Origin of the sequence: Corynebacterium phocae (assembly GCF_008693075.1) — a bacterium.
GTDB lineage: Bacteria > Actinomycetota > Actinomycetes > Mycobacteriales > Mycobacteriaceae > Corynebacterium > Corynebacterium phocae.
Genome location: NZ_VXKJ01000035.1, coordinates 1 through 55897, shown reverse-complemented (window position 1 = coordinate 55897; position 55897 = coordinate 1). Strand labels below are relative to the sequence as shown.

General features: G+C 61.4%; 56 protein-coding genes (1 of these 56 cut by a window edge). 14 read left to right on the top strand and 42 right to left on the bottom strand.

The window, feature by feature from the left end:
• From F4V58_RS04060 to hisD, 10 genes are all read right to left on the bottom strand, one after another.
• Positions 1–520: the 5' portion of a TIGR02234 family membrane protein gene (locus F4V58_RS04060; RefSeq protein ID WP_075733576.1), read on the bottom strand. It extends 113 nt beyond the left edge of the window; only the first 520 of its 633 coding nucleotides appear in the window; it begins with the start codon at positions 518–520; its stop codon lies off the left edge, out of view.
• A 3-nt stretch (positions 521–523) separates the two neighbouring features.
• On the bottom strand, positions 524–895 hold the full coding sequence (gene hisI, locus F4V58_RS04055) for a phosphoribosyl-AMP cyclohydrolase (RefSeq protein WP_075733575.1): 372 nt from the start codon (positions 893–895) through the stop codon (positions 524–526).
• Entirely contained in the window at positions 877–1650 is a 774-nt protein-coding gene (gene hisF, locus F4V58_RS04050; RefSeq protein ID WP_075733574.1) for an imidazole glycerol phosphate synthase subunit HisF, read from the bottom strand. Before hisF ends, hisI begins: the two co-directional genes overlap by 19 nt.
• Positions 1651–2394 carry an inositol monophosphatase family protein gene (locus F4V58_RS04045; protein ID WP_075733573.1) on the bottom strand — a complete coding sequence of 248 codons (744 nt, stop codon included), beginning with the start codon at positions 2392–2394 and terminating at the stop codon, positions 1651–1653. It abuts the gene before it with no gap.
• A 6-nt stretch (positions 2395–2400) separates the two neighbouring features.
• Positions 2401–3165, bottom strand: a complete 765-nt coding sequence (priA, locus tag F4V58_RS04040) for a bifunctional 1-(5-phosphoribosyl)-5-((5-phosphoribosylamino)methylideneamino)imidazole-4-carboxamide isomerase/phosphoribosylanthranilate isomerase PriA (protein ID WP_075733572.1) — start codon at positions 3163–3165, stop codon at positions 2401–2403.
• A 9-nt stretch (positions 3166–3174) separates the two neighbouring features.
• Positions 3175–3810, bottom strand: a complete 636-nt coding sequence (gene hisH / locus F4V58_RS04035) for an imidazole glycerol phosphate synthase subunit HisH (protein WP_075733571.1) — start codon at positions 3808–3810, stop codon at positions 3175–3177.
• Between the two features lie 3 nt (positions 3811–3813).
• Entirely contained in the window at positions 3814–5094 is a 1281-nt protein-coding gene (locus tag F4V58_RS04030) for an MFS transporter (protein WP_342743303.1), read from the bottom strand.
• A gap of 177 nt (positions 5095–5271) precedes the next feature.
• Positions 5272–5877 (bottom strand): imidazoleglycerol-phosphate dehydratase HisB, encoded by a 606-nt coding sequence (hisB, locus tag F4V58_RS04025; protein WP_075733570.1) that lies wholly within the window; start codon positions 5875–5877, stop codon positions 5272–5274.
• Between the two features lies 1 nt (position 5878).
• Positions 5879–6985, bottom strand: coding sequence for a histidinol-phosphate transaminase (locus F4V58_RS04020; RefSeq protein ID WP_075733569.1), 1107 nt, complete (start codon positions 6983–6985; stop codon positions 5879–5881).
• 3 nt (positions 6986–6988) lie between these two features.
• Positions 6989–8317 carry a histidinol dehydrogenase gene (gene hisD / locus F4V58_RS04015; RefSeq protein WP_075733568.1) on the bottom strand — a complete coding sequence of 443 codons (1329 nt, stop codon included), beginning with the start codon at positions 8315–8317 and terminating at the stop codon, positions 6989–6991.
• A 152-nt stretch (positions 8318–8469) separates the two neighbouring features.
• On the opposite strand from hisD, the gene F4V58_RS12470 reads away from it, so the two are divergent.
• Entirely contained in the window at positions 8470–8619 is a 150-nt protein-coding gene (locus F4V58_RS12470) for a hypothetical protein (protein WP_157105758.1), read from the top strand.
• Positions 8620–8673: 54 nt separating this feature from the next.
• On the opposite strand, the gene F4V58_RS04010 is transcribed toward F4V58_RS12470, so the two are convergent.
• On the bottom strand, positions 8674–9201 hold the full coding sequence (locus F4V58_RS04010) for a hypothetical protein (protein WP_075733567.1): 528 nt from the start codon (positions 9199–9201) through the stop codon (positions 8674–8676).
• Positions 9202–9232: 31 nt separating this feature from the next.
• Positions 9233–9925 (bottom strand): hypothetical protein, encoded by a 693-nt coding sequence (locus tag F4V58_RS04005; protein WP_150385708.1) that lies wholly within the window; start codon positions 9923–9925, stop codon positions 9233–9235.
• A 255-nt stretch (positions 9926–10180) separates the two neighbouring features.
• Between F4V58_RS04005 and F4V58_RS04000 the strand changes: the two genes are divergently transcribed.
• The 5 genes from F4V58_RS04000 (at position 10181) to F4V58_RS03980 (ending at position 16063) form a co-directional block, all read left to right on the top strand.
• Complete coding sequence (locus tag F4V58_RS04000; RefSeq protein WP_075733563.1) at positions 10181–10738, top strand: TetR family transcriptional regulator; 558 nt, start codon at positions 10181–10183, stop codon at positions 10736–10738.
• Positions 10739–10821: 83 nt separating this feature from the next.
• Positions 10822–12978 carry a glycogen debranching protein GlgX gene (glgX, locus tag F4V58_RS03995; protein WP_075733561.1) on the top strand — a complete coding sequence of 719 codons (2157 nt, stop codon included), beginning with the start codon at positions 10822–10824 and terminating at the stop codon, positions 12976–12978.
• A gap of 24 nt (positions 12979–13002) precedes the next feature.
• Positions 13003–14355, top strand: coding sequence for an exonuclease domain-containing protein (locus F4V58_RS03990; protein WP_075733559.1), 1353 nt, complete (start codon positions 13003–13005; stop codon positions 14353–14355).
• 90 nt (positions 14356–14445) lie between these two features.
• Positions 14446–15042 (top strand): hypothetical protein, encoded by a 597-nt coding sequence (locus F4V58_RS03985; RefSeq protein WP_150385707.1) that lies wholly within the window; start codon positions 14446–14448, stop codon positions 15040–15042.
• Positions 15043–15082: 40 nt separating this feature from the next.
• The gene (locus F4V58_RS03980) at positions 15083–16063 is read left to right on the top strand and encodes a GTP pyrophosphokinase (protein ID WP_075736485.1); all 981 of its coding nucleotides are present in this window, start codon (positions 15083–15085) and stop codon (positions 16061–16063) included.
• Here F4V58_RS03980 and F4V58_RS03975 read toward each other — a convergent pair.
• The 4 genes from F4V58_RS03975 to ilvA are packed head-to-tail and all read right to left on the bottom strand — an operon-like array spanning position 16060 to position 18615.
• Positions 16060–16449 carry an RNA-binding S4 domain-containing protein gene (locus tag F4V58_RS03975; RefSeq protein ID WP_075733555.1) on the bottom strand — a complete coding sequence of 130 codons (390 nt, stop codon included), beginning with the start codon at positions 16447–16449 and terminating at the stop codon, positions 16060–16062. The genes F4V58_RS03980 and F4V58_RS03975 overlap by 4 nt on opposite strands.
• Positions 16449–16682, bottom strand: a complete 234-nt coding sequence (locus F4V58_RS03970) for a hypothetical protein (protein WP_075733553.1) — start codon at positions 16680–16682, stop codon at positions 16449–16451. Before F4V58_RS03970 ends, F4V58_RS03975 begins: the two co-directional genes overlap by 1 nt.
• 5 nt (positions 16683–16687) lie before the next feature.
• The gene (locus F4V58_RS03965; RefSeq protein ID WP_075733551.1) at positions 16688–17320 is read right to left on the bottom strand and encodes a YigZ family protein; all 633 of its coding nucleotides are present in this window, start codon (positions 17318–17320) and stop codon (positions 16688–16690) included.
• On the bottom strand, positions 17320–18615 hold the full coding sequence (gene ilvA / locus F4V58_RS03960) for a threonine ammonia-lyase IlvA (RefSeq protein WP_075736483.1): 1296 nt from the start codon (positions 18613–18615) through the stop codon (positions 17320–17322). The genes F4V58_RS03965 and ilvA overlap by 1 nt, the downstream gene beginning before the upstream one ends.
• Before the next feature lie 235 nt (positions 18616–18850).
• On the opposite strand from ilvA, the gene F4V58_RS03955 reads away from it, so the two are divergent.
• Complete coding sequence (locus F4V58_RS03955; protein ID WP_084559675.1) at positions 18851–19486, top strand: hypothetical protein; 636 nt, start codon at positions 18851–18853, stop codon at positions 19484–19486.
• Between the two features lie 127 nt (positions 19487–19613).
• Here the strand turns inward: F4V58_RS03955 and dnaE are convergent, their stop codons facing one another.
• A complete protein-coding gene (gene dnaE / locus F4V58_RS03950) occupies positions 19614–23183 on the bottom strand; it encodes a DNA polymerase III subunit alpha (protein ID WP_075733549.1) in 3570 nt (1189 codons plus the stop codon).
• Positions 23184–23233: 50 nt separating this feature from the next.
• On the opposite strand from dnaE, the gene rarD reads away from it, so the two are divergent.
• A complete protein-coding gene (rarD, locus tag F4V58_RS03945) occupies positions 23234–24106 on the top strand; it encodes an EamA family transporter RarD (protein ID WP_075733547.1) in 873 nt (290 codons plus the stop codon).
• Here the strand turns inward: rarD and F4V58_RS03940 are convergent.
• From F4V58_RS03940 to lspA, 4 genes are read right to left on the bottom strand one after another with little or no spacing between them, the layout of a single operon-like run.
• Positions 24076–24324 (bottom strand): hypothetical protein, encoded by a 249-nt coding sequence (locus tag F4V58_RS03940; protein ID WP_075733545.1) that lies wholly within the window; start codon positions 24322–24324, stop codon positions 24076–24078. The genes rarD and F4V58_RS03940 overlap by 31 nt on opposite strands.
• A gap of 44 nt (positions 24325–24368) precedes the next feature.
• The gene (locus F4V58_RS03935; RefSeq protein ID WP_075733543.1) at positions 24369–24866 is read right to left on the bottom strand and encodes a hypothetical protein; all 498 of its coding nucleotides are present in this window, start codon (positions 24864–24866) and stop codon (positions 24369–24371) included.
• Positions 24863–25741: an RluA family pseudouridine synthase gene (locus F4V58_RS03930; protein ID WP_075736481.1), complete on the bottom strand. Its 879-nt coding sequence runs from the start codon at positions 25739–25741 to the stop codon at positions 24863–24865. Before F4V58_RS03930 ends, F4V58_RS03935 begins: the two co-directional genes overlap by 4 nt.
• A 28-nt stretch (positions 25742–25769) precedes the next feature.
• On the bottom strand, positions 25770–26273 hold the full coding sequence (gene lspA, locus F4V58_RS03925) for a signal peptidase II (protein WP_075733541.1): 504 nt from the start codon (positions 26271–26273) through the stop codon (positions 25770–25772).
• 32 nt (positions 26274–26305) lie between these two features.
• On the opposite strand from lspA, the gene F4V58_RS03920 reads away from it, so the two are divergent.
• On the top strand, positions 26306–27193 hold the full coding sequence (locus F4V58_RS03920; RefSeq protein WP_075733540.1) for a DUF6263 family protein: 888 nt from the start codon (positions 26306–26308) through the stop codon (positions 27191–27193).
• On the opposite strand, the gene F4V58_RS03915 is transcribed toward F4V58_RS03920, so the two are convergent.
• Positions 27190–27822, bottom strand: a complete 633-nt coding sequence (locus F4V58_RS03915; protein WP_075733538.1) for a WKL family lipoprotein — start codon at positions 27820–27822, stop codon at positions 27190–27192. The genes F4V58_RS03920 and F4V58_RS03915 overlap by 4 nt on opposite strands.
• A 109-nt stretch (positions 27823–27931) precedes the next feature.
• Between F4V58_RS03915 and F4V58_RS03910 the strand changes: the two genes are divergently transcribed.
• A complete protein-coding gene (locus F4V58_RS03910) occupies positions 27932–28816 on the top strand; it encodes an asparaginase (protein WP_075733536.1) in 885 nt (294 codons plus the stop codon).
• 24 nt (positions 28817–28840) lie between these two features.
• On the opposite strand, the gene F4V58_RS03905 is transcribed toward F4V58_RS03910, so the two are convergent.
• From F4V58_RS03905 to F4V58_RS03890, 4 genes are all read right to left on the bottom strand, one after another.
• On the bottom strand, positions 28841–29698 hold the full coding sequence (locus tag F4V58_RS03905) for an ABC transporter ATP-binding protein (protein ID WP_084559673.1): 858 nt from the start codon (positions 29696–29698) through the stop codon (positions 28841–28843).
• 5 nt (positions 29699–29703) lie between these two features.
• Complete coding sequence (locus F4V58_RS03900) at positions 29704–31716, bottom strand: dipeptide/oligopeptide/nickel ABC transporter permease/ATP-binding protein (protein WP_075733534.1); 2013 nt, start codon at positions 31714–31716, stop codon at positions 29704–29706.
• Positions 31716–32681 (bottom strand): ABC transporter permease, encoded by a 966-nt coding sequence (locus F4V58_RS03895; RefSeq protein WP_075733532.1) that lies wholly within the window; start codon positions 32679–32681, stop codon positions 31716–31718. Before F4V58_RS03895 ends, F4V58_RS03900 begins: the two co-directional genes overlap by 1 nt.
• A gap of 200 nt (positions 32682–32881) precedes the next feature.
• On the bottom strand, positions 32882–34510 hold the full coding sequence (locus F4V58_RS03890; protein WP_075733530.1) for an ABC transporter substrate-binding protein: 1629 nt from the start codon (positions 34508–34510) through the stop codon (positions 32882–32884).
• 290 nt (positions 34511–34800) lie between these two features.
• Here F4V58_RS03890 and F4V58_RS03885 point away from each other — a divergent pair, with 290 nt between their 5' ends.
• On the top strand, positions 34801–35529 hold the full coding sequence (locus F4V58_RS03885) for a FadR/GntR family transcriptional regulator (protein WP_075733528.1): 729 nt from the start codon (positions 34801–34803) through the stop codon (positions 35527–35529).
• A gap of 194 nt (positions 35530–35723) precedes the next feature.
• Here F4V58_RS03885 and F4V58_RS03880 read toward each other — a convergent pair whose 3' ends face one another.
• The 3 genes from F4V58_RS03880 to F4V58_RS03870 are packed head-to-tail and all read right to left on the bottom strand — an operon-like array spanning position 35724 to position 38342.
• The gene (locus F4V58_RS03880; RefSeq protein WP_075733526.1) at positions 35724–36443 is read right to left on the bottom strand and encodes an N-acetylmannosamine-6-phosphate 2-epimerase; all 720 of its coding nucleotides are present in this window, start codon (positions 36441–36443) and stop codon (positions 35724–35726) included.
• 12 nt (positions 36444–36455) lie between these two features.
• Positions 36456–37400 carry an ROK family protein gene (locus tag F4V58_RS03875; RefSeq protein ID WP_075733524.1) on the bottom strand — a complete coding sequence of 315 codons (945 nt, stop codon included), beginning with the start codon at positions 37398–37400 and terminating at the stop codon, positions 36456–36458.
• Positions 37401–38342 carry a dihydrodipicolinate synthase family protein gene (locus tag F4V58_RS03870; protein ID WP_075733522.1) on the bottom strand — a complete coding sequence of 314 codons (942 nt, stop codon included), beginning with the start codon at positions 38340–38342 and terminating at the stop codon, positions 37401–37403.
• Positions 38343–38452: 110 nt separating this feature from the next.
• Between F4V58_RS03870 and F4V58_RS03865 the strand changes: the two genes are divergently transcribed.
• Both F4V58_RS03865 and F4V58_RS03860 read left to right on the top strand, forming a co-directional pair.
• Complete coding sequence (locus tag F4V58_RS03865; protein ID WP_075733520.1) at positions 38453–39571, top strand: N-acetylglucosamine-6-phosphate deacetylase; 1119 nt, start codon at positions 38453–38455, stop codon at positions 39569–39571.
• A 31-nt stretch (positions 39572–39602) separates the two neighbouring features.
• Positions 39603–40376, top strand: coding sequence for a glucosamine-6-phosphate deaminase (locus F4V58_RS03860; protein ID WP_075733518.1), 774 nt, complete (start codon positions 39603–39605; stop codon positions 40374–40376).
• Here the strand turns inward: F4V58_RS03860 and F4V58_RS03855 are convergent.
• Entirely contained in the window at positions 40373–41713 is a 1341-nt protein-coding gene (locus tag F4V58_RS03855) for a DNA polymerase IV (protein ID WP_075733516.1), read from the bottom strand. The two genes, F4V58_RS03860 and F4V58_RS03855, sit on opposite strands and share 4 nt — an antisense overlap.
• Before the next feature lie 10 nt (positions 41714–41723).
• A complete protein-coding gene (locus F4V58_RS03850) occupies positions 41724–42551 on the bottom strand; it encodes an EamA family transporter (protein WP_075733514.1) in 828 nt (275 codons plus the stop codon).
• A 125-nt stretch (positions 42552–42676) separates the two neighbouring features.
• Between F4V58_RS03850 and F4V58_RS03845 the strand changes: the two genes are divergently transcribed.
• On the top strand, positions 42677–43759 hold the full coding sequence (locus F4V58_RS03845) for an HNH endonuclease signature motif containing protein (RefSeq protein WP_075733512.1): 1083 nt from the start codon (positions 42677–42679) through the stop codon (positions 43757–43759).
• Here F4V58_RS03845 and ileS read toward each other — a convergent pair.
• The 11 genes from ileS to murG all read right to left on the bottom strand — a co-directional run bounded on the left by ileS (position 43756) and on the right by murG (position 55715).
• Positions 43756–46923 carry an isoleucine--tRNA ligase gene (ileS, locus tag F4V58_RS03840; RefSeq protein WP_075733510.1) on the bottom strand — a complete coding sequence of 1056 codons (3168 nt, stop codon included), beginning with the start codon at positions 46921–46923 and terminating at the stop codon, positions 43756–43758. The two genes, F4V58_RS03845 and ileS, sit on opposite strands and share 4 nt — an antisense overlap.
• 205 nt (positions 46924–47128) lie before the next feature.
• Positions 47129–47296, bottom strand: coding sequence for a zinc-binding dehydrogenase (locus F4V58_RS03835; RefSeq protein WP_150385706.1), 168 nt, complete (start codon positions 47294–47296; stop codon positions 47129–47131).
• 76 nt (positions 47297–47372) lie between these two features.
• Entirely contained in the window at positions 47373–48431 is a 1059-nt protein-coding gene (locus F4V58_RS03830; RefSeq protein WP_075733508.1) for a DivIVA domain-containing protein, read from the bottom strand.
• A gap of 203 nt (positions 48432–48634) precedes the next feature.
• The gene (locus F4V58_RS03825) at positions 48635–48928 is read right to left on the bottom strand and encodes a YggT family protein (RefSeq protein WP_075733506.1); all 294 of its coding nucleotides are present in this window, start codon (positions 48926–48928) and stop codon (positions 48635–48637) included.
• A 121-nt stretch (positions 48929–49049) separates the two neighbouring features.
• On the bottom strand, positions 49050–49526 hold the full coding sequence (locus F4V58_RS03820) for a cell division protein SepF (protein WP_075733504.1): 477 nt from the start codon (positions 49524–49526) through the stop codon (positions 49050–49052).
• A 68-nt stretch (positions 49527–49594) separates the two neighbouring features.
• Positions 49595–50281, bottom strand: coding sequence for a YggS family pyridoxal phosphate-dependent enzyme (locus F4V58_RS03815; RefSeq protein WP_075733502.1), 687 nt, complete (start codon positions 50279–50281; stop codon positions 49595–49597).
• On the bottom strand, positions 50274–51005 hold the full coding sequence (gene pgeF / locus F4V58_RS03810) for a peptidoglycan editing factor PgeF (protein WP_245803029.1): 732 nt from the start codon (positions 51003–51005) through the stop codon (positions 50274–50276). Before pgeF ends, F4V58_RS03815 begins: the two co-directional genes overlap by 8 nt.
• Positions 51006–51026: 21 nt before the next feature.
• Positions 51027–52220 (bottom strand): cell division protein FtsZ, encoded by a 1194-nt coding sequence (gene ftsZ, locus F4V58_RS03805; RefSeq protein WP_075733500.1) that lies wholly within the window; start codon positions 52218–52220, stop codon positions 51027–51029.
• Positions 52221–52560: 340 nt separating this feature from the next.
• The gene (locus tag F4V58_RS03800) at positions 52561–53217 is read right to left on the bottom strand and encodes a cell division protein FtsQ/DivIB (RefSeq protein ID WP_075733498.1); all 657 of its coding nucleotides are present in this window, start codon (positions 53215–53217) and stop codon (positions 52561–52563) included.
• Positions 53214–54629: a UDP-N-acetylmuramate--L-alanine ligase gene (murC, locus tag F4V58_RS03795; RefSeq protein WP_075733496.1), complete on the bottom strand. Its 1416-nt coding sequence runs from the start codon at positions 54627–54629 to the stop codon at positions 53214–53216. The genes F4V58_RS03800 and murC overlap by 4 nt, the downstream gene beginning before the upstream one ends.
• The gene (gene murG / locus F4V58_RS03790; protein ID WP_075733494.1) at positions 54630–55715 is read right to left on the bottom strand and encodes an undecaprenyldiphospho-muramoylpentapeptide beta-N-acetylglucosaminyltransferase; all 1086 of its coding nucleotides are present in this window, start codon (positions 55713–55715) and stop codon (positions 54630–54632) included. It lies immediately after the preceding gene.
• Between the last annotated feature and the right edge of the window lie 182 nt (positions 55716–55897).

The window sequence follows — 55897 nt, the reverse complement described above, 5'->3', positions numbered from 1 at the left end:
TCTCATATTTATTCGCAGCGGCAGCGCGGGAGGTAGCGCCCATGAATGACAAGACTCCCCCCACTACCGCCAGAGCGCCGCCGGCCACGGCTAGGACCGGGCCTAGCGAGTTGACGGCAACGTCGGTGACTTCGGCCCAGGCTGGAATGCTCACGCTGTCTTGCGCGCTGCCTTCGGCAGAAGATCCGGCGTTGCGCAGCAAGTCACGCACCCGCTGGGCGTTGGCCCCGTAGAGCAGCAGCGTCAGCGGACGCCACGCCACGCCCGCGCCGGCCAGCGCCACGATGACACCGACCGCCCGGCGCGCCCAGCCACGCAAGGCCATTCCGGCTATAGATCCGCACAGAACCAGCAGCATGACTGAGCTCAGCTCCAGTGACCACAAGGAACCGACCAAGTCCACATCACGCAACCCGGCTTTGTCATCTGAAATCCCGGCGCTAACCCACACCATCCTGCCGGATACCAACAACGCGATGACGGCAGCCCACAAAAGCAACGGTGGTAGTAGTTTTTTCATGCTTTATTTTCTTTCCAGAAGCGGGTCCGCGTCAAAGCAGGTGCGATCACCTGTATGGCAAGCGCCACCGGTCTGCTCGACGGTAAGCAGCACGGTATCTCCGTCACAATCCAGGCGCACCTCCCGCACGCGCTGAACGTTGCCGGAGGTCAGACCTTTGACCCAGTATTCTTGGCGGGAACGCGAATAGTAAGTCCCCTGCGCGGTAGCCAGCGTGTAGGCCAGGGCATGGGAGTCCATCCAGGCCAGCATGAGCACCTCACCGGTATCGGCCTGCGCGATGGCCGGCACCAGACCCTGGTCGTTGAATTTCACCCGGGCGGCCACGGCCGGATCCAGCTGCGCTTGTTCAGGGCTCACCGGCGCACCTCGCATCCCGATGCCGCCAAAGCGTCCTTGACCTCAGCAATAGTAACGTCCCCGAAGTGGAAGATAGACGCCGCCAGCACGGCGTCAGCGCCCGCTTCCACCGCCGGCGGAAAGTCCGCAGCTTTGCCGGCCCCGCCGGAGGCAATCACCGGTACGTTGACCGCAGCGCGCACGAGCCGGATGAGTTCCACGTCAAAGCCTTCACGCGTGCCGTCACCGTCCATGGAGTTGAGAAGGATCTCCCCCACCCCCATTTCCTGGCCTAATTGCGCCCACTCAATGGCGTCTAGGCCTGCCGACTGAGATCCGCCGTGTGTGGTGACCTCAAAGCCGGAGGGGTAACGCTGCGGGTCGGGCGCGCGCCGGGCGTCCACTGATAACACGATGCACTGTGAGCCGAAGATCTCCGCCAATTCCCGCAATAACTCCGGGCGGGCTATAGCAGAGGAGTTCACCGAGACCTTATCCGCGCCGGCGCGCAGCAACTCGCGGACATCTGCGGCGCTACGGACGCCGCCGCCTACTGTCAGGGGGATGAAGACGGCATCGGCAGTACGGCGCACGACCTCTAACATGGTGCCGCGGCCCTGTTTGGACGCGGAGACGTCCAGGAAAGTGAGCTCATCTGCGCCCATGGCGTCATAGCGCGCGGCCAGCTCCACCGGGTCCCCCGCGTCACGCAGGTTCTCAAAATTGACGCCTTTGACCACCCGGCCGCTATCTACGTCCAGGCACGGGATTACGCGTACTGCTAAAGCCATCTACTTACTTCCTTTGATTGCGTCCATTATCGTGGCGTGGACCTGCTCAGTCCCAACCACCAGGCCGGGCGATCCCGCCCGCCAGGGGTTGCCATTGGTGTCGGTGGCCACCAACCCTGCCGCAGTGGCCAGCAGGGCCCCAGCGGCGTTATCCCAAGGGTGGGCGGAGAAATTTACGGCGCCAGCAAACACCCGTTGCGCCGCCAGCGCGGAGTCTAGGCCCACCGACCCAGTCATGCGCAGGCGCAGCTGCGTAGCTGCCAGGCGCGCGAAGACGTCCTTGTCCATCTGGGAAGATATTCCCACATGGACGTTGGGGTGGGTCTTGGCCCCGCCCCGCGTGCGCAGCGCCACGCCGTGGGCCGCAGCGAGCCGGCGGCCTAGCAGGGGGAAGCTGGCCACCGCGGCTACGGGTTGGCCGCCCTTGAGCAGCGCCAGCAGGATCCCGCACATGGGAATGCCCGCGGAGTAGTTGGTGGTGCCGTCAATGGGATCTACCACCCACACCGGGTCCGCTACATCACTTCCGCCGTACTCTTCTCCGTGCACGTCCAGGCCGGTCATCTGCGTGAGCAGGCTACGCAGCCGCCGCTCGATGTCCAAATCAACGTGGGTGGCAAAGTCCCCCGCGCCCTTGTCGTGCGCCGGCCGCGCCCCTTGCCCGGCCAGGAAGAGGGGCTCTACCTCATCTATAGCGGCTTCGGCGAAGGCCAGCAGCCCGCCGGTTTCTAGTTCCTCGGCCATCCGGGCTTAAATTCCTGCTTCCGGCGGCAGCGGGTTTACCTGCGCCACGGCGCGCAGGGCTTTCGGGAGGGTAAACGCCTTTTCATAGAGGGCCTTGCCCACGATTGCGGAGTCGATCCCCTCGTTGAGGTAGCGCGCCAGTTCCTCCAGGTCCGCCACCGTAGAGACGCCGCCGGACGCGGTAACCTTGGCCTCCGTGGCAGCGGCTACATCGCGCAAGATATCGACGTTTGGTCCGGTGAGGGTTCCGTCACGGCTCACATCGGTGACCACAAAGCGTTGGCAGCCGGCCTGGTCCAGGCGCTCCAGGACTTCCCAGACATCCCCGCCGTCTGATTCCCAGCCGCGCCCCCGCGTGCGCCACTGGCCGTCTATTTCCTGCACCGCCAAGTCAACCGCGATCTTGTCCCCGTATTTATCTAAGACCGTGGCTATCCACTCCGGCTGCTCCAGGGCGGCCGTTCCAATGTTGACCCGGTGGGCACCGGTGGCAAGCGCGCGCTCCAAAGAAGCGTCATCGCGGATACCGCCGGTGAGCTCCACCTTGATATCCAGCCGGGCAACTATCTGCGCTAGTAGCTCGTGGTTGTCCCCGCGCCCGAAAGCGGCGTCTAGGTCAACGCAGTGCAGCCAGGTTGCCCCCTGCTCCTGCCAAGCGAGCGCGGCCGCGAAGGGGTCCCCGTAGGACTTTTCCGTCCCGGCCTTGCCCTGGTCTAGGCGCACGGCTTGGCCGCCTACTACGTCTACTGCGGGAAGAAGTTCAAAGCTCATCAGCATTCCTTAAAGGGTTTTCATCCAGTTTTCTAACAGGTGGGCGCCGGCGTCGCCGGATTTTTCGGGGTGAAACTGCGTGGCCCACAGCGCGCCGTTTTCCACGGCGGCTACAAACCTACCCCCGCCGTATTCGGCCCATGTGACCGTGGGCTCGGTGGTGATGTCTGTTTCTAGTTCCCAGCGGCGGGCCCCGTAGGAGTGCACGAAGTAAAACCGCTCCTGGGAAATTCCGTCGAACATGTCCGTGGGGCCGTCTACCGCCACGGTGTTCCAGCCCATGTGTGGCAACACCGGGGCCTGGAGCCGTTCGATTGCGCCGGGCCACTCCCCGCAGCCCGGGACAAAGTGGCCGTGCTCCCGGCCTTCCTCAAAAAGGACCTGCATTCCTACGCAGATACCCATCACCGGCCGGCCGCCGGCTAGGCGCTGGCCAATCACACGGGGCCCGTGTACTGCCTTGAGGCCGTCCATGCAGGCCCTGAACGCGCCCACGCCCGGCACCAGTAGGCCTTGCGCCTCCACGGCCACTTTGGGGTCAGCGGTGACGGTGACGCGCGCGCCTACTCTTTCGAGCGCGCGCTGGGCGCTGCGAATGTTTCCGGCGCCGTAGTCAAGCAGCGCAACACTGGGTTTTTCAGTCATGGCTTATAGCTTACGCAACCGCTTTAGGCGCGTCTTGATGTTGTCGTATTCCGCGACGCGGTGTGCGCCCAGGTAGGAGTCCAGGCCGGTCATCAGCACGCCGGAGAGGATGACCAGGGAGCCCACTGCAAAGGCCGGGGCGTAGTTTTCCCCGATGATAAGCACGGCCAGGACCACGGAGCCCAGCCCCGTGCCGGCGTCGTAGAAGATGTTCCACACGGCGGAGGCTTCTGAGACGCGGTGGCGCGGCAGGCGGGCGAACATGGACAGCAGGGCCTCGTTTTGGATAACGCCGAAGGCCGCGCCAAAGATCCCGGCACCGATAGCCAGCGCCCACACGGACCAGCCCATATACAGTCCCACGGCCAGGAACATCACCCCGAAAAATCCCGCAAATTGGGCGGGGATGGTCAAGCCGTCCGGCTTGCCGCTGCGGTCAGCCACCACGCCGGCCACGTAGCGTGAGACCATGGCAAAGCCGCCCACGATTGATAGCATGATGCCGCCCAGGACCGCCCCGGAACCGGGGTCGATGGAGCGCACGGCGGCGGGTAGGAAGGAAGACACCAGGCCGTAGGTCATAGACAGCGTGGTCACCGACAGCGCGGGGACTAACACCAGCTTCCACATGGACACCTGCTTGGGTGCGTCGGCTGCCTTTTCCAGCGCGTCGTCAACCATGGCGTTGGGTTTAAGCCGAGGTAGGGGTAGACACATGACCATGCCAAAGACGCCAAACACGCAGGCGACAATGAATGCCACGTCAAAGCTCCAAATATCAGAGATTGCCAGGCCCAGCGGCAAGAAGACCATCTGCGCTAGGCCAATGCACACGCCCAAGGCACCGGTGGCCTTGCCTAAAAACCGCAGGGGTACCAGTTCAGCGACGAAGGCCGCCTGGGCCACGGTCAGCGCGCCGAAGCCTACGCCGCGAAGCCCGGAAAACAGCAGCGCTTGCCACGCCTCCATGCCCAGCATGTGCCCCAGGGCTGGTGCGCCCAACATAAACGCCGATGCCGCCATCACCGGACTGTAGCCCCACTTGCGCAGCATCCAGGGGGTAAAGACCTGGGTGCCAACGGTGGCGGCCATAAATACTCCGGTGGTCGCGCCGGCCAGGCCGGAGGAGCCGCCGGATTCGAGTACCGCGAGGGGTAGGAGCGGAAGGAGTAGGGACCAGGCACCGAAGGCCGCCATCACGGCGGCCATGGTGGCACCAAATCCCGGTATCTTCCACAAGCTCGTATTCGGCTGAGCTACGCCGGTCCCGGTGAGATCTGCCACGATAAAATTAACTCCCCATTTCTGAAATCATCCACGCGATGGCGGCGGCAAAGGTTACTGTTGCCAAGATAGCAGCCATTACGGTTAGACCTTTTTGTTCGTTTTGATATCCCGCCCAGGCGCCCCCCACTAAGAGGCCGGCCAGGAGGAATAGGACCCACACTCCCAGGAACACCGCTACAGGGCTCCCTTGGTGGAAGGGATTCCGCAGGTGCGCGGATCCATCTCATAGGCTTGACGCAGAGCACGGGCCACGGCCTTGTATTCGGCCTCCGTGATGTGGTGCGGGTCCCGGCCGTAGCGGACGTTGACGTGCAAGGTGATGGCGGCGTGCGCGGCCAGGGTTTCAAAGAAGTGCCGGTTAATCACGGTGGCGTAGTGCCCTCCGATGACCTGCCACTGCATATTTTCTGGTTCGCCGTTCATCACAAAGTAGGCGCGCCCGGAGATATCAACCACGGCCTCAACCAGGGTTTCATCCATGGGCAGGAGCTGGGATCCGAACCGGCGGATGCCGGACTTGTCCCCCACCGCTTGGGCCAGTGCCTGGCCTAAGACAATAGCGGTGTCTTCTACGGTGTGGTGGGCGTCAAGCTCTATGTCTCCTTCTGCACGGACTGTGAGGTCAAAGCTGCCGTGGACGCACAATGCGGTAAGCATGTGGTTAAAAAACGGCAGCCCAGTGGAGATGTCTGCTTTCCCGGTGCCGTCCAGGTTGACCTCCACCGTTATTTTAGATTCGGAGGTTTCCCGGGAAGCGCTGGCTACCCTTGTGGTTGTCATTTTAGCTTTCGTCCTTCAAGTTGTGGATTTCTTCTGCGGCTGCCAGGAAGGCGTCGTTTTCGGCGGGCACACCAATGGTGGTTCGCAGGAAGCCCGGCTGGCCAACGTCGCGGATTAAGACCCCGCGCTCTAGGAACTTCTCCCATACTAAGTGTTGGTTGGCAAAGCGGCCAAAGAACACAAAGTTGGACTCACTGGGAACTACGTCAAATCCCCACTGCTGCAACTGGGCGGAGACGCGGTCGCGCTCCTTGGCCAACTTGGCCACGGTAGCCAGCGTGTCAGCGCTGTGGTTTAGCGCCACGATAGCGGCCGCTTGTGACAGCGTGGACAGGTGGTATGGCAAGCGCACCAGCATGACTGCTTCCACGAAGGCAGGGCTGGCCACGAAGTAGCCTAGCCGCCCGCCCGCGAAGTCAAAGGCCTTGGACATGGTGCGCGAAATCACCAGCTTGCCCGGGTACTTTTGCAGCAGCGTGGCCGCAGACGGGCTCGGGGAAAATTCCATATAGGCCTCATCCACTATCACTATGCCCGGAGCCAGCGCGGTGATTTTATCAATCAGAGCAAGGTCCGTGACGTCCCCGGTGGGGTTGTTGGGCGTGGTGATAAACACCACGTCCGGCTGGTGGGTGTGGACTGCTTCTAGCGCCCGCACCTCATCAATCCGGAAATCTTCCCCCCGCGGGCAATCAATGAATTTAGTCTGCGTGCCCGCGGCCAGGATGGGGTGCATGGAGTAGCTAGGGCCAAAGCCCAGCGCCGTGCGGCCTGGCCCACCAAAGGCCTGCAGCAGCTGTTGTAGTACCTCATTGGATCCGTTGGCCGCCCAGACGTTGTCGACTCCCACGCTCACGCCGGTCTGTCCACTGAAGTAGCGTGCCAGCGCCGTGCGCAGCTCCACGGCGTCGCGTTCCGGATAGCGGTTGAGGCTAGCGCCCAAATCCTCCACTGCCGCCACCAGGTCGGCCACCAAGGCAGGGCTGGGTGAATAGGGATTTTCGTTCGTGTTGAGCTGGTTGGCCACCTGCAGCTGCGGCGCGCCGTAGGGCGATTGCCCGCGCAGCTCCGGGCGCAGCGGCAGGTCTTGTAGTTCCACCGTTTTCATTGGCTAGAGTTCTCCTTCGAATCGCGCGCGGATGGCCTCCCCGTGGGCGGGCAGGAATTCAGCGTCGGCAAAATTAATAATGTGCGGGGCGATCTCCGCCAAGCCCTCCCGCGAGTATTCAATGAGATTAACCGGGCGCAAGAAGGTGTGGGTTGACAGCCCCGCAGAAAACCTGGCGGTACCGGAGGTGGGCAGGACGTGGTTGGAGCCTGCAGAGTAGTCCCCCAGCGGCACTGGCGAATATTCGCCCACAAAAATGGCGCCGGCGTGGGATATGCGGCGTGCCACGGCGGGGGCATCGGCAGTGTGGATTTCTAGGTGCTCAGCGGCGTAGGCGTTGGCCACCGCCACTGCCTGGTCAATTCCATCAACCAGGACTATCCCGGACTGCTCACCCCGCAGGGCTTCTTCCGCCCGCTGGGCGTTGGCCGTGACCTGGTAGCGGCGCTGAACTTCCGCGTCTACCCGCTGGGCCAGCTCCGGGGAGTCGGTAATCAACACACTGGCCGCCATCGGGTCATGTTCCGCCTGGCTAATCAAGTCATAGGCCACGAATACCGGGTTGGCGGTGGAGTCAGCGATGATGGCAATCTCGGTAGGGCCGGCCTCCGCGTCCGTGCCCACTACCCCGCGCACCGCGCGCTTGGCCGCAGTGACAAAAATATTGCCGGGGCCGGTGATGATGTCCACCGGATCGAGGGGGCCAGCCCCGCAGCCGGGATTGTCATCACCGTAGGCCAGTAGCGCGACGGCCTGTGCGCCGCCCACCGCCCACACCTCATCTACGCCCAAGATGTGGCACGTGGCCAAGATGGTGGGGTGCGGCAAACCGCCGTGGTCTTTTTGCGGCGGGGAGCACACCACGGTGGACTGTGCCCCGGCGGCCTGCGCGGGGACCGCGTTCATGATCACTGAGGAGGGGTAGACGGCCTTGCCGCCCGGGACGTACAAACCCACGCGTTCGATGGGCGCAAAGATCTCCGTCACCTGCGCCCCCGGCCCCAGCCGCGTGGTGTGTTCTTGTGGCTTTTGGTCTTCATGGACCTGGCGTACGCGCCGGATAGATTCCTCGATTGCCTGGCGCACCTGCGGGTCAAGGGCTGCGGCGGCGTCCGCGCAAACCTTGCGGGGCACGCGGATACCCTCCGGCCTCACGCCATCGAACTTCTCCCCGTAATCCAGCGCCGCCTGCGCGCCCCTGTCACGCACAGCCGCGACAATCGGCTCCACCGTCGCGGACACGCTGGCCACGTCGACGCCACCGCGCGGCAATGCCCGGCGGATAGCCGCCAGACTCAGCTGCTTTTCGCGCAAATCCGTATACCTCAACATGACAATCCTCAACTTTCCCGGGACGGGACCTTTTCTGCACTCCGACCGATTTTCATACTTGGCCTATCTTATACAAGGCGGGGTCAAATAGCGGCCAAAAGCCGGGACGCAGGGTAAGGGGAAGAACAAAGCCGAGAGCTTTGAAACGCCACATGAGCGAGGAAACCCACCGCCGGAAACGGGACCCGGAATCAGAGGACGTAAAGACAACCCCAGTGGGTCCGTCCCACCTGCAAAGGCTCGCACCGGGCACCGCTATCAACGCCGCCACCGCCTGGCCCCTAGTGCGCCGGGGTATCTGAGCGTCAGCTCCGCAGTACGCTAGGCCAGCCCCGGCATCACCCCGGGGGCGCGGCCTAGCTAGGCTGCGCGGGGGCCGTGGCCGGCCAAGCGGATTCCGCGCTGACAAACGCCGCGGACCAATAGGAGGTCATCGCTGCTAGAGGTGCGGCCGCGAAACCCACTCCGGGACTAAAAGCCGGTACCCAGGAAATTGCGCCCCTGGCACCCGGCTCTAACTCCGGCGCGGTCGCGGAGCCGAATACGTAAAAAGCCGCAGCGCCGGCTAAAGCAACCGCGCCGGACCACAGCAGCATAGCCACCCCACGGGAATCGCGCCCCCGCGCGAAGGCCAGCAGGCCCAGCGCCAGGGCTGGGACTGCGGTAAGTATCACGAACCAACCAAAGGATGCGAACTGGACGTTGGCCACTGTGTCAATGGCAATCTGGGCACCGCCATTCACTGTTGGCGTCGCGTGCCCGGTTAATCTTGGCCGGTTAAGCCCCCACAAGGCACCCGCCGCTGAGTAAAAGACCAGCGCGCACGCCAACAACCCCGCGCCGAATCCAACGGCGCGGGGCAAAAGTTGTGGGAATGCCAACATTAGGTCTGGCTGCTACGCAAGCTTTGGTTTACTAGCTCTGGCAGAAAGTCCAGGTGCCGTTTTCCTTGCGGAAGCGCATGGTGGAGGAATCTTCTCCCTCCGGGGTTTTAACGGTGACCAGCGCGGAGGCTTCGTCGCCCTTGAGCAGAACGTTGTCCAGACCCAGCAGGTTGTTTTCTCCCCAGCCGGGAACCATCTGGGTCATAGGGATGTCTGGAATCTGGTTCAGGTCAAGATTGGCCAGCTCTGGCGGCTGATTAGCAAGAATGGACTGGCAGGTGTGCTGCGGGATGTAGCCGGTGAAAGAGCGCAAGGAATTCTGTGCGTAGATGCCGCGGACTAGGCCATGAAGTTGGTCAACCACTTCTTGTGGCGCGGGCTGTCCGCCATCAACTGGTGGCTGGGGTGCGACCGGAGGCAGGCCGTTTTCCACGGGGTTAGCCAGGGTCTCTGCCGGAACGTCAGGTTGGGCTTCCTGCTCCGCAGGGGCGGGCGCTGGAGGCGCAGGCTCTTCCTTCTTGGAGGATTCTTCCTCCTTCTTGGTGGTGGTCTCAGTGGTCTCCGGGGCCTTCTCGGAGCTCTTAGTAGACGACTTCACGGCGGTGGTCGTTGAGGTAAGCGGTGCGTCCTCAGCGTCATCTGAGTTTCCGCAAGCAGCAAGGGCCAACGGCAGCGTCAGAGCCAGAGCGATAACGGACTTCCGGGCAGGGGTGCGAAAAGACAAGATAACTCCAAACATATTGGTGAATATTTTTCTAAACCATAATAACCGAACAGGTTTCATACCTTTAACATCAGCCCTAATTCTCAGGGAGGTGATGGCGGCTCAAACAGTTACGTTAGCCAACTCTAACGCCAACTCCTTTCCAAAGATTCTTAAAATCTTGAAAATAACCTGTGAACTTCGTGCCGGTTCCACGTGACTGTTGTCCAGGGGTGTCCGCCATCGGGTGGTGTAGCTCTGACTAGACTCGGTGGTGTGCACCTTAACCGCGAACTAATAATCTCTACCGCCCTGGACATTCTGGATGAATACGGCTTGGGGGACACAACCATGCGCCGGATAGCCGGCAACTTGGGTGTGGCACCGGGCGCGCTGTACTGGCACATCAGCAACAAGCAGGCGCTCATCGCGGCCTTGGCGGACAAAATTATCTATCCGGTCAGTGGGGATACCCCGCACGAGCTGGCGCTGAGCCTGCGCGAGTGCTTGCTCGCCCACCGTGACGGCGCGGAGGTGGTTACCGCCGGACTGTCCCAGCCGGGCAATCACACGTGGGAGCAGCTCGTGACCACATTCGCGGGTCCGCTGACCGAGTTGGGAATCCCCGCGCCCTCCGCCGCAGTTGGGGCCCGCGCCATAGCGCACCTGGTGTTGGGGGCTACCACCATGGAGCAAGCGTGGCACCAGCTACAGCACGCCCAGGCTGCCGATGCCGCCCCTGCCGCCACCACCGCCAGCGCCGGCGCAGCAGAACTCAAGCACGGGGTTGCGGTTATTATCGCTGGTCTGGTGGCCACTGGCCGCGGTGACTAGGGTCTAGCGCCAAGGTTTGAATTATCCCCGCCCCGCGCCGCGTGAAACCACAATCCCCCTGACTTGGGTTAGGCTGTTCCACCATGAGCAAAAACATAACCACGCTTCCCGGCCACCGCTCCCCGCTAGGCGCAACCTACGACGGGGCCGGCACCAATTTCGCCCTCTTTTCCCAAGTGGCCGAGGCGGTAGAGCTTTGCCTAATTGACGAAGACAACAACGAAACCCGTATTCCTGTCACCGAGGTCCACGCCTACGTGTGGCACATCTACCTTCCGGGCGTTGGCCCCGGACAGCGCTACGGTTACCGTGTCCACGGCCCCTACGATCCGGAAAACGGCCTGCGCTGTGATCCTTCCAAGCTGTTGGTGGACCCCTACGCCCGCGTTTTTGACGGTGAATTTGACGGCCACGCTTCTTTGTATTCCTATGACATTCATTCCCAACCTCCGGGCACCGGCCGCAATACCGAAGACTCCTTGGGGCACACGCGCTTGTCCACCGTCATCAACCCGTATTTTGACTGGAAAAACGACCGCCATCCCAACATCCCGGACAATGAGATGGTCATCTACGAAACCCACGTCAAGGGTATGACCCAGACCCACCCTGAGGTGCCAGAGGAGATCCGGGGCACCTACGCGGGTATGGCCCACCCCGCTATCATCGAGTACTTCAAAGACCTGGGCGTAACCTCCGTGGAGCTCATGCCCGTGCACCAATTCCTTCAGGATGACCGGCTCCGCGAGCTGGGGCTGCGCAACTACTGGGGGTATAACACCTTTGGTTTCTTTGCTCCCCACACCGAATACGCGGCCGCCCAGAATCCCGGGGAGATGGTCGCGGAGTTCAAGGCCATGGTCCGCGCCTACCATGACGCCGGCCTGGAAGTTATCTTGGACGTTGTCTATAACCACACTGCTGAGGGCAACCATTTGGGCCCCACTATTGCTTTTAGGGGCATCGACAACGCTGCTTATTACCGCCTAGTCGACGGGGACGCCCGGCACTACATGGACTACACCGGCACCGGAAACTCTCTCAATGTGCGCCATCCGTACTCCCTGCAGATGATCATGGATTCCCTGCGCTACTGGGTGGAAGAAATGCACGTTGACGGCTTCCGTTTTGACCTGGCCGCTACCCTCGCGCGCGAGCTTAACGACGTAGACAAACTGGCAACCTTCTTTGACCTGGTCCAGCAGGACCCGGTGGTCTCCCAGGTCAAGCTCATCGCCGAGCCCTGGGATATTGGCCACGACGGCTACCAGGTGGGCAACTTCCCACCGATTTGGAGCGAGTGGAACGGCAAGTACCGCGACACCGTACGCGACTTCTGGCGCGGCGAGCCCTCCACCCTGGGCGAGTTTGCTTCCCGGCTGACCGGTTCCTCTGACCTGTACGGCAACAACGACCGCCGCCCCACCGCGTCTATCAACTTCATCACGGCACACGATGGCTTTACGCTCAAGGACCTAGTGAGCTACAACGAAAAGCACAACGCCGCCAACGGGGAGGACAACCGCGACGGGGAATCACACAACCGCTCCTGGAACCACGGCGAGGAAGGCGACACCGACAACGAAGATGTGCTGAAGCTGCGCCGCCGCCAGATGCGCAACTTCATGACCACCCTGCTGTTGTCGCAGGGCACGCCGATGATAGCCCACGGGGATGAGTTCGGCCGCACCCAGCACGGTAACAACAACGTCTACGCGCAGGACAACGAGCTTTCCTGGATGGACTGGTCCTTGCTCGACCGGGAGAAAAACGCCAATTTCCACAAGTTTGTCCAAAGGCTCATCAACATCAGGCGCAACCACCCGGTCTTCCGCCGGCGCCGTTTCCTAGACGGCGGCCCGCTGGGCGCAGACGTCCGGGACCGCGATATCGCCTGGATGGTTCCCTCCGGAAAGCTTATGACCCAAGACGACTGGGGCCACCACTTTGGCCGCTCCCTTATGGTCTACCTCAACGGAGACGCCATCACGGAGACCGATGAGCACGGCCAACACATTGAGGATGATTCCTTCATTCTCATCTTCAATGCCCACCATGAGTCGATTGAATTCACGCTGCCTCCCAAGCACTTCGGCGCGCAGTGGAAGCTGGTCGTTGATACCTCCGATGCCGGCGGCTACCCCGATCACGAGGCCCTGATTGACGCCGAAGGCACCCTAGAGGTTCTGGGGCGCACTACAATGGTGCTCAAACAAACCGCACCGCCGGAATTCGAGTAAACCCCCGTCACTGAAGGAATAACCGTGTTCGTTGCCGCCCATGGGGCCACCCTGACCGCCACCAAAACCACCCTGATAGTCGAGCATTCTCAGCTATCGCGGTCACTGGGGTGCCCCGAGCGCCTGGACATTGCGCTGGAGTCCATTACCGGGTTGGAGCACACGGAGCCAGGTGCTGCCACGTTTGGTACCCTAGCCATCTCGCGCAGCGACGCTGCGGACGTGGTAATCCGGTTTGCCCCCGGGTCCTCCCCGCAGGCGGCGCGCGATCTCATCGCAGCCGCCCAGCGCGGAGAGCTTTCCGCCGCAGCCATCCCCGGGCTGGATTTCACCGCCGTGGACGTGGAAACCGCCAACGACAACTGGGGGTCCATCTGCCAGGTGGGCGCCGTGCGCTTTCGCTCCGGCCAGGAAACTGCGGCCCGCACCTGGCTGTGCACTCCCCCGCCGGGACTCGATAAATTCCTGGACGTCAACATCTCCATCCACGGCATCAGACCCGCGGACGTCGCGGACGCTGCGCCCTTTGTTAAGGTGCTGGCGGAGATCGTGGAGTTTATTGGCCGCGACACCGTGGTGGCCCACAACGCCCAGTTCGATGGTTCCGCCCTGCGCCTGGCGTGCCGCGCCAGCCAGCAACCGGTGCCGGATCTTAAAATGGCCTGCTCGCTGGCGCTAGCCCGCGACGCCTCCCGCGCCGGGGCAATCAAGGTCGAAAACCACAAACTGCCCACCGTGGTTAGGGCCGTGGGCGCCGCGGATTTTACTCACCACGACGCCACCGAGGACGCCCGGGCCGCAGGCGCCATCATCACCGCGCTCGCCGCCACCCATGGGCACCAAGGCTCCATCGCGGACCTCTTCACCGCCCGGGGATTCGTGCTGGGCAGCGTGTCCGAAAGCCAAGTGTTCCCGGTACTCAGGCAGCACACGGCCCCGCTTAGTGCTGCCGATACCGGCGCGGGCACCGATTTCCGCGATCCCCCGGCAGCCAAAAAGCCGGCCCCACCGCGCAACCAACCCGCCCCCTGGGACGCGGTGGCCACCCCGTCCAAGATCCCGGAAGCCAACTTAGACGCCGACCCCCAAGGGCCTCTTTTTGGCCAAAACGTGACGCTAACCGGTGACTTTGCCCCCTTTGACAAGGGTGCTATCTGGGAGGCCATCGCCCAGCAGGGCGCTAAGGTGGGCAAGTCAGTTACTAAGAAAACCACCGTCCTGGTCCTGGGCACGTGGGCTACTAAAACGTCGAAGGAAAAACGCGCCGAAGAACTGATAGCCAAAGGCCAAGACATCGCGCTGTGGAGCAAAGAGCAGCTCTTTGAGACCTTGGACCTGTTCATTCCGGCCGAGGAAGACATCCAACCGCCTTTTTAACCCGCAGCAGGGAACCATTGCGCCCCGGAGTCAGTCTATGTAGTTGACAAGTATTCACCACACACATATTCCGGGGGGGACTTTGTGACCATGACGCTGGCACTAGAAGAAAACCACACTGCGGCACCGGCAGATAACCTACGCAAAACGCTGCGGCCCGTCCTGCGGCCAACCGGCCGCGACGCCCGGCCCCGGCTGAGCGACGACGGCTTTTATGACTCCGTGGCCTCGCTGGCCTTGTGTTCGGGGTTAGATGTCGCACTAACAACTGCGGACGGCACCTTCCTCAGCTACCGGGCGTTGTCCGAAGCTAACCTGGGTGTTCGCGAGGCCTGGGACGCCGCCGGGCTCAACGTAGCTACTGCCGCCTTCACCGAACGCGGCATCAAATTCGGAACCAGGGAGAATTTGGGCGGTTTGGAATTTCGGGGCTGCGGGGCACCGATTAGCGCGTGGCTTACCCACCCGCAACTATTTGAAATTTTTCACAATCACGTGTGCTCTCTGCTGCGCGCGACCAACGTAATATACTTCGCCCCGGGGACCAAGACCCTCACCGCAGTGGTGGCCTCGCCCCGGCAGGCGTACCAGCTCTTTACCCAAGCAGAAGAGGCACTTGACCCCCTGGCTCCCCGACTGGCACGGAAACCACTAGTATGGTCTAACGGCTTTCCTAAGCCCATCTAGCCCCAGTCCCCCAAGCCCAAGAAGGCAGGTGCGCCGCCCCGTGCCAGAACACTCCATCTCCCACCTGAGCAACCGCTACCACAACTGGGTTACCAAGCACCCGCTGGCAGCTGCGGAATTTTCTGATGCCATCGAAGACCTGCTCGATGACGCCGGCGTGGTCTACGACCGCGTGGCCACCCGAGTCAAGGGTTGGCCGTCGCTGAAGGCCAAGGCCAAGAAGAAAAAAGACGGCCGGCTGATGTACCCCCACCCATGGGAGGACATCAACGACTTGGTGGGCGCGCGGATTACCGTCTATCACTCCACGGTCATCCCCACCGTCATCGAGGTGCTCAGCCAATCCTTTGACATCGTGCGCTCGGTGGACAAGGCGGCAGAAACCCGCATCTCCGGGGGATTTGGTTATGGTTCCCACCACCTGGTGTGCCAAGTAACCCGTGAGGTAGAAGAACTAGCGGAATACGAGGGCCTCCGCTTTGAAATCCAACTGCGCACCGTGCTGCAGCACGCCTGGGCGGAGTTCGAACACGACATCCGTTACAAACAAGGCCCCAAGCCCCCCACCCCGCAAGTTGACCGCCTGTTCACCTTGGCCGCCGGCCTGATTGAGCTGGCGGACCAGCAGTTTGATGACATAGCCAAGCTCATGAGTACCAACACCGCCGCGCCGGCCAACGTGTCCATCAACGCCGATACCCTCCCAGGCGTCTTGGCCATGTTGCTGGGAGATACCTACCCGCGCTCACGCTCGGACCGCTACCGCTTCTTAGAAGAACTCCTGGACGCCCACGGGCTCGATAGCCTATCCGCCATCCAGGAACTCCTGGACGACAAAGAGATCAAGCGCCTCCACGCCACCATGCGCTACCGCACTCAGCCGGGGCAAATCCGCCTACTCGATGACCTGTTGTTGGCCAAGTTTGGGCGCGAACACATTACCAAGACCGCGAAATTAGGCGACCGCGCTGACCGCCGCCGGCAGCTGGGCCGCCGGCTTAAGCTGATAACCGCCGGCTAACGCACCCCGCCGCGGAACTTCTCCATTTCCCGCCGCTCCTTCTTAGTAGGCCGGCCTTGGCCACGTTCCCGCTTGGCCACCACCGGCATAAACGGGCGTGGCGGCGGTGGCGGGGCGTGGTCTTTGTAACACGTTCTGGCCACAGGGGCTCCCACGCGCTTAGCCACCGTGGCCAGCACCTCTAGATCATGTTCGTGGTGGTTGCGCCACACCCGCACCCGGTCCCCCGGCACTACCTGCTGCGCGGGCTTGACGGCCTTGCCGCCAATTTTCACGTGCCCGGCTTTCACCGCGTCTGCGGCCTCGCTGCGGGTCTTAAACATCCGCACCGCCCACACCCACGCGTCAATCCTCACGGGCTTTCCACCCGGCTGCACCGCCGCCACTAGTAATTATCTTTGTGGTTCACGATCTTTTGGATCTGCATCCAGCTATACCCACCGCCAGCAACGGCGATGATAAACCCGACTATCAGCGGCGTCCACGCCCCGGCCAGGAGCGCCAACGCAATGCCGCCGCCGGTTCCCGCCGCTACCGAGATAACGCCGCGCCGCGCGTGCGCGCGCACCGCAGCTTTGCGTTTGGCAATGGGATTATTGGGGCGTCGTTGCATAGTCATGGGTGTTATTCTACCCACGAAATGCCGGCCTTGCGGGACTGCGCACCGCCCTGGCTCAAGGCGGCCAGCTCCGCGTCCAGGCCCGCCCGGCCGCCCGGGGCAACCGCAACCGTGTAGGTGACCTGCGCGCCGTAGTCGGTGTCCACGACGTCGAAGCCGCGGCCGCGGAGTTCGGCTTCGATCTTGCCGGCATCGGCATGCGAGAGCTCCACGGTGTAGAGCTCCTTTTTCGCGCGCGTGACCGTACGGACCTTCTCCACCGTCTCACTCACCGCTCCACTGTACGCATGGACCAGGCCTCCCGCGCCCAGCTTGATGCCGCCAAAGTAGCGGACAACCACCACGCAGATGTCCAACATTCCTGAGCCCTTGACTACATCAAGCATGGGTTTTCCCGCCGTCCCGGAAGGTTCGCCGTCATCAGAGGACCGTTCTACCGGGTTGGAGTCCTCCACATGATAGATGTATGCCGAACAGTGGTGCCGCGCGTCCGGGAAGCGCGTGCGGGCGGCATCGATAAACTCACGCGCTTCCTGCTCATTCGTGGCGCGCGCTACCAAGGTGATGAACCGGGACCGCTTGATCTCAATCTCATGCTCGACCACCTGGTTGGCCGCCGGGCGTTGATAGGACTCCATTACTTGGAGGCTACCAAGTAGTCATACTCCGGGGTGCCCGGCTGCAGGTGCTGGCAGTTCATCCGGGACTGCGCCATTCGGTCCAAAAGCCCCGGCAGGTCCCCCGCGCTGCCAAGCTCTAGCCCTACCAGCGCCGCGCCGGTCTCCCGGTTGTTGCGCTTTAGGTACTCAAACAGCGTGATGTCGTCGTTGGGACCCAGGATTTCCGTGAGGAACGTGCGCAGCTGCCCCGGCTCCTGCGGAAAGTTCACCAGGAAGTAGTGCTTGAGACCCCGGTGGACCAGGGAGCGCTCCATGATTTCGTTGTACCGGAGAACGTCATTATTACCGCCGGAAATCACGCACACCACCACTGCACCTGGTGCGAGGTCTAGTTCTCGCAACTGCGCCACGGACAGCGCTCCGGCGGGTTCAGCGATGATCCCTTCGTTTTGGTACAAGCCCAGAAGCTCCGTACACACCGAACCTTCGGACACCGTGGCCCACTGGAGGCGGTCGGTGTTAGCGGCCAGGATCTGGAACGGGATGTCGCCCACGCGTTTGACGGCAGCACCGTCTACGAAGGGGTCTACCGTCTCCAACGTCACCGGGCCCCCGGCGGCAAAAGCCGCGGTCAACGATGCCGCGCCTGCAGGCTCTACGCCTACAATCCCTGTGTGCGGGGACATATCCGCCAGGTAGGAGGTAATTCCGGCGGCCAGGCCCCCGCCGCCCACCGGGACCACGATGGTGTCCAAGGACTTACCAATCGCGGAAAGCTGGGAGACTACCTCCGCCGCCACCGTTCCCTGCCCGGTAACGGTGTCGCGCGCGTCAAAAGGCTCGATGACGATGGCCCCCGTGTCGTGGGCGTCCTTGTGCGCGGCCGCCGCGGCCTCATCGAAATTGGCCCCAGTAACGATGAGCTCCACCTTGTCCCCGCCGTGGACCTTGATGCGGTCACGCTTTTGCTTCGGCGTGGGTTCCGGGACGTAGATGCGACCGTCGATGCCCATGGTGCGGCAAGCGTAGGCGACACCCTGGGCGTGGTTGCCCGCCGATGCCGTCACAATCCCGCTGCCCCGCTGCTCCGGGGTCAAGTTGGTGATGCCAAAAAGTGCCCCACGGATCTTATAAGAGCGCACGTCTTGCAGGTCCTCGCGCTTGAGGAATACCTGGAAGCCGGTGTCTTGGGACAGCCGCGGGCAAAATTGTAGCGGCGTTGGGGCAATCTCAGAGGAAATTCGGGCTTGGGCCTGCTGGATGTCGGAGGCATGAATGGGCTCGAAGTTCTTGAGATTTTTGTTGTCGATCATAGCTACCCATTTAACCATTGAAACCCGCATTGCTACTAAATACCTATGTGTCGACCGAATTCCTATTTCACTCCACCAAACCCACACCAAGTGCCCGCGATTGAAGCACTCGGACGTAAAATTTGCCAAGCAAGTTAACAAACCCCTGAACAACTGATACATTCGAGGGGTCACCTGTAGCGTGAGCCCTGGGCTTTCACGTTGTCAGACCTTAACTACTTAGGAGTTCTCACTCATGCGCACACGTCGCCTCTCCCTAGCACTCGTTGCTGTAACCACCACCGCCCTAGCAGCCGTTTCCCCCGTGGTCGCTAGCGCCCAAAGCTCCAAGGAAACCCCAACCACCGCCGCCGCGCAGTCCGGTTCCTCTGACTCTGGCAGCTCGAGCAACAACCCGACTACCACATCCCCTTCCGCTACTACCGAGGCCCCCGCGCCGACCACCACCGAAAAACCAAAGGAAAAGACCCCGGAGGAAATCGCAGCAGAGAAGTGCCAAGAGGAAGTTGACAAAGCTTACGCCGACCACAAGAAGGCGGTAGATGATGGCACTGCGGGGTCTTCTTTCATTGGCCCCAAGGAGCTGGTATTCGGAGCTATCAGTGGCTACGGCTCATCCGGAATGCCCAAGTTGCCCGATTGCGCAAAAGCTAAACCTGGTGAGACCAAGCCCAAGACTCCTGTGAAGTTCCCTGAGTGGGCCAAATCCGCTGAATCCAGCCCAGAGATGGAAGAAGCCTTCGAGTGGCTAAGCTTCATGGCAATTCTCGTGGGCGGCCTCATCCAGGCGTTGGCGGTTGTTGCCAAGTTCAACCCCGGGATCCTGTCCCCAATCCGCGACGCACTCGCCGGCGCCGGCATCAAGCTTTAAGAAGCTTCTCCAGCAATCTTGCGCGGCCCACCCTCCGGTAACCAACTGGTGGTGGGCCGCGTAGTGCGTTTTTGTAGTGCGTTTTTAAGGCGCGGTCCGGCACCCAACCCGAGCGCCGGTCCGCGCCCTAGCCCAGGATCCCCGCCCCCATGGTGGCTTTGAGATCCCCCATGAGGTTGCCGCTACGCTCCACCCGGAGGTGCTCGCCCAAAACCATGACGGTGGACTGGTCTCCGTGCACCAGCGTGAGGTGGACATCGGAATCACCGGCGTTGTTTTGTAACACCTGCTTGAGCTTGGCCAGATTTTCCAGGGTGCACTGCTCGGTACGCATATTGAGCCGTAGCGGCACTCCGGCACCGCCCCCCGGCCCCAGGTCCGCAGTGCGGAGATCCGAGCAAAACAGCGACAAACGTCCATCCCGGATCTTCACGTTAACCTTGGCCAAGATGATATTGTCTTCCACGATCTGGGGAGCGACCAGGGCATAGACCTTGTTGAAAACCATGATGGACACCTGGGCGCCATCGGAATCCTCGATGGTCAAGATTGCCCACGGTGATCCGTCCTTTTTGGACTGCCGCCTATCCACGGCAGAAATAATCCCACCGATGATGATTTCCTGGCCATTGTGGACTTCCTCTGCCAGGATTTTGGTCAGCGGAGTATTGGTTTGCTCATCCAAAGCGGACTCATACCCATCCAGCGGGTGCGCGGAAACATAGAGCCCCAGCATCTCGCGCTCCAAGGTCAGCTGATGTTTTTTATCCCAATGCTCATCCGGGACCTCAATGGCAAACGGGGACGGAGAGTCATCAGCGCCGCCGCCCAGGCCCGCGAATAGATCAAACTGCCCTTTGTCCATGGCCTTCTTCGCGCTCTGCACGGAGTCTACGGCGTCTTCGTGGATGAGCAACAGCCCCTTGCGCGGGTGGCCCAGGTCGTCGAAGGCACCGGCCTTAATCAGCGAGTTGGTCACACGCTTCGAGCAGGCTACCAGCTCAATTTTGTCCAGGTAATCGGAGAAATTCTTGAATAGGCCCTTCTTCTTGCGCGTGGAGACAATCGAATCAACCACTTCTTTACCCACGTTGCGGATAGCGCCTAGGCCAAAGCGGATGTCTTCCCCAACGGCCTGGAAATCCAGCTCTGATTCGTTGACCGAGGGCGGCAGTACCTTAATTCCTAGGTGCCGGCAGTCGGCCAGGTAGATCGCGGATTTGTCCTTCTTATCCCCCACGGAGGTCAAAAGCGCTGCCATGTACTCCGGCGCGAAGAAGGCCTTGAGGTAGGCCGTCCAAAAGGACACCAGCCCGTAACCGGCGGCGTGGGACTTGTTAAACGCGTAGGAAGCAAAGGGCTCAATGGTCCCCCAGAGGGAGTCCATGGCGCTCTTGGAATAACCATTGTCCTGCATCCCTGACCAGAACTTGTCATACTCCTTGGCCAAGACTTCGGGCTTTTTCTTACCCATGGCCTTACGGAAACCATCTGCTTCACCGGCGGTGTAGTTGGCCACCTTACGGGAGATCTCCATGATCTGCTCTTGATAAACGATCAGGCCGTAAGTCTCACCCAAGATTTCTTTGAGGGGCTCTTCCAACTCCGGGTGAATGGGAACAATTGGCTTGCGCCCGTTCTTGCGGTCCGCGTAATCCATGTGCGCGTTCACGCCCATGGGGCCTGGGCGGTAGAGCGCCAAGGACGCCACGATATCGTTGAACCCCGTGGGTCCCATGCGCTTGAGCAGCTCCTGCATGCCGCCGGAGTCCAGCTGGAAGATTCCCAGGGTATCCCCGCGACCCAGCAACTCATAGACGGGCTCCATGCCCTCCCCGTCCGGGTGCAAGTCCTCGAGGTTGATCTCTTTGCCGCGGTTGCGCTTGATGTTTTCCATGGCGTCGCCAATGACGGTGAGGTTTCTTAGCCCCAGGAAGTCCATCTTCAGCAGCCCGATGGCCTCACAGGAGGGGTAGTCCCAGCCGGTGATGTAGGCGCCATCGGCGGGACGCTTCCACATGGGGATGTGGTTCATCAGCGGCACGGACGCCATAATCACCGCGCACGCGTGCACGCCGGCCTGGCGGATGACGCCCTCCAGGCCCCGAGCGGTTTCATAAATTCGCTTGACGTCTGGATCCGTCTCAATGAGCTGCCGGACCTCATTGGCTTCCTGGTAGCGCGGGTGTTCCGGGTCCATAATGCCGGACAGAGGTATGTCTTTGGCCATCACGGCCTTAGGCAGCGCGCCGTTTATCCGGTCCGCCATCTGGAAACCCGGCTGGCCGTAGTTGACCTTGGCGGAGTCCTTGATAGCCTGCTTGGTCTTCACCGTGCCAAAGGTAATGACCTGGGCCACCTTGTCTTCACCCCAGCGGTTGGCGGCGTAGGAGATCATCTCCCCGCGCCGGCGGTCGTCGAAGTCGATATCGATATCGGGTGCGGAGGGGCGTTCGGGGTTCAGGAAACGCTCGAAGAGCAGGCCGTGCTCCATCGGGTCAATGTTGGTAATGGTCAGCGCGTAAGCCACCAAGGAGCCCGCAGCCGAACCACGGCCGGGTCCCACCCAGATACCAATGCTGCGCGCGTGCTTGATCAACTCCGCCACAATGAGAAAGTAGGACGGGTAGCCCTTCATATCAATGACTTCAATCTCATATTCAGCGCGCTTGACGTAGTCCTCCGGAACCTCCGCGCCCGGGAACCTATCTTGTAGCCCCTCCATCACCTGGTGGTGTAACCACGAGGTGGGGGTATGCCCCTCCGGGACGTCCGCGATGGGCATGCGGTCGTGCGGGTGTGCCTCCCAGATCTCCCCGTAGTCTTGCACGCGCTCGGCAATCCATAAGGTGTTGTCACATCCGTCGGGCACCGTGTCATCCCACAGCTCGCGCATCTGCTGCGCGGTTTTGACGTAATAGCCGGTACCGTCAAACTTAAACCGGTCGGTGTCCATGAGCGTTTTGCCAGTTTGCACACACAACATGGCCTCATGCGCGCGGGCCTGGGACTCCAGGACGTAGTGGCAGTCATTGGTCACCAGGGGCGGCAGATCCAGCTTCCGGCCAATTTCTAGCAGCTCGTCGCGCACCCGCTTTTCAATATCTAGGCCGTGGTCCATTAGCTCAAGGAAGTAATTATCCCGCCCGTAGATGTCTTGCCACATGGCTGCGGCCTCGAGTGCCTGGTCAAACTGCCCTAGGCGCAGGCGGGTTTGCACGTCCCCGGAGGGGCAGCCAGTGGTGGCGATGATCCCGTCCGCGTGCTCAGCCACCAAGTCCGCGTCCATGCGCGCATACTTGCCCACTTGGCCTTCGTAGGAGGCCAGGGAAGAAAGCTTAAAGAGGTTGTGTAGGCCAGTGGCGTTTTCCGCCAGCATGGTCTGGTGCAGGTAGGTGCCGGAACCTGCAATATCATCTCGCTTCTGGTCCGGGGTTCCCCACTTTAAGCGCTTTTTGTTGAAACGGGACTCGGGCGCCATATAGGTTTCAATGCCGATAATGGGTTTTACGCCCGCGGCAACCATGGCGTGGTAGAAGGCGTTGGAGCCGTACATGTTACCGTGGTCGGTCATGGCCACTGCGGGCATACCTTGCCGGGAGACTTCCTCCGCGAGCAGATCCACCTTCGCCATGCCGTCTAGCATGGAGTATTCAGTGTGGTTGTGCAGGTGTACAAAGGAGGAATTTTTGGCCATGGGGTAATTCTAGCGCCCGCGTCAACTCCCACGGGGTATAGTCCAGTCTGATGATTTTCGCTCTTGCTGCTTATATTATGTGGGGATTTTTCCCCGCCTTCTTCCCGCTGCTGTTACCCGCCAGCCCGGTGGAGATTCTGGCACACCGTGTTGTGTGGACAGCCGTGTGGGTCACGGTCTATCTGGTGGTCACCGGCCGCTGGCGCGAGCTGGCTAACCTGACGCGCCGCGAGTGGGCGTGGTTGGGCGCGGCTGGCCTGTTTATCTCGGTCAACTGGGGCACCTACGTGCTTGCGGTCAACACCGAACATGTTTCCGATGCCGCCCTGGGGTACTTCATCAACCCCCTAGTCTCCGTGGCCCTGGGGCTGGTATTTCTCAAAGAGCGGCTGCGGCCGGGCCAGTCGGTGGCGGTGGGTATAGCCTTTTCGGCCGTGATCTATCTCACCTTCTTCACGGGCCAGGCTCCCATCATTTCCTTGGCGCTGGCGGCCAGCTTTGGTGGCTATGGGCTGTTGAAAAAGCAGATTAACGTGACCTCGACGGTGTCGGTAGCCGCTGAGACAATAGTCATGCTGCCGGTGGCGCTGGCATACATCACCTGGTTGGAGGCAACCGGGGGCGGCACGTTTGTGGGTTTTGGCGCTACGCATACCGCGTTGATGATCTCCTCCGGGGTGGTTACTGCCTTGCCCCTCATCTGCTTTGCGCAGGGTGCCAAGAAGCTACCGCTGGCTACCATCGGCATGTTGCAGTACCTCACCCCGTGTATGCAGATGCTGTGGGCACTGGCAGTGGTGGGCGAGCATTTCTCGGTGCACCGCTGGATAGGCTTTGCCATCATTGGCGTGGCCGTGGGCCTGTACATCGCGGATTTGGCCCGCCTGCAAACTCAGCGGCGCCGCAGCTCCGCGCGGGCCTGACGGGCGCGCTTGCGCCTGGCGGTTTCCTCATGGTCGTTGAGCCCCCACGCTGGCGCACCCAGCACTACCACGAGCCCGCCCGCGATAGCCACCCCAGCCATGGCATAGTCCATGCCGCTTTGACCTATGCACAGCAAAAACACGCCTGCTAGCACCGCCGCCGCGCCGCAAACTACCGCGAACTTAAAGTTGCCCGGCCACTCGCGAAATTTCTTCATGCGCCCATCCTAACCGACCCCGCTAGCTATCCCCGGCGCGGGTTTCAAAAGTTTGGCGGACGCACCGCAAAAGCTCCCCACGCGGAATCAGCGGGGGCCGGCTCAACTGCCAGGACCTCGCCACGTTGCGCGATAGCCCGCATGGCCTCCGGGGTGTCAAAGATGACCACAGCGCTAAGGCCCCCGGCGTTGGTTCCCAGAGCGGTGGAAAGCACGTCCGCGCGCCCGGTTCCGGCCACCGGCTCAGGCAAAGGCACTAGCCCGGTGTCGGGCGCGAACATGGCCCCCACCCGTTGCACTCCATCAACCGCGCGGGCGGCCTGGTCGGGCCGCAAGGGGTATTTAAACGCCACCATGGCGTAGCCGGGTGCCGCAGTCATTGCCAGCGCGTCTTCGGCACGCTCCACGTACTGGGTCTTGGTTTCTCGGGTTTCCGGACCCACGGCATCACCCTGGATGGAGGTGAGGCCTTTGTCCCCAAACACACCCAAGGCCAGTACCAGTGCGGCCAGGCCAGCGGCCGCCAACGCCAGCGGCCTCATCCGCGCAAAACCTCTACGGCGTGATGCAAATCCTCCGGGTAGGGCGCACTGATTTCGAAAGGCTTTCCGGTCCCCGGGTGGTCAAACCCAAGAGTCACCGCGTGCAGCCACTGGCGCGTCAGCCCCAAGCGCTTGGCCAAGTTGGGGTCAGAACCATACATGGGGTCCCCCACGCACGGGTGTCCTACCGCGGACATGTGGACGCGGATCTGGTGTGTGCGCCCGGTTTCCAGGTGTACCTTGATCAAACTTGCTTCGCGGAATGCCTCCACCAACTCGTAGTGGGTCACCGCGTGCTTTCCCCCATCCACCACCGCGAACTTCCAGCCGGAGGAAGGGTGCCGGCCGATGGGCGCGTCAATGATGCCCTCGATGGGATCCGGCAGCCCTTGCACCACGGCGTGGTAAGTCTTGGTTACCGACCGCCTCTTGAACGCCGCCTTGAGCTGGGAGTAGGCGCGCTCCGAGGCCGCCACCACCATCACGCCGGAGGTGCCTACGTCTAAACGGTGGACTATGCCTTTGCGTTCGGTAGGCCCGGCATCGGCAAGCTGATAGCCCGCAGCCCGCAGCCCGCCGATAACCGTGGGCCCCTCCCACCCCACCGTGGGGTGAGCTACCACGCCCACCGGTTTATAAATACAGATTATGTCCTCATCCGCATACAGCACGTCCATGCCCTCAACCAGTTCTTCTCTGGGGATCAGAGGTTCCTCGGGCGCAGGCATAATGACGTCCACCCACCCGCCGGCCTCCAGCCGGTCAGCTTTTCCCAGCACACGGCCGGATGTTTCCACCTCACCGGCCTCGCACAACGCTGCGGCCTTGGCACGGGAGAGCCCCAGCAGCTTGGCCAGCGCGGCGTCCGCGCGCATCCCATCCAGGCCCTCCGGGACGGGCAACCTACGACTTTCGCGCACGCGCGGCCTCCTTCCTATCGCTTAAGAACATGGCCAGGATAAACACCACCACTCCCACGGTGATAAAGGCGTCAGCCACGTTGAAGATGGCAAAGTCCCCGACGGAGATGAAGTCCACCACGTGGCCAAACCAAAATCCCGGCTCCCGGAACAACCGGTCAATCAAATTGCCCAGCGCTCCCCCGGCAATCATGGCCAAGCCCACGGCCTGACCGCGGTCGGTAATCCGGGGCGCGGCAATGGCCACGCCCACCACGAATACCAGCTGGATGGTGGTAAACAACCAGGTGGAGCCGTCCCCGCCCATGGAGAAGGCAGCGCCGGGGTTGAAAAGAAGGTAGAACCTGAACCAATCACCAATCACGCTAAGGGGCTCCCCCGGTGTCAAAATGGACAGCATTAACGCCTTGGTGGCTTGGTCTAGAACGGCTATCGCCGCGATGATTGCCGCCATCATGCCTACATATCTTTTACTCACTTGAACCATTGTAGAGATAGCACTCGGGTATTTTGGAATGTATGAAACGTGTTGTAGCTATTGTCTTGTCGCTCGCGCTTGCCGGATGTGACTATTCCCCTCCTGGTCCTCCGGTCGAAGAAGCCGTGGGAGCACCGCTAGATGCCCCGCGGGTAAGCGTAACTGCTCCCGGCGACGGGCAACAACAGGTTATGGCTTTTACGGATATTGATTCCGCCCAAGAGGTATCTGTGGCGGTGTCTGAGGGGTTTAACCAAGACGTGATCCAGGCTGCGGCGGCGGACGGTTTCCACCCCAGTGTTGCGACGGCAGCAGTCACGCTACCGCTAAACATTGAGGTCACCCCGGCGTCCGATGCCGCTAGTGGCCAGGCCCCAGCCACCCGCAACGTCTTTGCCAAGGTTCAAGCGACTCCGGACATTCCCACGGCAGAAGGGTTCCAGTTCGGTTGGCGCGCGGTGGATTCCGGGCAGGCCTCCTCCCTGCGCCTGGCGGCACCGAAGCAGGCTAGCGACGAGGATCGCGCGGCCGCAGAGCAGGCAATCCTGAAGCTTGTGGCGCACCAGGTGGTCTTTCCCACTGATCCCATCGCGCCGGGGGCAACGTGGACTGTGGAAAGCCGCGTCACCGGGGACAACACGTTGCTGCAAACCACCACTTACCGGCTAGTTTCGTACAAGGATAACCAGGCCACCCTAGACGTGGACATTTCTCAGCGCCCCAGCCTAGGTGCGCTCCAACTTGCCGATGGCCAGTCGGTCGACGTTTTAAACACCCAGTCCGAGTCCACGGGAACCCTCACCGTGGATTTGACTAAGCCCCTCCCCGTGGCCGGGGAGGTCGATGTCACCACCACGGTCATCTACGGACAAAAAGACGCCGCAGTTCGGGTAATCCAAACTACGGCGACAAAGGTGCGTTTTAGCTAGCCTGCTGGCGGTGCTTCGGGGGCTGGGGCGTCAGCCGGCGGGGCATCGGGCGCGGGTTGCTCCGGCACCTGCTCGCCGGCAAGGGCCGGATCCTGGGCAGTAGCCTGCGCCGAGCACATCGGGGGAACCTGCTCCGGGGCAACGGTGTTGGACACCAACGTGCATGCCCAGGATTGGGAAAGCTTCCAAGAACCGCCCTCGTAGATAAATTCCACGTTTTCAGCAATCTGATCCGGCTGCTCGGGAATCATCATCCGCGCTGTTGCCAAAACGGAATCTGGCGTGTAGCCGGGTAGCACGGGATCTACTACCTCGAAAGTAGCGCCGGACTCCGCCTGAGACGAGGCCATCAGGTCAAAAAGCTCGGGCGCCTGCTCACCGCCCTGCACGGAGGCTACCTTTTCCTCAATGGGAAGGTGCGGGTCAATTGCACGGGCAAGAACGGCGTTGAGATCCGCTGCGGACGGAAGCTCTGGTGCCGTTGCCGTGTCTTGTGCCGGTGCCGCAGCGGTGGTGGTCTGCGAGCCCTGCGTCGTAGCGCTATCTTCGGCGGATTCAGCCGAGCATGCCGAAAGCGCAATACCGGCAGTAGCTAAGAGGGCAAACGTGCGAAGCTGATGAGCTTTCACTATGGGGGTTCTCCTTTAATCATCTTTTAAATGCAAACCCCAACTTTAGCAAGCAAGGCTGGAAAATCCCCGTGTTGGCACTGTGAGCTTGTGCAGTAGTCTGGGTTTTATGACCAATATTCTCATTTCCACCGGCGGGACTATCGCCTGCACCAGCATTAACGGGGCGTTAGAGCCCACCAAATCAGCAGCGGACCTAGCCGCACTCGTTGACGCACCGGTAGAAGCGGTGGATTTCCGCCAACTAGATTCCAGCGCCATGACCTTGCACGACGTAGATGAGCTCGTGGAATGCGTGGAAGATTACGCCAGTCGCCCGGAAGTTACGCGCGTGGTGGTCACCCACGGCACCGACTCCATGGAAGAAACCGCCGTGGCACTGGCGTTGTTCCATGCCGGGCGCACGCCGGTCATCCTTACCGGCGCGCAGCGGCCCTTCGACGCCCCCGCGCCAGATGGCCCCGGTAACCTGCGCGGAGCCTTATCCGTTGCCCCTGGAACGGGAGGGGTGTTCATCCACTTCGGCGGTGCCACGGTGCCCGCGTGGGGGGCTACCAAGCAGCATACGCAATCACTCAATGCCTTCACCGCGCCTGAGACCACAGCGCCTAACTGCCTACCTTTGCCCCGGGCTAGGTTGGCGGAGGAAAAGGTCACTATCATCTACGCCTACCCTGGAGCCCCAGGCGACATGGTGGACGCCGCCGTTGCCGCGGGCTACGCCGGGATAGTGGTGGCGGCCATGGGGTCGGGCAACGTAGGCCCGCAGATGGCCGCGGCACTGGACCGGGCACTGGACGCCGGCGTGAAAGTGGTCATCTCCACGCGTGTTGCGGCGGGGCCGGTGGAGCTTATCTACGGCGGGGCCGGCGGGGGAAACACGCTCGCGGACAAAGGCGCGATTAACGCCGGCCGCTTGCGCCCCGGCCAAGCCCGGATAGTGCTGGCGGCTGCCTTAGCAACGCAAACGGACCCGGCCAAGCTTTTTGCTTGAACCGGGCCCGAATGTTTAGGAAATCTACTCCCCTAGCAGCGAAGGAACTGCGCTGAGCAGCTTCTTCGTGTAGGGATGCTGCGGATTATCGAAGATTTGCTCGGTGGTATTTTCTTCCACGATCTCTCCACCTAGCATGACGCAAATGCGGTCAGATACGTAACGCACGGTGTTGATGTCGTGGGAGATAAACGCCAACCCCAGCCCCAGCTCGCGCTTCAGATCGAGCAGCAGGTTGAGCACCTGGGCGCGAACGGACACGTCCAGCGCCGAAGTCGGTTCATCGGCGATGATGATGTCCGGGTCCAGGGCCAGAGCGCGGGCAATAGCCACACGCTGGCGCTGTCCGCCGGAAATCTGGCGCGGCAACACATTCAGCGCGGACTGCGGCATGCCAACCAAAGCAAGCAGGTCGGACACGCGCGCCTGGCGCTCAGCCGGGCTGCCGATACCGTGCACATTAAGCGGATCCAACAGCTGCTGCTGCACGCTCATGCGCGGGTTCAGCGAGGTGGCCGGGTCCTGGAATACCACGGAGATAGACCGGCCCATTTCCTTGCGGGTGTGGCCGCGGCCCTTGATGGGATTGCCCTTGAACAAGACCTCCCCGCTGGTGGGCTTTTGCAAACCAATCATCACCTTGGCCAGGGTGGACTTGCCACAGCCTGACTCGCCCACAATCCCCACAATGTCATTGCGGTAAACCTGGAAGTTGATGTTTTTATTGGCGTGGACCTTGTTAGGACTAAAGAGGCCACCAGTACGGGTCTTGAACGTCACGCTGGTGTCTTTGAGCTCCAAGATGGGCTGGCCCAGCTCTTTTTTGTAGGCGATATCACGCGGAGCGTCGGTGGTTGCCCCTAGGGGAACTGCTTTACCCATGATATTTAGGCCTCCTTCTCTTTGGCCTGAACTGCGAGCAGCTCATCGGTGGTGGCGTAGTAGTGCGTGGAATTCTTGTCATCGCCTACCAGGCGCAAAGTTGGTTTCTCATGGATACCAACCTCTGGGTGCGAGGAACGCGGTGCGAAGCGGTCGCCGTCTACGAACTCGGTTGGTGAAGGCACGGTGCCCGGCACCTGGTAGAGGCGGTCGGCGTTGGCTTCCACGGAAAGCACGGCGCCCAGCAAACCGCGGGTGTACTCGTGCGTTGGGTGCTCGAGTACCTCGGCGGTCTTGCCCTGCTCCACCACCTGACCGGCGTACATGACCGTAATCTTGTGGACCAGCCGGGCAACCAGTGCCAGGTCGTGGGATACGAAGATCATGGCAAACCCAAGCTTTTCGCGTAGCTCATTGAGCAACTCCACAACCTGCTTTTGAACGGTGACGTCCAGTGCGGTGGTGGGCTCATCAGCGATGAGCAGGCGGGGGTTACGGGTCAAGGCCATAGCAATCAGCACGCGCTGGCGCTGACCACCCGAAAGCTCGTGTGGGTAAGACTTGAGCGTACGGTCCGGATCCAGGCCCACCAGTTCCAACAACTCACGTGGTTCGCGCTTGCCGCCACGCTTGGTCAGCTGCTCCAGCTGAGACTTAATCAGCATGGACGGGTTGAGGGAAGACAAAGCATCCTGGTAAATCATGGCGATTTCGTGTCCACGCAGGTCGTTGTGCTCCTTGTTGGAGATTTCCAACAGGTTCTTGCCGTCGTAGAGGATCTCACCTTCAATAACAGCGGACTCTGGGAGCAGGCCCATGATGGACATCGCGGAAATGGACTTACCACAACCGGACTCGCCCACCAGGCCCATGGTTTCACCTGGGGCTACTTTGAAATTCACGCCATCAACAATCTTGACGTCGCCGTGGGCGCCCGGGAAGCTAATCCGCAGGTCCTTGACCTCAAGGAGCGGGGTTGGGTCGCCTTCGAAGACAGCACGGTTTCCGTACTGGCTCTCAGATTCACGCAGGGCTTCCAGAGAAACCCGCAGTGCCTTCTCCGACTCTTCGCGGGAAGTCTGGCCCAGGGTCTTGACGTTGCTGGCCTTGGCTGCTTCCGCTGCCGCACGGGCGTCATCGGAAATAGGCTTACGGGCCGGTGGTGACGCCATGGCGTCGGTCATGCCTTCAGACATGATGTTCAGGCACAGCACGGTGATAAGCAGCATCAGGCCCGGGAAGAAGGTGGGCCACCACGCGCCGGTTAACAGCACGGACTGGCCGTTGGACAAGATGTTGCCCCAGGACGGAGCCGGGGGCGCAACGCCGGCGTTGATAAACGATAGTGAGGCCTCAAGCACGATGGCATCGGCAACCAGCACGGTGGCGAACACCAGCACGGGAGCGATACAGTTGCGGGCTACCTGCTTGAACAAAATGTGCGCGGTGGAAGCACCCATCACGCGGGAGGCGGAGACGTAGTCTTCACCGAATTGACCCAGCACGTTAGCGCGCACGATACGCGAAAGCTGCGGGGTGTAGACAAAGCCGATGGCAAAAATCAGGATGGCAACGTTGTTGCCCCATACCGCCACGAATACGGCAGCCAGCGCGATTGCCGGGAAGGACATCACGATGTCCAGGATGCGCATAAGAATTTCGGAAACTGCTTTGCCAGCGGTGGCAGCTATGGAGCCTAGAACCGCAGCAAAGGCAAGCGCCAGGCCGGTAGCGAACAGGCCGATGAGCAGCGAGGAGCGCGCACCGAAGATGATTCGGGAAAGCACGTCACGGCCCACGGAGTCGGTACCGAAGGGGTGCTCGGCTGATGGCGGCAGGACCGGCGGTCCCGTTTGCAGCGGATCATGTGGTGCAATCAGCGGTGCAAAAATGGCCCCAAGCACCACTAGCGCCAGGACGAACATGGAAATCTTGGATTTCAGGGGGAGCTTTTTAAATCCAGCGAAACGAGCGCCGGCCTTGCTCTCCAGCTTCTGAGTAGTTTTCTCTCTAAGCATTAGATGCTCCTAATCCGTGGGTTGACCAACACGTAGAGGATGTCAACGACGATGTTGATGAGGATAAACGCCACTGCCACGACCAAGGTGACACCCTGAACTAGGAAGACGTCGTTTCGGACTACGCCGTCAAGGATGAGCTGGCCCATTGCCTTGATGTTGAAGATAATTTCAATCACGGCTGCGCCACCCATGAGGTAGCCCACGCGCAGACCCAGCACGGTAATTGGGGTAATCAGCGCGTTACGCAATACGTTGCGGGAGATCACGGTACCGCGTGGGATACCGGCACCAATGGCGGTACGAACGTAGTCTTTGTCCAGCTCCTCCACCATGGAGGTGCGGACCACGCGGGTGAGCGAACCGGCTACTGGAACAGCCAGCGCCAGTGCAGGTAGGAAGATGTTGTTGCTCCACGTCTGGGGGTCATCGAAGAAAGACACCCAGCGGCCCACGATGGCCGGGAACATTCCCCAACCGCCCGGGATGGTACCCAACCACTGGATAAGCAAGATTGCCAGCCAGAAGGAGGGCGTCGCGAGAGCTGCAATGGAGAACACGCGGATTAACTGGTCTGCCCACTTATCGCGGTAGATAGCGGCGATGACGCCAAAAATAAGCGCCACGATAACGGCCAGGATCAGACCGGCGAAGGTCAGCTGGAGGGTAATCGGGAAGGCGCGGGCGATCATTTCGGTGACTGGGACGCCGCCGGATGAGGTTCCCAGGTCGCCTTGGACCATGTTGGTAAGGAAACGGCCGTAGCGAACCAGCAGTGGGTCGTTGAGTCCGTTGGACTCACGGTAGGCTTCGAGCGCTTCTGGCGATGCCGCCTCACCTAGTGCGAGGCGCGCGGGATCCGCTGGGGAGAACGACATGATGAAAAACACCAGGAACGTAACTCCGAGGACCATGATTGGCAGCGCGACAAGGCGCCTACCAATTAGTCGAATCAAGTTGGACATGTTTTAAAAAGCCTTTGCTTGGAAAAGGGTTGGGTGGCCATCACGGGTGCCTTACGCTCCCCACCGTAGTTGCCTAGGTAGGAGGCATAGGTACCCTGATGGCAGTGAGAAACGCCCGCTTTGCAAGACAGAAAACGAACTTGCAAGTGCAGTTCCTGTTACATCCTTGAAAGCGGGCGTGTCACGGAATTGGTGGAAGATTATTCCTGGGTGGTCCCAACTTCGAGGAAGTACAAGCCGGTCAGGGAGATTGGCTCGAAGTCAACCAGGGTCTCGCTGTCCCACGCGGTAGGTGCCTTGCGGTGCAGCAGCGGGTAGAGAGGAACTTCCTCGGACAAGACGTCATAGGTCTCGTTCCAGATTTCCTGCTGTTCGCTCTTGTCGGTGGACTGGATGCCCTTCGAAAGCAGGTCTTGAACCTTGTCGTAGGACTCACCGGACCAGTTCATACGGGTCTTGGTCCAGGTGTCGTTTCCGTACCACCAGCGCATAAGCAGGTCTGGGTCATTACCGAATACGGATGGGTCGCCTGGGGCGATAACAACGTCGTAGGAATCCGGGTTGCCGTCAATGGTGTTGTAGACGTCAGAGGACTTCTTCTGGGTGAACTCGACCTCAAGACCAAGCTTCTTCAGATCCTGCTCGATGAGCGGGGTGATTGCCTTGACCCAGTCGTGGTCAGTAACCAGGAGACGCAGCTTGGTTACACCAGCCTTTTCGAACAGTTCCTTGGCCTTTGCCTCATCGTAGGAGTAGACAGTGGAAGCCTTGTTGTAGTTCGGGTGGTTCTCATGCAGGAAGGAGGTAGCTGGGCTGGCCTGGCCCTGCATAGCGTTCTGGATGAGGGTGTCCATGTCAATGGCGTAGAGGAATGCCTGGCGGGCTTCCTTCTGAGAGAACTGGTTGGACTCGTCATTATTGAACATGGCAAATAGCAAACCGAAGCCCTGCTGGGACTTGAGGTCCTCAGCCTGCTCCAGCTGAGCGATGTTCAGGTAAGGCACGGAGTCGATTGCCTGGACCTGGTCGGACTGCAGGGAGTTGATGCGGGTGGATGCGTCAGGGATGATGTCCCACGCCATATCCGCAGCCCGTGCTGGGCGTGGGCCGTTGTAGTGCTCGTTACGCTCGAACTTGACGGTGTTGGTGGCACCACCGTTGTCGGTCATCTTGAAAGGACCGGAGCCAACTGGGTTGAAGTCGAATGCCTCTGGGTCCTTTTCGACCAGTGCCTTTGGCACGATCTTGACAACGGAAAGACGCTCTGCGAATACGCCGGTTGGGTACTTCAGCTTGAACTTCACAGCGTTGTCACCGTCAGCCTCTACGGATTCAATGAACTCAATGAAGGAGGCGTACAGGGAGTTGTTCGCTGGGTCCATAACGCGCTCGAAGGAGTAAACGACGTCCTCAGCGGTGATGTCAGTGCCGTCAGAGAACTTTGCGCCGTCGCGTAGCTCAACGGTGATCTCGGTGTCCTCGGAAGGCTCAGGAAGCTCAGCGGCGAGGGCTGCGTAGGTGGAACCATCGGTGGGGTCTAGCTCGGTCAGACCCTCTAGGGTGTGCCAGTTAGCCGCGATGGTCAGCGCTGCGGTGGTGGTCATTGGGTCGTAACCGTTGGTGCCCAACTCATAAGAGATGGCGGCGCGAATGGTGCCGTCTTCGTTGACTTCACCAGCGGTAGCTGCGTTGTCATCGGAAGATGCGGAGGAACCGGAAGCGGAATCCTCTGCCTTGTCAGCAGGAGCACAGGCAGCAAGAGTGGCTGCGATACCGGCGGCTGCAGACAGCGCACCAATCTTACGGAAGAGAGAAACTTTCTTAGACATCGTTCATGTCCTTTCAAGTAGAGCCGATGGTGGCGTACGAACGGCACTTAACACCCCTCGAGTGAGTGGCCTCATAGTGTCGTGCACGTTATGAACGTAACCACAGGATATGTCAGACATCAGACATTCGTCTAGTAAACTGGAGAAAAATTGCCGATTTACCGGTAGTTAACCCTCTATTTGCCCCACAACAGCCACCAGCTTACCCCCAACCGGGGGAACCTCCGCGGTTGCTATCAGGGTCCAACCCGAGGAAACTATTGGGAAATCTTCGCGCGAAAGGACCACCAGTGAAACGCACAGGCGCCGCCGCACAGGCTGTAGACGGGATAACCGACTACATCAAAAGGCATCGACTCAAGCCAGGGGATCCCCTCCCCACGGAAACAAAGCTCTGCGAAGAACTAGGCTTTTCCCGTTCCAGTGTGCGAGAGGCCGTTCGCATCCTCTCCAGCCTCGACGTGGTTGAGGTTCGCCACGGGCACGGCACCTACGTGGGCGCGATGTCCCTGTCCCCCCTGGTGGCCGGAATGGTGCTGCGCATCACTTTGGACTCCAAAAATTCACTCGCCCGCCTGCGCGACGTGGTGGAAACCCGCGTTGCCCTGGATCTGTCCATGGCGGAGGAATTAGTGGAGAATTTTCGCGACGTTGATGTTGAACAATTGCGTGAGTTGGTCTGCGAAATGCGCGCGCAGTTCGCCGCCGGAAAGTCCTTTGCCACCGAAGATCGCGCCTTTCACAGCACTTTACAGTCGCGTATATCCAACGTCCTCATCCGCGAGCTCTCCGACGCCTTTTGGCAGGTACACATGGATGTACTGCCACTGATGGAAGTGTCTATGCCCGAGGATATCGAGCAGACTATCGAAGCCCACGAAGCCCTTATCGACGCCTTGAGCAACAAGGACGTTGAGCAGTACCGGCGCGTGGTCACCCGCCACTACGCACCGTTGCTGCGGGCAATTGCTAGCCACGTACCTTCCCCCGACACGCCCGAATCCCCAACCGCGCCGTAGCCAAGCTACCGCGCCGTAGCCCCCAACCGCGCCGTAGCCAAGCTACCGCGCCTTAGCCCCCAACCGCGCCGTAGCTAAGCAACCGCGCCGTAGCCCCCAACCGCGCCGTAGCTAAGCAACCGGCCCCGCTAACCACCCTCCCAGTGGAAGGCCGGAAACGGGGCCGGTGCCTTTTCAGGCGTTCTTCTGAGATGCTACCGCAGCGCGGCCGCAAAGCGTGCGGTGATCCACCCTGGATCAGTAATTGCGGTGCCCGCAATAACGGCGTCGGCGCCGCGCGCCACGCCTTCAGCTACCAGCTCCGGCGTGTGGAAACGCCCCTCCCCGATAACAAAGGCCTCGGGGCCCACCAAAGACCGCCCCATAGCCAGGCACTCAAAATCCGGGCCTTCAGTCTTTTCCCGGTGCTCGGTGTACCCAGCCAGGGTGGTAGAGATGATATCGGCACCATCCCGGTGAGCCGCCGCCATTTCCTCAGGAGTGGCGCAGTCGGCCATCATCAGCACGCCTTGCTCGTGGGCCACCGCAACCAACTCCGCAAAGGTGGAGCCGTCTGGGCGGTCGCGGAAGGTGGCATCGGCGCAGACTACCGCTGCCCCGGCCTTGGCAACCGCCCGCACTGATTCGCGCGTGGGGGTGATATACACGCCGGTATCGCCTTCCTTGGTAAGGCCAAAGACGGGCACATCCACGGCCTTGGCGATGGACGCGATATCCGGCGTCCCGCCGTAACCGCCGCAACGAATGGCGGGCGTGCCGCCGTCAACGCACGCACGGGCCACGTGGGTCAGCGTGTGGGTATCGCGCATGGCGTGCCCGTCCGGTGCCTGCACGGAAACAATAAGGTTTCCGCGCACCAGGTCAATTATCTCCTGGCGGCGCCCAGCTATGTCGGTTGCTGTGAATTGAAACATTTTTCTCTCCTATTAAGCTTTGTCCCGAGCATAAGCCGCAGCCCCCACCAGGGGAGCCATTCCGCCTAGCGCCGAAGGAACAATTGGAATGTCTTTGTGGGTATCTACTGCCCCGGCGGAGAAGGCTTCCCTCACCGCGGCAAATACGGGGTCCCCAATCCCGGCTACTCCCCCGCCAATTACTACCGCATCGAGGTCAAAGCCAAACGCCAGCCCAGCCAGCGCCCGGCCCAGGCCCCGGAGGTTTCCGTCCACCACGTTGCGGGCTAGTTCCTCACCCGCGTGGTAGCGTTCCATGATGGCGTAGAGGTCAAGGTCGCCTTCCTTGGCCGGCCGGTCCCAGGCGATGATGCCCGTGAAGTCCGGGTCAGCGGCAAGGACGTTGTAGTACCGGGCCAAGCCGGTGCCGGAGCATACGCTTTCCGCCCGGTCAGCGTGGCCGCGCAAGTCCGCCACCAGCAGCTCGGAGAATTCCCCAGCTGAACCGGTGGACCCGCCCATGAGCTGGCCGTCTTCAACGATCGCGCCGCCCACACCGGTTCCGAGCGAGATATAGAAAACCCGCCCGGCCAGCTTCCTGCCGATGCCAAAGTGGTGCTCGCCGTAGGCCCAAATCCGCACGTCATTGCCGCTGGCTATGGGCGCGTCGGTATGCTTGCCCACCAGATCCGCCAGGACTGTGCCCTGCCATCCGGGCGCGGTTGGTCCGGAGCGCAAGATGGCTCCCTCGCGCACAATGCCCGGCGCGCCGATGCCCACCCGGTGCGGTTCAATACCCGCCTCCCGGGCAGCTGCCAACGCCAGGCCCACGCTGCGATCGAATTCGGCCGCCAGGGTGGAGCCTTCGGGTTGCGCAGCAATGGTGCCAGTACACACCACTTCTTCGGGGTACTTGTCAGACACGGCGCCGTAGGCAATTTTGGTGCCGCCGATATCGAAGGCAAGCGTATAAGCCATTTAGACTCCGTGCGCGTAGGTGTCAACGATGGAGGCTACCTTCGCGTGCTCCTCATCGTTGAGAGGAACGTGGGTAGGAGACATGAGCGGAGTGGTAAAGACTCCCAGGTGGTGCAGGGCAGACTTGAAGCCACCCAGTCCGGCAGCGGAGCCGCCCATCCGGCCGGAATCTCCCACAAAGGCCACTGCCATGAGCTTGTTGATGCGCTCTTGGAGGGCAACCGCTTCCTTCCACTTGCCGTCGGTGCACAGGTCGTTGAGCTCGACGTAGGCGTACGGGTCTACGTTGCCCAGACCTGGAACGACGCCGTCGCAGCCGGCTAGGTAGGCCATGTCCACGGTCATCTCAGAACCGGTGAGGACCACGAATTCGGCCAGGTCGGCGTCACGGCGGGCGGCCACCAGTGCGCGGGTGTAGCCGTCATTGCCGCCGGAGTCTTTGACGCCCTTGAGCACGCCGTCCGCGGCCAGGCGCATGAGCATGGGGATGTCCAGCACTACGTGGACGGAGACGGGCAGGTTGTAGGCAAAAAGCTCCAATTCCGGGGCGGCGTCGTGGATGGCGCGGAAGTGGTCCTCAATTTCGGTGAGGTGGGTGCGCACATAGAAGGGGGCGGTGGCCACGAGGGCATCGGCGCCAAGTGCTTTGGCGTCCTCGACGTGTTGGAGGACGCGCGGGGTGGTCATGTCAATGACTCCGGCCACGACCGGCAGGCGGCCAGCGTTCTGGTCGATGATGGTCTCCAGTGCTTTGCGGCGGACCTCACGGGTCAAGAAGGCGACCTCTGCGGATGAGCCCAGGGCAAACAGCCCGTCAACTCCAGCCTCAATGAGCCGCTCTACCTGCTTGCGCAGGGAGTCGGTGTCCAGGGTGCCGTCCGAGTTGAACGGGGTCAAGACAGGGGGAATGACGCCGTGGAATGGCGTGGTGGCTTTAGACATAAAAAGAACTCTCCTCTGTGCGCGGTGTTAAAAAAATTACTAACGACATCATACGTCTTATCTCCATGATTCGGGTAGGCTTTGGGGGGACTTTTTGAAAAGGAGTTACCATGCCCCCCACCACACTCGAAGGCCGGCTCATCACGCCCGACCACTGCTTTGATAACGCCCAGCTCACCCTCGACGCCGCCGGCGTCATCACTGCGGTGGAGGAAATTCCGGGGCAGGGTGAGAATTATCTCATTCCTGGCTTTGTGGATCTTCACAACCACGGCGGCAACGCTGGTGCTTTTCCCACCGGAACCACCGCAGACTGCCAGCGCGCCGCGAAATTCCACCGCTCCCACGGCACCACCACCCTGCTGGCCAGCCTAGTCTCCGCTACCGGTGATGAAATGGCGTACCAGGTCCAACGCCTTGCCCCCCTGGTGGATGAAGGCCTCATTGCCGGAATCCACCTGGAAGGTCCCTTTATCAACCCCGGTCTGTGCGGCGCGCAGAACCCGGAGAAGATAATGCCCGGCAACCCGGAGGTGTTTGCCCGCGTAATTGACGCCTCTGGCGGCAACGTCCGGTCCATTACCTTTGCCCCGGAAACGGACAACGCGTTTGAGCTACTTCAACTGTGCGCCCAGCACAACGTTATAGCCTCGCTCGGGCACGCCGCAGCGTCCTTCGATGAGACCACCGCCGTCATCGAACGCGCCGTTGAGCTGGGCGTGACCGTCACGGCAACGCACTTGTTCAACGCTATGCCGCCCGTTCACCACCGCGATCCCGCCACCGCCGGCGCGCTGATCGCGGCGGCGCGTAAGGGGCTCGCGCACCTGGAAATCATCGGCGACGGCGTGCACTTGGCTGACGGCACCGTAGACATGCTGATGAACACCGGAAACGCCTACGGCTTTGCCGTCACTGACGCTATGGAGGCCGCCGGCCTTGACGATGGCGCCTATATCTTGGGCTCCCTGCCCGTCACCGTGGCCGGCGGAGTGGCCCGGCTGACAACCACCACCGGCACGCCCGGCGCGATTGCCGGCGGCACCACCACCTTGCGGGAGCAATTCCTGCGCTTTGCCGCCCGGCACACGGCTGCGGAGGCGGTGGCCTACACCTCCACCAACGCCGCCCGGGTGTTAGGAGGCCCGCCAGCACTGGTGGGCAACCCGGCCAACCTGGTGTGTCTTGCTCCCAACGGCACGGTTGTATCCGTTCACGACTACCGCTAACTACCCACCCTCACATATAGGAGATAAATCCATGGAAATCGTTATCCGCAAAGACGCCCAGGCCGTTGCAAAGCAGGCTGCGGACATCATCGAGAAATATGCCCGCGAAGGCGCCGTCCTGGGACTGGCCACCGGCTCTAGTCCCATTGCTACCTACCAGGAACTCATCCGCCGCCACCGCGAGGAAGGGCTGAGTTTCAAAGATTGCAGCGTATTCATGCTGGATGAGTACGTTGGTCTGGAGCCTACCCACGAACAATCCTATGCGCGCACCATTCGCCGCGAGTTCGCCGACCACGTGGACATCGAGGACTCCCGGGTGTACTCCCCCGCTGGCGTTAGCGAGGACCCCTTGCAGGCGGCGCGTGACTACGAGCGAAAACTGGCCGCCCACCATGTAGGAATCCAGCTGCTCGGAATTGGTACCAACGGCCACATTGGTTTCAACGAGCCCACATCATCGCTCAATTCACTCACCCGCCTGAAGACGCTGCACCCGCAGACCATCAAGGATAACGCTCGCTTCTTTGACACCGCCGAGGAAGTACCCACCCACGTACTAACCCAGGGTCTGGCCTCCATCCGCCGCGCCGGCCACCTGCTGTTAGTTGCCACGGGAGAGGGTAAGGCCGAGGCCATCCGGCAAACCGTAGAAGGACCGCTTTCCGGCATGTGCCCAGCCTCGTGCCTGCAGCTGCACCCGCACGCAACCATCCTCATCGACGAAGACGCGGCCAGCAAACTCACCTTCACTGAGTACTACCGCTACGCCGATGACCACAAGCCAGAAAACCAGGACTATTAATCCTCCGCGTTTTCCCTCAACCACTCATCCCAGGCCAGGCTGTCCAATGGATTGCCTGGCCTGAGTTTGTCGTCGTCCTCGCGGATGGACTTGAAAAATCCCGGCCCCGTGGCACGCGTCTCAAAGCGCACGCTAACTACGCCGTGCCCGCTGCCTTGGATCCAGCCGTGTCCGAAGTCTTCGTGGTACACGTCCTGTGTGGGCAGCCACGCCGGCGCCTTATCAGGCGGAGCCGGTGTGCTTTCCTCCACTTCGGTGTGAATTACTGCCTGGTCAAGTTCCGGGAACATCACGTTCTGGCGTGCGGACTCCAGCCCGGAAAAGCCCACCCCCACTAGGCGGATTGCGCCCACCTCAGAAGGATATCGGGCGATTTTAAAGGCCGTGGCCTTAAGCGTTGCCAGGTCATCGGTGGCATAAGCCAGGGTGGCGGAGCGGGACTCGATGTGGAAGTCCGCCATCCTGAGCTTGACGGTAACCGTGCGCGCGCCGCGGCCGTCTTTGAGCAGGCGCGCGTGGGCGCCATCGGCAGCTCTGGAAATGGCGGCATTTACCTCTGCGACCGTGAGCAAATCGCGCGCGTAGGTGTGTTCTTGAGAAATCTGCTTGGCAATCGCGCGCGGGGCCACCGGGCGGTCATCAATACCCCGGGCCATCTCCCACAGGCTCAATCCCACCGTGGCCCCGATAGAAATCTCCACCTCTTTCTGTGTCATCGCCGCCAGGTCCCCGATGGTCTCCACGCCTATCTGAGATAGTTTCTTCTGAGTCACCGGCCCCACGCCCCACAACTGCCCCACCGCCAGCGGGTGCAGCATGTCCAGCTGTTTGTCCACCGGAATGACATACGATCCATCCGGTTTGGCCTGGCCAGAACCTATCTTGGCAAACTGCTTCCCCGACCCCGCGCCAATGGAGGCAGACAGCCCCGTTTCTTCCCGGACCTGCGCCCGAATGTTCTCCGCCCAATCCCGCACTTCACGTGGGCTCGCCCCGCGCAGCTGCTCCGGTTCCATGAAACCCTCATCAATGGACAGCCTCTCAATGACCTCCCCCTGGCGGGCAAGGATGCTAAACACCCGTCGCGAAGCTGCCGAATACACCTCCCGACGCGGCCGGATGACCACCCCACGCGCGCCCACGAGGTGCTGGGCACGGTACATGGGCATGGCCGAGTGCGCTCCCAGCGCGCGTGCCTCATAGGACGCGCCGGCTACAACTCCGCGCCCGCCCAGGCCACCCACGAGCACCGGCCGGCCCGTTAGCGTTGGCCTAGTCAGCTGCTCCACGGAGGCGTAGAACGCGTCCATGTCGATGTGAATAACCCAACGTTGCATGCGCTCTATCTTAGGGTCTGCGCAAGGCCACGGCGACAACTACCAGACAGGTCCCTGCCAGCTCCGCTGGGCTCAGCCACTGGCCCAACGCCACTGCACCCACCACTGCCGCCACCAACGGGAGGATTGCTTGCAGCAGCGCAAAATAGCTAGCCCCGGCCATGCGCAGAACCACCTGGTCAAGCGAGTACGGGATGGCCGCGGACAACAGCCCCAACCCCATGGCCAGGCCCAGAGTTTCCACGTTGCCATAACCGCTGGGCCACAGCGCCACCGCCACCGGCAGGCCGATACCGCCCGCGTAGACAAAACCCACCGCCATAGACGCCCGGGAGGTAGCCGGGTCATAAGAAATGCGGTTTCCGGCCACGATGTACCCAGCCCACAACCCGCCGGCCGCCAAAGCCCACACAATGCCCTGCCAGTTGTTGGCCCAGGTAGCCCCCGAAATGGTGAGCACTCCTGCGGTTGCGAGAACCAACGCCGCAAAATCCCGGCGGTTGCGCGACCCCCACGCCGCGACCGCCACGGGGCCCATAAATTCGATGGCCACCGCCGTACCCAGCGGTATTTCGTTGATGGCTTGGTAAAAAGCCATATTCATGGCCATGGTAACCACCCCGTAGATAGCCGCCGCGCAGCCGGCCTTGCCGGTGAAGGCGCGGAGCTTCGGACGAAACAGTACGGTGAGGATTATCCCTGCCGCGGCAACCCGGAACCACGCCACAACTATGGGAGGAAACACCTCGAATAGTCCTACGGCTAACGCTGCCCCGGCATAGAGGGAAATACCCGATCCAACCATGATGCCGGGCGGTAGCCACGCGGAATTTTTCATAAAAGTAGCCTACAGGAGCCAAAACCTGTGGATAACTCTGCCAACCGAGCCCGAAACTGGAAGTTATCCACAGGCTGGCAATTTCCCCCTTGCGAGTTAGCTTTTATGTCCATAGTGTGCAGAGCATGAATAACGAAATGAAAAATACAAACAGTATCGGAAAGATGTTCGCGCCGTTCGAGGACGGGGTGGGCTTTATCAAACTAGCTTTAGGAAAATCAGAACAGGAGCTAATCAGCGAGGGCGTTCCGGCTACAGAAGCGGGCCACATTGCCAAGTTGTGCGCTCTCTACCACGGGCACACCACGTTCACCCGCAAGCAAGCGCACGCCCGGGCCGGCGGCCACGCCTACGCAGTTTTGAAAGTCATTGAAAACTACGCCGCCCGGCTCAAAGAGGAACACCTCAAGTGGCGGTTACGCGAGCACATGGCCACGTGCGAGGGCAACCTCTCCAAACTACGCAAGATTGCCTCCGAATTTGTCAAAGAGCTCCAGCCCCCAGCGCCACCCACCCCAGGAGTCGCGCGGACTATCCACAAGGGCACCGGCATGCGGTCAGTACGTTTTACCGGAACCGACGCCCAAATCGCGGATATTGAGACCCTGGTAGACAAACAACGTCCCACCAGGCGGCTGAGCAGGAAGGAACAGCTGGACGCCAAGAAGCGGGAGCTAGAGTCGTTCGTGGAAAATATCAAGCGCGGCGGGGCGGGATTCGCGGTCCACACCGTGGCCACTATCCACCTCGACGACCTTCTGGCTACCCTCGCCGGAAAGTCCAAAGATATGGCCATCCCGTGCTCCAACGGCGCAGACTTAGACATCGAGGACTACCTGAGCCGCTACTGCGCAGAACAGAGCTTTGTGGCTGTGTTCACCGACGCCGGCCCTCTCAAGCTCGCGCGAGCATCACGGTTGGGAAACCACGCCCAGCGCCTGGTGGCCAAGGCGGAAACTTCCACCTGCGCCTCCAAGGACTGCACGGTGCCGGCCGATGAGTGCCAGTTGCACCACATCACCGACTACCAACACGGCGGGCCAACCGACTCAGCAAACCTGACGTGGCTGTGCCGCCACCACAACGGGGCCAACGGCCAGGAGGGCCGCGGCCGCATTGAGCGCGTGGACGGCCAGGTCGCGTGGGTAGCGCCGTGGGGCGGGCCACCACACTTCACCGGCCGGAAGGTGGTGGCCCACGCGGTCTAGTTCTTTTCTACCTTCGCGGTAACGCCCTTGACCACGTCGTGGCCTTCCACCGGGTCGGTGGTGACACTAAACTGCGTGGCCAGGACCTCAGCGGCAATGTGCTGGGCGTGGCGGTTGGCCCATTCCTCGCGCTCTGCGGGGACGGACAGTACCACGCTGATGCGGTCGGAGACCTCGAAGCCGGAAGCCTTGCGGGCGTCTTGGAGCCCGCGGATGACGTCGGCTGCCCAGCCTTCTGCCTCGAGTTCCTCGGTGACGTTGGTGTCTAGCACCACCAGGCCGTCCATGCCGTCAATGCGCGCGGTGGACTCCGGGTTAGCGGCTTTCAGGCGCTCGGTGTACTCATCCGGGCCCAGGACGATGTCGCCGTCCACAACCACGTCCTGGCCTTGGCGCTCGTAGTTACCGGCTTTAAGGTTCTTGATGGCGCGCTGCACGTCACGGCCCAGGCGCGGCCCGGCAACCTTGGCGTTGCAGACCACGTCGAAGGTGCCCACGGACTCCACGTCGTCGGTTAAGATGACGGACTTGACGTTGACCTCGTCGCGGATGATGTCCTGGAAGTCGGCAAGTTGTGCCGAGTCCTCCATGGCCACGGTGAGCGCTGGCAGCGGCAGGCGGTTGCGCAGTTTGTTGGATTTGCGCACCGACGACGCGGCCGATGCCACCGCGCGCGTGGCGTCCATAGCCGCCACGAGCGCGTCATCGGCCGGGTAGTCTTCCGCGTGCGGGAAATCGGCGAGGTGCACGGAGCGCTCACCGGTCAGGCCGCGGTAGATGACCTCGGAGACGTGCGGAAGCAGCGGCGCCACCACGCGGGTAACGGTATGCAGCACGGTGTAGAGCGTGTTGAAAGCCTCTGGGTTTTTCTCCTCGCCCTCCCAGAAGCGCTCGCGGGAGCGGCGGACGTACCAGTTGGTAAGGGCATCGGCAAAGAGGCGGACCTGTTCCGTGGCCACCGCAATGTCGGTGTTCATCAGGGCGGTGTTGACACCTTCTACCAGGTCGTGGGTCTTGGCCAGGATGTAGCGGTCCAACACGTTGGTGGAGCTGGTGTCAAAGCTGGCCTCGCGGGAGGCGTAGAGCTGCAAGAAGGTGTACGCGTTCCAGATGGGCAGGATGGCCTGGCGCACGCCCTCGCGGATGCCCTGCTCGGTAACAATCAGGTTGCCGCCGCGCAGGATGGGAGAGGACATGAGGAACCAGCGCATGGCGTCCGATCCGTCACGGTCGAATACCTCGTTAACGTCGGGGTAATTGCCCTTGGATTTGGACATCTTCAGCCCGTCGTTGCCCAGCACAATGCCGTGTGCCACGACCTTCTTGAAAGCCGGTCGGTCAAACAGCGCCACGGACAGCACATGCAACAGGTAGAACCAGCCGCGGGTCTGCCCGGAGTATTCCACGATGAAGTCTGCCGGCGAGTGGGTTTCAAACCACTCCTTGTTCTCAAACGGGTAGTGCTTTTGGGCAAAAGGCATGGATCCGGACTCGAACCAGCAGTCCAGGACGTCCGGCACGCGCACCATCTTCGACTTACCCGTGGGGTCATCCGGGTTGGGCCGGGTGAGCTCATCGATGTACGGACGGTGCAGCGAAGTAGGCCGCACGCCGAAGTCCGCTTCCAGCTCATCGAGGGATCCGTAGACGTCCACGCGCGGGTACTCCGGATTATCAGAAACCCAGGCCGGAATGGGCGCTCCCCAGTAGCGGGTACGGGAGATGTTCCAGTCCCGCGCGCCTTCGAGCCACTTGCCAAACTGGCCGTCACGGATGTGGGAGGGCAGCCACTCGATTTCCTCGCGGTTGAGCTCGACCATCCGGTCGCGGATTTTGGTGACGTTGACAAACCAGGCAGGCAGCGCCATGTAGATGAGCGGCTCCCCGGAGCGCCAGGAGTGCGGGTAGGAGTGCTCGATGGTGACGTGGCGGACCACGCGCCCGGCCTCCTTCAAGTCCTTGATGATGTCCTTGTTCGCGTCAAAGACCAGTTGGCCTGCGTACGGCGGGACCTGTGAGGTGAACTTGCCGTCTTCATCGACTGGGATAACCAGCTCAATGCCGTACTTTTGGCAGGTGTTCATATCGTCTTCACCGAAGGCCGGGGCCTGGTGGACCACGCCGGTGCCATCCTCGGTGGTGACGTAGTCAGCAACCAGTACCTGGTAGGCGTTTTCTAGCTCCGGGAAGAACCCAAAGATGGGCTCGTAGGTAAAGCCTTCTAGCTGGGCGCCGGTGAAGGTCTTTATTACCTCCGCCTCCCCCAGTTCCTTGGACAGGGTGCCCACCAGGTTTTCGGCCATGATGAAGGTACGCCCCTCGAAATCTCCTGCGGTGGCGCGCACCAGCGCGTACGCGACCTCTGGGTGTACGGCCAGAGCCTCGTTGGAAGGCAGCGTCCAGGGGGTGGTGGTCCAGGCGAGGAAGGAGGCATCGGCAAGCTCGGGGTGCTCAGCCAGTGTGGACTGCGCCGCCGAACCCTCACGCGCACCGTTGACCGGGAAGGTCACTGTCAGCGTTGGGTCTTGGCGCATGCGGTAGGAGTCATCCAGGCGGGTTTCCTGGTTAGACAGGGAGGTGTGCTCAGCCCAGGAATAAGGCAGCACCCTAAAGCCCTGGTAGATTAGCCCCTTGTCGTAGAGCTCTTTAAACGCCCACATAACCGACTCCATGAAGTTGATGTCCAGGGTCTTGTAGCCGTTGTCGAAATCTACCCAGCGGGCCTGGCGGTTGACGTAGTCTTCCCACTCATCGGTGTAGCGCAGGACAGATTTCTCACAGTAGTCGTTGAACTTGTCCAGCCCCATGGCCTCAATCTGGGCCTTGTCCGTGATACCCAGCTGCTTTTCCGCCTCCAGCTCCGCGGGCAAGCCGTGGGTGTCCCAGCCGAACACGCGCGGGACGTAGTAACCAGCCATGGTGCGGTAACGCGGGACGATGTCTTTGACGTAGCCGGTCAGAAGGTGCCCGTAGTGGGGCAGGCCGTTAGCAAACGGAGGGCCGTCATAAAATACGTACTCGGGGCAACCTTCGGTCTTATCCAAAGAGGCCTGGAAGGTGCCGTCTTCTTTCCAGAATTTCTGAACAACCTCTTCCATCTCTGGGAAGCGGTTGGAACCGCCAGTCATATCAACTTTGGGGTAAACGTTTCCGATATCAGTCATTTTCTTTCCTTCAGCCGTTAAATGGTGCAGGGACGCGCCTTAGCGGCTCGCGGTACCACCCTGCTTGGGCCCTTTAAGAGCCCCGCTTCATTTCGGTGAAGGAGATTTCGGTCCCACCCGTCCGGTTCTACTTAGCCTTAAGGCCGTTCTTCCGGAATGCTCCCCGGTGATTGCCGGATCCGTGCATACGCTAAAGAAGTATCCTCTATTTGCGCCCGTTTGTCCATTTACGCCACACGTCCGCAGCAAGAAAAATCAGTCCTATTCCCACGGCGGCAAAAAGGACCACCAAGGCCGCCTGGTGCGCAGTAAGGACGTAAAAGACCAGGGATACAAAGGCTACAAGCGCGAAGCCAAGCGCGGCAAGTAACATGCTTTTCCTTTCTCCAAGGCAAACGCCCCGCCACAAAAAGGTAGTGGCGGGGCGGGAAGGCGAATCACGGAGGATTTTAGTTGTTCTTGCCAACTTCGCCGTTTGGTGCGGCAGAACCGCGGGACTCTAGCTCCTCTAGCTGGGATTCCAGCAAGGTGCGTAGGCGAGTGCGGTACTCGCGCTCGAAGGTACGCAGCTCCGCGATCCGGGACTCCAGGGCAGCCTGCTGCTGCTTGACGGTGTTCATGACCTCGGTGTGCTTCTTCTCGGCGTCGGCGCGCAGCGCAGCAGCCTTTTCCTCTGCCTGGCGAACCTGTGCCTCCGCGCGGGAGTTGGCGTCAGCCAGGGTTTCTTTGGCCTTTGCCTCAGCGTCGGCAACCAGTTTCTTCGCGCGGGTCTCAGCCTCTAGGATTTGCGCGTCGTGCTTCTTCTGCGCCTCGGCCAACTGGGACTTGGAGCGGGTGTCAGCCTCAGACAGCTGCTTTTCAGCGGCAGCGCGGGCCTCAGCCAGCATGGACTCGGCTTCTGCCTTGGCGTCGGTAGTCAGGCGGTCTGCCATCTCCTGGGCCAGGCCCAGAACCTTGGCGGCCTGCATGTGAGTGTCTGCGGTGGCCATACCTCCGGCTGCTTCGGTATTAGCAGCAGCGGCGGGGACTGGTTTCTCGGAGACGGACTTGCGCAGCTGGTCGTTGTCCTTCTTGACAGATTCCAACTCGCGCTTGGTGTTTTCCAGGTCGGACTTAGCCTTAGCAGCGTCTTGTTGGGCCTGCTTCAGGGCAGCGGGGTCCACGCTGGATTCGGTCTTGCCGGATTGGGACTCACGCTTAGCGGCGGCAGCCTCATCCTGTGCGGCGCGCAGCTTGGGCTCATACTCGGCGCGGACCTTAGCCTCGATCTCCTTGCGAAGCGCAGCTTCGTCGACGCCCTTAGCAGCGCCAGCGGCAACAGGAGCGCCGCCCTTGGATTTGAGCTCCTCAACCTGTTGGGTTAGGTCTTCGTTTTCATCCTGCAACTGAGCAAGAGCGTCCTCAACGAGATCGAGGAAGGTGTCTACCTCATCTTCGTTGTAACCGCGCTTGCCAATAGGCGGCTTACTGAAAGCTACATTGTGTACATCGGCGGGTGTCAGCGGCATTGACTTTACTTCCCCTTCAGGTCGTTGCGCACCGGGGTTTCCCGGCGCGGTGGAGATTGCAGACCGGTCTGGTCTGACATTCTTACATGTTCAATATTACGTATCGTTTCATACATTGTAGCCGTTTCCCCAATGAATTGGACATTAACCACAGGTTTAAGCAATTTTTCGTTCAATTTCTGGGGATTTGGGGCTGCAACTATCTAGTTGACCATTGTCAGCAGAACAACCCGACTACCTAGGGATAGGGCGAGGAACAGGACAATGATGGAAACATCCAGCGCAATTCCACCCAACTGCAGCGGCGGAATGAGGCGGCGCAGGAACTTGACTGGCGGGTCCGTAACTATGAAGAAAGGCTCCGCTACCCGCATGAACCACACGGGTGGGTCGAATTGGCGCGAGAAACTTTGAATCATATCAATGATGATCCGGACGATTAGCGCAAGCACGTAGATACGGATGGCTGCATACAGAATAATTCCAAAAAGAGTCACAACGAAGAGCCTATAGCAACTAGCTCCCCGGATGGGAGTTTTCGCGCGGTGTGGGCGCAAGAAAACCCCGCTGCCAGCAACCTGGGCAGGGGGCTAAAATCTTTCCAGCAAAGGCCGAACCTTAGCGAAGCCGTGCGGCTCGCTCTAGCTCCGCGCGGGAAATGGAGCTGTCTTCCGGCAAAATCGCAAAGACTTTGCGGTCCGTGTCCATCTTGGAGGTGAGGTTTTTCATCTCTCCCTTACCTGCTAGGACTAGGCCTGCGGAGAAGTCAATGAGCCGGCGGGCATTTGTCTTGTCTGCGTCGGTTAGCTCGAAGACCACCGCGTCACCGTCTAGGAACGGCTGACCTATTTTCATCGCTTCCTTGTAGGAAGACAGCGAAACAGGCACGATAGTCGGCTCGAAGCTGCGGGCAGGCTCTGGCCGCTCGTAGGTGCGTGGCGAGTACGCAACGGCCCCTTCGGACTCGTAAGCCGAGCGGCGTTCTGTGCTCACCGGGGTGCGTTCCTCGGCGTAATAGGCGTCTTCCTGTTCCATGGAATCTACGTCTACGGGTTGGAGTCCAAAGAACTCTTTAGTGCGATCAAAAAATGACATTTCGGGTCTCCCTCTAACCTTCAATGAGTGGTTTAAACATGCGCTTTATAGTGCAGTTATGCGTATCTCTAAGCTAGTGGCCGAGGTCCCATAATATCGGTTCCGACACGCACAATATCTGTACCGTTTGCAATTGCCTCAGCTTTGTCTTGGCTCATGCCGGCAGACAACTCCATGGACCGGCCCAACCGCTCACCCAGGGCGTCCGCGCGCCCGCGCGCCGCAGCAAAGACTGCCGCCGGGTCCGAGCCCAGCGGCGGCACCACCATCAGACCGTGCAGCTGAAGGTGCGCGGAGTCCTCCACTGCGGCCACAACCTCATCCAGATCCGCGTAAGGCACTCCCCCGCGCGCGGTATCCCCGTCAGCGGAAACCTGGATATAGACCACAAGCGCGCCTTCGCGTTGCCCGCGTTCCATGGCCAGGCCAGCGCCGCGATCTAGCGCGTGGGCCAGCTTCACCGAATCCACCGAGTGCACGCTAGCGGCCCAGCGCGCCACGTGGTTAGCCTTTTTGGTTTGCACTTGGCCAATCATGTGGAACCGCACGTCGGGCAGTGCCTCGGCCTTGGCGCGGGCTTCTTGTTCGCGGTTTTCGGCCACGTCGGTAACGCCTAGCAGCGCGATGTCTTCCGCCGGGTGAAACTTGGTCACCGGCAGTAGTCTGGGCGCCGGGCGGCCGGCGGCTGCGGCCAGGCGGGCGATCTCCGCGCGCACTGCCTCCAGGTTCGCGTGCAGTTGGGCTTTCCTATCCATTTGTCTCCAGCCTCTCCAGCCAAATCAGTCCCGCCTGGCGCCCGGTTACTCCGTCGCGCCGGTGGGAGAAAAAATCAGTGTCCTCGATGGTGCAGCGCGGGTCCGCCTCAATGGCAGTAACGCCCAGCTCCAGCAGCTGCCGCACCAGGCCCGCCCTCACGTCGATGCCGTCCGTACCCCTAGTCGTCTTCACCCGCGAGCCCGGCAGGTGGGCTTCCACGTCGGCGGCCATTGCGGCCGGGACTTCGTAGTTGCGGCCTGCGGCTGCCGGGCCCAGCAGCACCTGGATCCGGTCCGGGCGCGCGCCGAGATCGACCATCGTTGCCACGGTTTTGCGCACGATCCCGTTGCGCGCGCCCATGCGCCCGGCGTGGGCTGCGGCGGCGACACCGGCGGTGGCATCGGCAAGTAAGACCGGCGTGCAGTCCGCAACTAACACGGCCAGTCCCAGGCGCGGCCGGGTGGTCACCAGCGCGTCGGTGGCAGGCACTGCCACCGGCTGCGGGCCATCGACCACAGTGACGGTGTTGGTGTGCAGCTGTTCCATGTAAACCACATCTTTTAGTCCCACCGCGCGGGCCAGGCGGGCGCGGTTTTTAGCCACCGCCGCGGGGTCATCGCCCACGTGGTCACCTAGGTTAAAAGAGTCATAGGGAGACGCCGAAGCCCCGCCGGCACGGGTAGTAAAAACCATGCGGACGGGGCGGGTTGAGGTATCAGACATACTCCCTAAGATACCTGAGGCTTAGCGCAGGAAGTCTGGTACATCCAGATCGTCGTCATCATCCTGGTCACGCTCGCGGGAGGTAAACAGGCCCCCCTCGCGGCGGTCCACGCGGTGGCGTGGCTCGTAGGTTTCTTCCTCACGGGCAAACAGCCGGGGCTCTTCGCGCTTTGGTTCCGGCTCACGCACGGGAACGGCCTTTTCCTCGCGCTTCGGTGCGGGGTTCTCGTGGGAAATGGTGCCCTCACCGTGAGCGAAGCGGTTTTTCTCCGCGTCAAAGCCGGTAGCAATGATGGTCACGCGAATCTCATCACCCAAGGAATCGTCGATGATGGTACCGAAGATGATGTTGGCGTCCTCGTCAGCGTGGTCGTTGACCAGGCTGGCGGCTTGGTTAATCTCGTGCAAGCCCAAATCAGAGCCGCCGGCAATGGACAGCAGGACACCCTTGGCTCCGTGCATGGTGGATTCCAGCAGCGGGGAGTTGATGGCCTGCTCGGTGGCTGTGAGCGCACGGTTATCACCGCGGGCGTTACCGATACCCATGAGCGCAGAGCCGGCGTCCGCCATGACGGAGCGCACGTCTGCAAAGTCAACGTTAATCATGCCGGGGGTGGTAATCAGGTTGGTGATGCCCTGGACACCGTTGTGAAGGATTTCATCGGCTAGGCGGAAGGCCTCCACGATGGGTAGTTCTTCCTCGGAGAGCTGCAGCAGGCGCTCGTTAGGGATAACAATGAGGGTGTCGCAAACCTCTGCTAGGTTGGCAATTCCCTCGTCGGCCTGGCGGGTACGGCGCTTGCCCTCAAAGCTAAAGGGCTTGGTGACAACACCCACGGTCAGCGCGCCCTGTTTCTTGGCGATGGACGCCACGACCGGCGCCGCACCAGTGCCGGTGCCGCCGCCTTCGCCTGCGGTAACGAACACCATGTCTGCGCCGCGGAGGTACTCCTCGAGCTCGGACTTGGAATCTTCAGCGGCCTGGCGTCCAACGTCCGGATTGGCGCCGGCGCCGAGCCCGCGGGTGGCCTCACGGCCGATGTCTAGTTTGGCGTCAGCATCGCAGAGAATCAGCGCCTGCGCGTCGGTGTTGACGGCCACGAATTCAACGCCTTTGAGGCCTTCTTCGATCATGCGGTTGACGGCATTGACGCCGCCGCCGCCGACGCCGACGACCTTGATATCTGCGAGGTTGTTATTGGTCGGGTGTGTCATAGCAGGTGGTTTAGCCTTTCACCTTTAGGGAGTGCGGTTGACACGCGGACAGTTGGGAGCCGCGCTTAGTATGTGCCCATAATCATTATTCAGGTGGGGTCATTTTTGCGGTTGATTTCACGCGTGTTGATCCTTCAACCTGTGGTTTAAGGTTGCTGACCTGGTCTTTCACTGCGCCCGACCGCGAACACGACGCGGACAACGCGGACGCCGCAGGGGTGCCCGGGAACCAACCCGGCTAACGCGCGGAAAACGCAGACAACGCAGGGGTGCCCGGGAACCAACCCAGCTAACGCGCGGAAAACGCAGACAACGCAGGGGTGCCCGGGAACCAACCCAGCTAGCGCGTGGTCACCAACTCCGGGTTGGAAACGTTGAGCTCCCCGCCCTCCAGCTTGAGGGCAGCGGCCATCGCGCGAGCCTTGTTAGCGTTGTCTTCCGCTGCGCCCCAAATCACCGTGCGGCCGTCTTTCAGGTGAAAAAGATAATTGAACTTGTCCTCGGTCTCCAGGAATTCAGCTTGTGAACGCAGCTGCGGCGGCAACGCGGCCAAGATGTCAATAGCCCCCTCCCAGTTCTGGGAAGCCGGGCCGCCGCCACGCAGCTCCACGGCTTCCGCCGGCGGGACATCAATGACAAACTCAAGCCCATCAGAGTCAATAAGGTGCGGGCCTTCCGGTGACTGGGTATAGGCCACCGCGTCGCGCTCGGTGAGCACAACCTCCACGGTGCCCGGAAAGTGGCGCTCCACGGTGACGGTCTTAACCCAGGGCAGTTGGGCGACGCCGGCGGCGGCATCGGACGCGGAAAAACGCACGAGGTTCTCCCCCATCTGCGCCCCGGTGGCCTCAACGACAGCCTCGTGGCTTAGGTGCGAAGCGCCTTCCACCGCCACCTCAGAGACCTTGAACACGGGCACGGCGTATACCAGCCCGCCCAGGGCCACAAGCGTAAGAAGAACGCCTAGGGCTACTACGGCTGATTCTTTAAAGCTCATCGGGCTCCCAGCACGGTCAGGATTTCCGCGGCCAGCAACGTCACGGAACCGGCACCCATGGTCAACACCATGTCCCCTGGCTTAGCCTCCGCCGCGACCGTCTCCGGGGCCGCAGAAAAATCAGGTTCATAAATAGCCTTGCCGTCGGGCATTTTCTCCGTGATAATACGAGAGGTGATGCCCTCCACGGGTTGCTCACGCGCGCCGTAGATATCCAGCACCACGGCCATATCAGCCATAGATAGCGCGTCTGCAAACTCCTTCTGGAACTTGATAGTCCGGGAATACAGGTGCGGCTGGAAGCAGGCAATAACCCGTGCGCCCTGGCCCTCAGCAGCAACCTTTTCCCGCGCCGCGCCCAAGACCGCCGCGACCTCAGTAGGGTGGTGAGCGTAGTCGTCAAAAACCCGCACTTGCGCCTGGGTACCCCGGTACTCAAACCGCCGGCGCACGCCACTGAAATCGCTAATCCCCTGCGCCAGCTTCGAAATGTCCCCGCCTGCCAAGTGGCCGGCCAGCAACGCGGCCAAGGAATTCAACACCATGTGGTGGCCAGGAATCTGCAGCTCATAGGAAATTGGGCGACCAGATATTTCCGCGCGCACGTGGGTGACCGACTCCGCCGGGGTTTCGCAGGTGAGCTTAGCGGCCAGCGGAATTGACGGGTAACCGGCATTGCTAGCGCCGTAGCCCACCACGTTAATACCCCGTGCAGCAGCACGTACTCCGATCTCCGCGGCCGCTGGGTCCTCAAAGCAGACAACTAGGTACCCGCCGTCTACAACGCGGTCCGCGAAACGGTCAAAAACTTCAAAATAGGCGTCTTCGGTGTCAAAGAAGTCCAGGTGGTCTGGCTCCGCGTTGGTGATAACCGCAACGGTGGGGCTATACCGCAGCAGGGAGGCATCGGACTCATCTGCCTCGGCTACAAAGGCGTCCCCGGTACCGTGATGGGCGTTGGTGCCAGCCCGGTTGAGCTGCCCACCGATGGCAAAGGAGGGATCCATCCCGGCCGCCTGCATGGCCACCACCGCCATGGAGGTGGTTGAGGTCTTACCGTGCGTGCCGGCCAGCAGCACCTCTGTGCGCCCGTGCATGAGCGCGGCCAGGAGGTCGGAGCGCCGAATGACCGGGATATTCTGGGCGTGGGCCGCCACCAGCTCCGGATTGTCCTGGGGCACGGCCGCAAAGGAGGTGACCACAACGGTAGGCACCTGCCCACCGATACCCAAGTTGGCGGCGTCGTGGCCCACCGCAATGGTGGCGCCCATGGCACGTAGCACCTCCACCGGGGTGGAGTCCTTGATATCAGAGCCCGTCACGGTGGAACCGCGGGCTAGCAGAATGCGGGCCAGGCCCGACATCCCGGCCCCGCCAATGCCTATCATGTGTACGCGGTCGAGGTCATACATTTATTTGCCATCCTTAGCATCAGAAATTCTGGTCGCAATCCGGTCCGCCAGCAACTCCGCTACGTCTCCGGCGGAGCTGGATTCCACGGCATTGGCCATGGACTGGTAGTAGGTGTCATCTTCTAAAATCTCCGCCACAGTCTTTGCCAGCAGCTCCGGGGTGAGCATGCCGTCGGGGATGAGTACCGCCGCGCCGTGTTCCACCAGCTCCTGGCAGTTCAACGCCTGCTCCCCGTTGCCGATGGGCAGCGGGATGTAGATTGCCGGCACCCCGGCGGCAGAGACTTCCGCCACCGTCATGGCACCAGACCGGCAAATAACCAAGTCCGCGAGGGCCAGGGCGCTGGCCATGTCCTCAATGTAGGGCACCGCCACGTAGTTCTCGGCCGGCTCCGGGACCGCGTTCTTTTTGCCGTAGGCATGCAGGACTTGATAGGAGCGGGTAAGTTCAGGCAACGCGCCGGCAATGGCCCGGTTGATAGATTGCGCCCCCTGGGACCCGCCGGTGACAAGGATTAAAGGCCGGTCCTTGCCCAGGCCCCAGGAGATCCGCGCGTTTTCTTTTTGCCCCTCAGAAACTTTGGTCAGGGAGGAACGGACGGGGATTCCCACCACCTCACCGGGGATCCCGGAGCCGGCGGTGGCATTGAGCCCCACTCCGCCAATCCGCACGCCCAATTTGTTGGCCATTCCAGCAAGTGCGTTGGTTTCCAACACGTAAAAAGGCAGGCCCATGGACTTCGCGGCCAGGTAAGCCGGCGCGGCCACGTAGCCGCCGGTCCCAAACACGGCGTCAGCCTTAACCTCTTTGAGGACCTTACGGGCCTCGCGTACGGCCTTGGTCAATTTAAAGGGCAGCTTGCCCAAGTCACCGCTGGGTTTGCGCGGGATGGGCACGGGCGTAATCAAGCGCAGCTCGACGCCGCGGGCGGGGATGATGTCGCGCTCCAGGCCACGCTCGGTGCCAAGCGCGGTCACCCGCGCGCCGTGACGGGATTTCAAGGCTTCAGCTACAGCCAGCGCCGGCTCAATATGGCCGGCGGTCCCACCACCTGCAATAACAACAGAAATGGGGTCGTTTGTCATGCTTGTTAGACTACCAGCGCCATCAGCGCCCGTTGGTGTCCAAGCGGCGCGTGCCTTGACTACCTGGCCTCCCGGGGCGCGGTTTCGCGGTCACGGGGCTACCGAAACGGCTGCGCGCTGCGGCCACCCGCCGGGGCGGCGGCGGAACCGGTGCCGCGGGCCGCCTCCGCGCAGCCGCAGCG

Excerpts from the sequence above, each read along its gene's own strand:
- hisI (WP_075733575.1), bottom strand. The coding sequence starts at position 895 with ATGCGAGGTGCGCCGGTGAGCCCTGAACAAGCGCAGCTGGATCCGGCC.
- hisF (WP_075733574.1), bottom strand. The coding sequence starts at position 1,650 with ATGGCTTTAGCAGTACGCGTAATCCCGTGCCTGGACGTAGATAGCGGC.
- F4V58_RS04045 (WP_075733573.1), bottom strand. The coding sequence starts at position 2,394 with ATGGCCGAGGAACTAGAAACCGGCGGGCTGCTGGCCTTCGCCGAAGCC.
- priA (WP_075733572.1), bottom strand. The coding sequence starts at position 3,165 with ATGAGCTTTGAACTTCTTCCCGCAGTAGACGTAGTAGGCGGCCAAGCC.
- hisH (WP_075733571.1), bottom strand. The coding sequence starts at position 3,810 with ATGACTGAAAAACCCAGTGTTGCGCTGCTTGACTACGGCGCCGGAAAC.
- hisB (WP_075733570.1), bottom strand. The coding sequence starts at position 5,877 with ATGACAACCACAAGGGTAGCCAGCGCTTCCCGGGAAACCTCCGAATCT.
- F4V58_RS04020 (WP_075733569.1), bottom strand. The coding sequence starts at position 6,985 with ATGAAAACGGTGGAACTACAAGACCTGCCGCTGCGCCCGGAGCTGCGC.
- hisD (WP_075733568.1), bottom strand. The coding sequence starts at position 8,317 with ATGTTGAGGTATACGGATTTGCGCGAAAAGCAGCTGAGTCTGGCGGCT.
- F4V58_RS12470 (WP_157105758.1), top strand. The coding sequence starts at position 8,470 with ATGAGCGAGGAAACCCACCGCCGGAAACGGGACCCGGAATCAGAGGAC.
- F4V58_RS04010 (WP_075733567.1), bottom strand. The coding sequence starts at position 9,201 with ATGTTGGCATTCCCACAACTTTTGCCCCGCGCCGTTGGATTCGGCGCG.
- glgX (WP_075733561.1), top strand. The coding sequence starts at position 10,822 with ATGAGCAAAAACATAACCACGCTTCCCGGCCACCGCTCCCCGCTAGGC.
- F4V58_RS03985 (WP_150385707.1), top strand. The coding sequence starts at position 14,446 with ATGACGCTGGCACTAGAAGAAAACCACACTGCGGCACCGGCAGATAAC.
- F4V58_RS03970 (WP_075733553.1), bottom strand. The coding sequence starts at position 16,682 with ATGACTATGCAACGACGCCCCAATAATCCCATTGCCAAACGCAAAGCT.
- F4V58_RS03965 (WP_075733551.1), bottom strand. The coding sequence starts at position 17,320 with ATGGAGTCCTATCAACGCCCGGCGGCCAACCAGGTGGTCGAGCATGAG.
- ilvA (WP_075736483.1), bottom strand. The coding sequence starts at position 18,615 with ATGATCGACAACAAAAATCTCAAGAACTTCGAGCCCATTCATGCCTCC.
- F4V58_RS03955 (WP_084559675.1), top strand. The coding sequence starts at position 18,851 with ATGCGCACACGTCGCCTCTCCCTAGCACTCGTTGCTGTAACCACCACC.
- dnaE (WP_075733549.1), bottom strand. The coding sequence starts at position 23,183 with ATGGCCAAAAATTCCTCCTTTGTACACCTGCACAACCACACTGAATAC.
- rarD (WP_075733547.1), top strand. The coding sequence starts at position 23,234 with ATGATTTTCGCTCTTGCTGCTTATATTATGTGGGGATTTTTCCCCGCC.
- F4V58_RS03940 (WP_075733545.1), bottom strand. The coding sequence starts at position 24,324 with ATGAAGAAATTTCGCGAGTGGCCGGGCAACTTTAAGTTCGCGGTAGTT.
- F4V58_RS03935 (WP_075733543.1), bottom strand. The coding sequence starts at position 24,866 with ATGAGGCCGCTGGCGTTGGCGGCCGCTGGCCTGGCCGCACTGGTACTG.
- F4V58_RS03930 (WP_075736481.1), bottom strand. The coding sequence starts at position 25,741 with ATGCGCGCGGACGCCGCGCTGGCCAAGCTGCTGGGGCTCTCCCGTGCC.
- lspA (WP_075733541.1), bottom strand. The coding sequence starts at position 26,273 with ATGGTTCAAGTGAGTAAAAGATATGTAGGCATGATGGCGGCAATCATC.
- F4V58_RS03920 (WP_075733540.1), top strand. The coding sequence starts at position 26,306 with ATGAAACGTGTTGTAGCTATTGTCTTGTCGCTCGCGCTTGCCGGATGT.
- F4V58_RS03910 (WP_075733536.1), top strand. The coding sequence starts at position 27,932 with ATGACCAATATTCTCATTTCCACCGGCGGGACTATCGCCTGCACCAGC.
- F4V58_RS03905 (WP_084559673.1), bottom strand. The coding sequence starts at position 29,698 with ATGGGTAAAGCAGTTCCCCTAGGGGCAACCACCGACGCTCCGCGTGAT.
- F4V58_RS03900 (WP_075733534.1), bottom strand. The coding sequence starts at position 31,716 with ATGCTTAGAGAGAAAACTACTCAGAAGCTGGAGAGCAAGGCCGGCGCT.
- F4V58_RS03895 (WP_075733532.1), bottom strand. The coding sequence starts at position 32,681 with ATGTCCAACTTGATTCGACTAATTGGTAGGCGCCTTGTCGCGCTGCCA.
- F4V58_RS03890 (WP_075733530.1), bottom strand. The coding sequence starts at position 34,510 with ATGTCTAAGAAAGTTTCTCTCTTCCGTAAGATTGGTGCGCTGTCTGCA.
- F4V58_RS03880 (WP_075733526.1), bottom strand. The coding sequence starts at position 36,443 with ATGTTTCAATTCACAGCAACCGACATAGCTGGGCGCCGCCAGGAGATA.
- F4V58_RS03875 (WP_075733524.1), bottom strand. The coding sequence starts at position 37,400 with ATGGCTTATACGCTTGCCTTCGATATCGGCGGCACCAAAATTGCCTAC.
- F4V58_RS03870 (WP_075733522.1), bottom strand. The coding sequence starts at position 38,342 with ATGTCTAAAGCCACCACGCCATTCCACGGCGTCATTCCCCCTGTCTTG.
- F4V58_RS03865 (WP_075733520.1), top strand. The coding sequence starts at position 38,453 with ATGCCCCCCACCACACTCGAAGGCCGGCTCATCACGCCCGACCACTGC.
- F4V58_RS03860 (WP_075733518.1), top strand. The coding sequence starts at position 39,603 with ATGGAAATCGTTATCCGCAAAGACGCCCAGGCCGTTGCAAAGCAGGCT.
- F4V58_RS03855 (WP_075733516.1), bottom strand. The coding sequence starts at position 41,713 with ATGCAACGTTGGGTTATTCACATCGACATGGACGCGTTCTACGCCTCC.
- F4V58_RS03850 (WP_075733514.1), bottom strand. The coding sequence starts at position 42,551 with ATGAAAAATTCCGCGTGGCTACCGCCCGGCATCATGGTTGGATCGGGT.
- F4V58_RS03845 (WP_075733512.1), top strand. The coding sequence starts at position 42,677 with ATGAATAACGAAATGAAAAATACAAACAGTATCGGAAAGATGTTCGCG.
- ileS (WP_075733510.1), bottom strand. The coding sequence starts at position 46,923 with ATGACTGATATCGGAAACGTTTACCCCAAAGTTGATATGACTGGCGGT.
- F4V58_RS03835 (WP_150385706.1), bottom strand. The coding sequence starts at position 47,296 with ATGTTACTTGCCGCGCTTGGCTTCGCGCTTGTAGCCTTTGTATCCCTG.
- F4V58_RS03830 (WP_075733508.1), bottom strand. The coding sequence starts at position 48,431 with ATGCCGCTGACACCCGCCGATGTACACAATGTAGCTTTCAGTAAGCCG.
- F4V58_RS03820 (WP_075733504.1), bottom strand. The coding sequence starts at position 49,526 with ATGTCATTTTTTGATCGCACTAAAGAGTTCTTTGGACTCCAACCCGTA.
- F4V58_RS03815 (WP_075733502.1), bottom strand. The coding sequence starts at position 50,281 with ATGGATAGGAAAGCCCAACTGCACGCGAACCTGGAGGCAGTGCGCGCG.
- pgeF (WP_245803029.1), bottom strand. The coding sequence starts at position 51,005 with ATGTCTGATACCTCAACCCGCCCCGTCCGCATGGTTTTTACTACCCGT.
- ftsZ (WP_075733500.1), bottom strand. The coding sequence starts at position 52,220 with ATGACACACCCGACCAATAACAACCTCGCAGATATCAAGGTCGTCGGC.
- F4V58_RS03800 (WP_075733498.1), bottom strand. The coding sequence starts at position 53,217 with ATGAGCTTTAAAGAATCAGCCGTAGTAGCCCTAGGCGTTCTTCTTACG.
- murC (WP_075733496.1), bottom strand. The coding sequence starts at position 54,629 with ATGTATGACCTCGACCGCGTACACATGATAGGCATTGGCGGGGCCGGG.
- murG (WP_075733494.1), bottom strand. The coding sequence starts at position 55,715 with ATGACAAACGACCCCATTTCTGTTGTTATTGCAGGTGGTGGGACCGCC.